The sequence below is a fragment of the Janthinobacterium sp. JC611 genome (assembly GCF_018682595.1).
GTDB lineage: Bacteria > Pseudomonadota > Gammaproteobacteria > Burkholderiales > Burkholderiaceae_D > Janthinobacterium.
The window spans coordinates 400,665-454,120 of record NZ_JAFLJN010000034.1; the positions used below are offsets into that span (position 1 = coordinate 400,665).

Below are 53,456 nucleotides of genomic sequence, written 5' to 3' on the forward strand. Positions count from 1 at the left end.
CTCGAGGGCGCGGAAATCCCAGATCGGTACGGGCACGCCATTGTCCAGGTGGCCATGCGCCATGCGCTCGCGCATTTCCGGTGACGGTATCGTGGTCGTCGATGGCATGTCCAGTGGTCCCGTGATGCGCGCCCGCAGCAGGTCTTCATACGACATCTTTGCCTGCGTTCCCAGCGCCGTTCCCAGCAGGCCGTAACCAAGCATCGAGAATTCAAACTCCGTGCCGGGCTTGCGTGTCAGCGCATAGCCAGCCAGGAAGGTGCGCAGCTGCGCTTCGTCATAGTCGGTAAACGGATCCAGGGGATTGGCCGAGTGCAGATTATCAGGCATGACAGGCAGGCCGGAAAAGTGCGTTGCCAGCGAACGCAGGGTGATTTTCTGTGCGCCGAATTCGGGAATCGTATAGCCCGGCAGCAACTCGGACACCGGCTGCTCCAGCCTGACCTTGCCCGTCACGACAGCGTCGGCCAGCAGCAAGGCCGTGAATGTCTTGCTCACGAAACCGAGTTCATAGATGGTGTCGGCATCAGGCTGGTAGCTATCGTTGTCGCGTGCACGGCCAAAGCCATACACGGCGCTATCCTTGCTGTCGATTACGGCGATGAGCAGGCTGGCGTGCTGGCCGTTGCGCACCAGGGTTTCCGCCCGTTCGCGTATGGCCGCGTCGAGCGTGGGCGTGGCCATGGCGCCGCAGGTGGACAGGGATAAAACAGACACAAACAGGGCGCGCAGGCGTATGGGGATCATCGATGCCGTCGGGTGATAGTTGCTGAAAAGAAAGCATCATAGCATCCTTGAGTAATGGCTGGTTTGGCAAGATACCTCAGACATTGTTGCCACAGGCGTATCCAGCAAACCCGCCAGCTGCGCGCGCAGGTCGGCGGCCATGCCGAGCAGCAATTCACCGCGCCGGCGCGCATCGGCGCGTTTCTTCGACGGCACCTGGGCCAGGTCCGGAACCCGGTAGGGGGCGCAGGGCAGGTGATAATTGCCGTCACGCATGCGCAAGGCGTGCAATTCCTGCCACGCCAGGTCGTAATCGGCGGCGATATGGCGCCGGCGGCGCGCATTCAGGGCGATGCGGTTGTCGTTGCTGATCAAGAACAGATTGGTACAGGCAAAAAAATCGCCAAAGTCGCGCAAGGCTGTCACCATCAGGTTTTTCGGACGGCAGCCGTGCAGCGCCCGCGTGGCGTCCTTGACGGCCAGCTTGCCCGCCTCCGAGCGCAAACCTTGCAGTGCGCCCAGCTGCAAGGAGACGCCATCGGCGCGCGGCACGAACAAAAAACTGGCCAGGTACAGAGGCTGGCCGTCGCGCGTCAGGCGCAGGCACAGTTCGCCTTCGCGGTAGCTGTCGTGGATGGCCGTCAGCTGCAAGCGGTACAGCGCCCCATCCTTGCCTTCGAACGCGGCCAGCACCACGGGCTGGCGCGCGGCCCGCTCGACGAGGGCGCGCGCCCCGGCTTGCCACAGGAAACGGTAATGCCCTTCCAGCAAGGCCAGTCTATCCGCGCAACCGAGCTGGCGCGACGCGTATGGCCGGTAAATCTTGAAGCGCAGGCAGGGATGCAGCTGCGCCAGCGAACTCAGGCCAGGCATGCTTCCCAGAAAAGCTTGCCAGCGCGTGCGCTGGCGGGGAAAGAAGAGGGCGCCCAGCGCCGCTTTCAAGCGGTGGCCGCTGGCGGAGGTTGGTGGCACGGCGGGTGGCACGGCGGCGCCGTGGTGCAGGGGTAAAGCGATGTCATTCATGATTCAGCCGGAAAAGGGCAGGCGCTGCACAATGAGAGCCTTGCCAATCTGAATGCTACGCGGGCCAGGTGAATTTCCTATTAAGAAGCCATGCATGCGGGCTTTAGAGGATGGCAACTAAACATTTGCCTTCTGGCAATATGGACGGTTATGCTCGCGGCACCTTCACTCCTCGACTGATGCCGCTCATGAATCACCGCCCATTGCTTGCCATTCCCCTGCTCGTTACCGCCCTGGCCGCCCAGGCGCAAGACCGCACGGCCGATCCCCTGGGCCCGTTGGCGCAATGCATCAACCGCAGCGAGTTCCAGTTCCGGCAGCAAGACCGCTTGCCCGCGCACGTGACGACGCGCAGCGTCAAGCTGGCGACGGGCGAGGGGCAGGTATCGACGGCCGATGGCTATCGGCTGATGCTGTTCCGCAAGGGTAGCTTGCCCTTGGTGAACCTGAAAATCGAACGCAGCGCCGAAGGCAGGTTTGCCGCCGACCGCGACACCATCGTGGCGCAGATGCAGCAGATGGCCGCCAACAGCAAGGCGCCGCAATTAGTGTCGCTGGAAACGGACACGCGCCAGGGCGTGGAAGTGCTAGGATTGAACAATCCCAATGTCACGCAATCGGCGGGCATCATCAGTTTATACACCTTGCTGCATGCCGCCAGCGGGACGGTCGCCACCGCCTATCTGCTCAACCAGCCGGCGGACAAACGGGAATTCGCGACGGATGCGCAGTACCAGGCCTTGCGCGACCAGTTCATCAGCTCGCTGGCCGCTTGCATGGCCGATCCCGCGCCGTAAGGCAGGCGCACACAGGCACAGGCAAGCCAGGAAAGGAGATCACCGCCATGAAAAAAACAGAACCAGACACGCAGTCCCAGGATGGCGCGGTGAGCGCCGAGTCCGCTACTCGCCTGATCGACGCGAAAATCGCCGCGCTGGCCGACTGGCGCGGCAAGACGCTGGCCACCGTGCGCGCACTGATACGCCAGGCGGACCCGGACGTGGTCGAGGAAGTCAAATGGCGTGGCGTGCCCGTCTGGTCGCACGCGGGCATGATTTGCACGGGCGAAACCTATAAACTGGCCGTGAAACTCACCTTCGCCAAGGGCGCCGCCTTGCCCGATCCGGCCGGCCTGTTCAATGCCAGCCTGGACGGCAACACGCGCCGGGCCATCGACCTGCACGAAGGCGCGCACCTCGATACCGCGGCGCTCAAGGCGCTGATCCGCGCCGCCGTGGCCCTGAACACGGCGCCGAAACCAAAACGGACTTCTGTTTGAGACACTATTTATATATCTGGCACGACCCGGCCGAGCGCATGCTGGTCGCTTCCGGCATCGAATTCAAGGATGTCATCCCCCCGCTGCTGCACGCGGACGGCATCGTGCTGCGCAGGGGCAGTGCGGGAACGATCAAGAAGCCCGCCGCCTTCCAGACTCTGGCGCGCCAGCAACTGCCAGCCCTGGCGCATGAAGACATGTCCGGCTGGGGCAGCCATGCCTGGGCCGATTGGCGCGGCGCGGCGCCGGCCTCGCTGGACGCGGACGTGGCCGCGATGCTCGACCACCGGGGCGCGCTCGCGCCGCTGCCCGCCTTGCACAGCCGCTTCCTCGCCTTTGCCCACGACGACGGCTGGTATCTGAAGCTGTTGTATGCGGCGTGGGGCGATGTGGCGGCCTTGCTCGCGGGCGGCATCCCGCCAGCCTTGGGCGCGCTGGACATGGATGCGCTGCAACGGGGAGGCGACGGCTACTGGCTGCAAGACGGCGTGCTCGACCTTGAACCACCCACCCACGACATCGACAGCGTGTTGAACCGTCGCCTGTAACGAAGGAACAGTGCGCCAGCCAAGACCCTGATTCGTCCTTGCGCCAGCGCGGACACGGTCTCCTGCAGCGCCATCCTGGCCCTGTTATGCGCGCGCGGGCTGGGTCGAGGACGCTGGCGACGGCGGCGTGGACGCCATGGGTGCGTGGATACGCGTGCGCTACCGTGCCGGGTAGGGATAGTTTTCACCATGGAGTTCCCAGCCCATGTTGGCGGGTTCAACCATCGCGCTTATCCTTGCCATCCATGAGCAGGGCCAGCCTGGCCGCCATGCCGGCATTGTCGCGCAGCAAGCCATCGCGTTCCTGCGCCAGGCTTTCCACCTTCTGCTGCGATGCCTGGGACTGTTCCGCCAGCATGTCGAGCTGGCGGTCTTGCGCGGCCAGCGCCACCTTGGCGTCGTTCAGCGCCAGCAGGGCCGTATCGAGCTTGGCCAGCAGGGCGTCGGCGGAGGCGGCCGCCTGCAGGTATTGATATTCGAACTGGTCGCGCTCGGGCCGCACGGTGGCCAGCGCCGCGCGGTCGGCCGCCGCTTCGCCGGACAAGCGCGTGTGCTCCGCCTGCAGCTGCGCCAGGCGCACGTCTTGCTGCACCAGCGTCGCTTGCTGGCCTTGCACACGCTGCTGCAGCTGGGCGTTATCCTGCTCCAGCCGGCTTTCCCGCTGCTGCGCCTGCGCGCGTTCCTCGCTGCGCTGGGCGGCCGCCGCTTCCTGGTAATGGTCGAACTGCGAGCGCACCTGCGCCAGCTGGCGGTTCAGGGCCGCGATGTCCTCGCCGCGGTCGGCCAGGCGCTGCGTCAGGCCCGCGTTATCGCTGTGCAAGGTGGCCAGGGTGACGGCGCGAAAATGGTGCTCTTCCTTCAGTTGCGCCAGCGCATGCTGGGTGGCGCGCAATTCCTGGGTGAGGGCGGCGCGCGCCTCCGTCAGTTTCACGCGCTCGGTTTCCGTCTTTTTCAGCTTGTCCAGCGCCGCGTCGAGTTCGGCGCGGTTTTCCCGCATGCCCGTTTCCAGCTGCTGCGCCACGTCGCGCTGCTGCTTTTCATAGACGCCGCGCATCGCCTCCATCAGCTCGGCCGGCAAGCCTGATTCCGTTTTCACGGCGCCCGCGCCCTGGAACTCTTCCTTCCAACGTTTCAGCAGGGGAGCGATGGTGCTCTTGCTGCCCGTGCTGCCCAGCGCTTCGCGCACGCTGTCGACTGTGGGATTGCGTCCATCGGCAGCGACAATTTGGGCTGCTTTCATAACATCAGAGTACAGAATGCCGGTGCGGGCCATAAAATCACCTATGAGCGAAATTTAGTAACGTATTACATGATACGTAATATCGCATAATATTACGATATAAATTTTAAGGATATTTGAAAATATAAGCTGCGATAAGATTGCTTATCGCGTGTTATGGGGTGGTTTGCATGCTATTCTGCGTATTTCCCAGTACACCAGCCCGATTTCAGCGATTCCATGCCCGATTTGCCCCTTTCCAAACGCCGCGCCGCAGGGCCGAAAAGCGCCGCCAGTGCCGTGGCACCATTACATGGCGCCCTGATCGATGCCGAGGTGGCCGCGCGTCACCAGGCGTTTCTCGCCGCCGCCACCTCGGACAACACGCGCCGCACCTACCGTTCCGCCATCCGCCACTTCCAGGCCTGGGGCGGGGCGCTGCCCGCCGACGAGTCCACCGTCATCCGCTACCTGATGGCGTATGCGGACAGCCTGAACGCGCGCACCCTGGCCCTGCGCCTGACGGCCCTGTCGCAATGGCATGTGTATCAGGGCTTTGCCGACCCCGCGTCCACGCCCACCGTGCGCAAGACCCTGGCCGGCATCGCCCGCCTGCACGGCAAGCCGAAGAAGAAGGCCAAGGCCTTGCCGCTGGAAGACCTGGAGCTGATCGTCGCCCGGCTGGCCGCGCTGGGCAGCGTCAAGGCCTTGCGCGACAGCGCCTTGCTGCAGCTGGGCTTTTTTGGCGGTTTCCGGCGCAGCGAACTGGCGGGATTGACGGTGGAAGACGTGAGCTGGGAGCCGCAGGGCATGGTGATCACCTTGCCCCGCTCGAAAACGGACCAGCTGGGGGAGGGCATCGTCAAGGCGATCCCGTTCGGCGACGGTGTCTGCTGCCCGGCCACGGCCCTGCGCGCCTGGCTGGCCGTGGCGCACATCCGCACGGGGCCGCTGTTGCGCCCCGTCAATCAATGGGGCCATGTGAGCGCGAAAGCGCTGCATGCGAGCAGCATCAATACCATACTGGAAAGCTGCGCCAGGCTGGCGGCGCTTGATTACGTGCCGGAACTATCGAGCCACAGCCTGCGCCGCGGCATGGCCACCAGCGCGCACCGGGCCGGCGCCGATTTCCAGGCCATCAAGCGCCAGGGCGGCTGGCGCCACGACGGCACCGTGCATGGCTATATAGAAGAGGCGGGGCGCTTTGAAGAGAATGCGGCGGGAAGTTTATTGAAAGGAAAGAAAAAGGCGGCGGCCTGAGAGAGCGCAGCACCTTGCTGGTATCCGTCTGGCAGCAAACACGAGTGACGGGGCATGGCTTTGTGCATCTGGCTGGACGCGCAGCCGCCATTGAGAGACATCTTCATCGACTGTCCGCCAGCTTATGTTTGCATGCGAGTTCTCTTGACGATTTTTTAGAAGGCGCAAACTTAGCTCCAATGCAGAAAACCTGGGTGTTCCAAATCGATGAGCCATGTGTGAATGGCGCGAATGCCCGCTTCGCGAGGCAATACCAACTCGCTTGATGGCGTGTAAAGAGATCCGTCATCATCTTTGAACGAGATGACGTTGTTAATCGGTATTGGGCCATTGAGATTGCTGGCATTGTGATCGCGATGCTCGCCTATTCGGGCAACGGCATACGCTTCGGAACACCACAAACAAAAGTCGCCGAGGCTGACATTGTCTCGCCAGACAGAAGCTTCCACCAAACAATCAGAGTCAGTCGGAACGCCAAGCCAGGTAACGGCTGCCGTTCCTGTGTCAAATGTCCCCGTCACCGAGGTCGGCTCTGGTGTGTATCGTATGATCGTTAGTGCGTAACGTTGCCCACTCGAGCGTTGCTTCAATGCGGTTTCTTTATTGAAATTGAAAATCGTACGTTTGAAAAAAGAGTTCAGTGTCATTGTGCTATTTTGAGTATTGCCGAGAGGCCTAAAAGCCTTGGGAGGAAATATTTCTTGATGAATTGCAAATGAGGTTCAGGCGACTCTCATTGTCAGTTCAAAAGCGCTTCCGAATTTGCCGGGATGCCAACCCTGCGTCAATGCTTGCCGAATAGCATATTCCACGACTGATGGCGTGATCGCGCGCGCTTCCATGCCCAGCCAATTATCCGGACGTGCTACGTGTGTTCTCACTACGAGCGTGCTTCGGCCATCGCTTGCAGCTTAAACTGCAAAAGACAAACCAGTGCTTGTATATATGTCGGTTGCCGTCTGACCGACTATCGGTAAAACGTAGAGTCAACAACAATTTGACGGCTTCCCTTTTTTACGATGGACATGACATTACCTATGGTTCAGTGACAGCGCCCAGCCAGAATAGCGCAGTGTATGGCGCTGTTACTTCTTTGACAAGCAAGAAACAAACTAGTGTCTCTACCATGCGTGCTAAAACAGCGGCTTGATGAAATGAACGCGCTCCCTGGTCGGGTCGCCAAAGTGCTCGAAGACACGTATCTGATAGCCATTGCGGATCAGCAAGCGCAGCATGGCGGGATAGCGGTTCGTCGACTTTACCGTGACAGCCGCAAAGCCGTGTGCGCTGGCCCAGGCTTCCTGGCCTTCCAGCACGCGCTGCGCCATCCCCGCCTTGCGGTGCGCGGGCAGCGCGCCGGCGGGCAGGCGCTCCTGCAACTGCGCCAGGCTGCGCCGTTGGTCGAACTCGGGGATGGCCTCCAGCACCTGCCAGGCTTCCTCGATGTTGCCAATACGTATCATGCAGTCGCTTGTTCCCGGGGGCGGATGATCATGCAGGTCGCTGTCGCGTGCGCATACACCTTGCCGGCTTCGTCGCGGATCGTGCCTTCGGAAATGACCAGGTTGCGTCCCGCATTGATGACTTTGCCTTCCGCGTAGACCGTCACGTTGAAGGGCAGGGGGCGGCACATCTTGATGTTCAGGTCCGTCGTGCCGTAGCTTTCGCCGGCCGGCAAGACCGTGTGCGTGGCGCAACCCGTGACCGTGTCGAGCACGGTGGCGGCGAAACCGCCGTGCACGCCGCCCATGGGATTGGTGTGGTTTTCATTCGCCGTCGCCGTGAAGACGACCCTGCCATGCTCGATCGTGTGGGCATCCATCGGCATGGTCCTGGAAATGCCGGGGCGGGGAAACAGGCCTTGCGCGAAAGCTTGCATCAGTTGCAAGCCGGTCATGTCATTGAGGTGCATGCTAACTCCTGTGGGGGTGATGGATGGGTTAAATGTCTTGCTGGAAACGCAGGCGCGAGGCGTGCAGCAGGAAGCGGGCGACGACGGCCAGCTCTTCCTCGCTGAATCCTTGCTTCAGTTGTTCATTCAGGCTGTCGAGCAGGGGCAGGGCGGCGGCCAGCACCTCGCCACCTTTGGGCGACATGTGCAGGGTGCCGGCGCGCGCGTCGAGCGCCGACTGGCCGCGCACGATCAGGCCGTTTTCTTCCATGCGCGCCACCAGGCCCGTGACGGCCGAGTTTTTCAGTTGCAGCGCCCGCCCCAGATCCTTCAATTGGCAGCCTTCCTCTCCCTTCAGGGCGAACAGGGCGACCACTTGCGTGCCGGAAAATCCCAGTTCGCTGGTGAAGACGGCATCGGCCGAGCGGAACAGGTTCTGGCGCGCCAGGTTGAGCAGATTGAACAGGCGCGGCGAACGCTCGCCCAGCGGACAGGCCGCGGCATCGGGATGGTCTGAGGTGGGGACGGTATTGATACGCATGCGAAGTATACTACTACGTATGCGTAATAAATCAAGCGTCGATTGTCAGCCGCGTGTCAGTCGCGCGGTGGGCGTCCGATATAGCGCGCACGCGGGCGTATCAGGGCCGCGCTGTCTGCCTGCTCGAAGGCATGCGCGATCCAGCCGGCCGAACGGGCCAGCGCAAACACGCTGATGCCCGCGCCTTCGGGCCAATCAAACGCCAGTTCCATGGCCGCCAGCGCCAGGTCGGCATTCGGCTTTACTTCGAGCAAGTCGCCCGCCGTGGCGCACGCCGCCAGGATGGCGGACAGTTGCGGGTACTCGTGCGTCATCGCTGCCAAACGCGCCAGCAGATACGCGGCGCGCGGGTCGCCGTGCGGATACAGCGGATGGCCGAAACCGGCGAATGCCGGCGCGATGGCCGCGTAGTACTTGCCGATGGCTGCCTTGGCATCCTTGGCGTCCGGCGCGGCCAGCGCCTGCGTCAGCATGCACCTGGCCGCCGCGCTGCCACCGCCATGCTTGACTCCGGACATGGCTGCCAGCCCCGCGCCCAGCGCGGCCGGCAGGCTGGCGCCCGTCGACGCCACGCAGCGCACGGCAAACGTCGATGCATTCAATTCATGGTCGGCCAGCAGCACGAGGGCGGCGCGCAGCAATGCAGTCTGGTTCGCGTCGGCGTTCCACGCCTGGGCCAGCTGCCGGTGCAGCGGCAAGGCGGACGGCGCCGTCTGCAGCAGGGCGGCGGCCAGCAGGCGCATCACGGCGGGGCCGGACTCCAGCGCGTGCGGCATGTCCGCTGTCGTCAGCACGGCCATGACCAGCATGGCGCGCGCCAGCGGCGGCGCATCGGGCGCGCTGGCCAGCCCTGGCGGCAGGGCTGGCGCGTCTTGCCGAAAATATTCGTTAGCACCATCGTCCCACAGCAGGCCGGCGGCAGCTTCCAGCGTCGCGTGTTGGGCCAGCGCCGTCGCATCATGGCCCCGGTACAGCAGCCGGCCATCGAGAATATGGGAAATGCGCGTCTCCAGCACGGGCAAGCCCCAGTGCATGGCGGCCACGGCCGTCTGGCCGCCCCGCTTGGCGTCATTTTTACGGGCCGCCAGGCGCAGCACGTCTTCCTGCGGATAGCGCTTGCGGCGCGACGCACCGTTGCTGACGGAAGCGAGCAAGCCCCGGCTCACATAGGAATACAGGGTGGGCAGGCTGACGCCCAGCAGGCGCGCCGCGTCGAGGGCAGACAGATCGTTGTTCATGGCGGCCATTGTAGCGTTTGTCACTTTATATTGATTCATGGAATCAAGATTGACGGCCCGGGCGGCACATCTCTAGACTCATGCCTTTCCAGGAGCCTGCATGAGCACATTTACCATACGCACCCTGCGCCCCGACGACGGCGCGCCCCTGCTGGCCTTCGAGCAAGCCAACCGGGCCTGGTTCGAGCGCCATATCGACGGGCGTCCGGACGCTTTCTACAGCATCGACGGCATCCACGCGCACGTGGCGCAATTCCTGGACCAGCACGCACAGGGGTGCATGCACCCCTGCGTCATCGTCGACGAGCACGGCGAGCTGATCGGGCGCGCCAACCTCAAGGATATCGACGGGCAGGCGCAGACGGCCGAAGTCGGCTACCGCATCGGCGAGCGGCAGGCGGGCAAGGGCCTGGCCACGGCGGCGCTGCAGTACCTGATCGCCCTGGCGCAAGACGAATGGCGGCTGGCCAGCCTGTGCGCCTATGCCATCGACGGCAACGGGGCCTCGATCCGCGTGCTGGAGCGCTGCGGTTTCGTGCAGGGAATGGCCGTGCCCGATATTGCCCTGGTGGCAGGCATGGCCGTCGATGGCCACCGGTTTGCGCTGGTTTTGCGGGCGGCTGAGGTAGACTCTGCATTATGATAAATATGCAAAGTTGCCAGATATGAATCATGGATCCTCAACACGCATCGTCGTCATCGGCGCCGGCATCGTCGGCGCGTCGCTGGCCTACCACCTGGCCAGCAAGGGTGCACAAGTCACCGTGGTGGAGGCGGGCGACATCGCTTGCGGCGTGACGGGCACCTCGTTTGCCTGGATCAACGCGTCCTGCGCGGGGATGGACCCCATCGCGGCCCTGCGCGGCGGCGCCATCGCCGCCTGGCGCCAGCTGGAAACGCAAGTGTCCGGCTTGACGCTGCGCTGGCATGGCGCCTTGTCGTACGGCACGCAGGATGGGCGCGTGTCGCCCGAGTCCGTAGTGATAGACCGCCCGCGCATCGCCCGGCTGGAACCGCAGCTGCGGCAGCCGCCGGAGCAGGCCGTGTACGAGCCGGAGCAGGGCGCCCTCGACGCCGTCGCCGCGACGCACGCCTTGCTGGCGGCGGCCCGGACGCACGGTGCGACGGTCCGCACGCAGACGCCCGTGCTGGGCTTTGCCGTCAAGGACGGTTGCGTGACGGGCGTTGAAACGGCCACGGGCGTCATCGAGGCTGATACGGTCGTGCTGGCGGCAGGCACGGGCACCGCTGCGCTGGCGCAGAAACTGGGCGCCAGCCTGCCGATCCACGCCTCGCCCGCCATCTTCCTGCGCTACCAGGCACCACCCGGCCTCGTGCGCGGCATTATTTCCAGCCATGTCATGGAAGTGCGGCAAGCCGAGGACGGTGCCATGCTGGCAGCGGAAGACTACGTGGACGACACGCCGGAAAACCAGCCTGCCGCCATCGCGCAGCGCACGGCCGGCGCTATCCGCAATGAACTGGCAGGCGCCGAGGCCATCGCGCCGGAGTTCGCCTGCACCGGCCTGCGCCCCATGCCCGTCGATGGCGTGCCCGTCATCGGCTACTTGCCGCAGGTGGAAGGCGTGTACGTGTGCGCCATGCATCCGGGCGTGGTGCTGGCGGCCATCGTGGGCCAACTGGCCAGCGGGGAAATCGTCACTGGCGAGCCAGCATCAGCCCTGGCGGCGTGCCGGCCCGCGCGTTTCCAGGTGCGCTGATTCCTGGGGCACCGGCACGACAAACACGGGCAGGACGAACGGCGCGGCCTCCTGCGCATCGCCTTCCTCCGACGGGGCCTGCATATAGTGCGCGTTGCGCCAGTCGCCGTTCACCACGCGGTCGGCGATCAGCGATAAATCCTGCGTTTCGCGCAGTTCGCAGCGAAACGGCAGCCTCCCATGCGAGCGAGACACGAGGCTGAATCGGAGCTGGCGGCATTGCGCATCGTGCCAGCAATAGAACTGCATGTCCTCGCCTTTGAGTGCGCTGCTGCGCGCCGCGATCACCTGGCCGATGAACTCGACGATATCCGCCGCTTCTATCTGCGGCGTTTCTTCGTCCGTGGGCGAAAAACTCCACATATTGCTCCTGGCTTCGTGATTGATGTCGTCGGGATCGATTTCCACGGCATCGTCTTTTGCCATGGCGAGCCAGTTGTTGATGATGGTTGAGTGAAGCATGTATAGCTTTCGGTACTTATTTATTTACAAATTTTCATGCGTTAGTGGCGCGTGGCTGCATTGTCTGACCTATCTTATGGCCATCATACTGAGCTTGCCATGCCATCAACATGCCCGCGCCAGCTTTTTCTTCATTTAATGAAGGACGAGCGCAGTACGCCTTAGCCCCGCGGCCCATCCGCCAGCAATTCCGCCAGCCTGGTCGTCAGCCACAAGCTCGTCTCGCTCAGTTTCTTGCCATGTATCGATAGCCGCCGCACCGGCAGGCGCGACAGGGCCAGCGCAGGGCAGGGCACTTCCTGCAGATAACCCTTGTAGTTGTCGTAATTGGCGATATTCAGGGGCAGGATTGCCCAGCCCAGCTCGTCGGCGACCATTTCGGCGATGCTGTAGAAACTGTCGGAAAACCACACGGCGGGGCTGAAGGCGTGTTCACGGTTCAGGTCGGAATCCATGATCAGCTGGCGGTAGCGGGTCAGCTCGTTGCGGCTCACTTCCTGGCCGTGGGCCATCGGGTGGCCCTTGGCCACGAACACGCCTTGCGCCACGCTGCCGATGTGCTGCTGTTCCAGCACGGGGGAAATCGGGCCGCGGTCGAAGTGGAAGGCCACGTCGGCTTGCTGCTGCTCCACGTATTGCGCCACTTCCGAGGCCGTGGCGTTGAGCATCACCAGTTCCAGCGCCGGGTAGCGCGCCGCCAGTTCCTTGACCAGGGTGCTGATGGCCAGGTAGGGCAGGGCTTCGTCCAGCGCCAGGGTCAGCTGGGCTTCGGGCGCGGCGCTCAAGAGTTGGGCGCGCAGCTGCAGGCGCTCGGCCTGGCGCAGCAGTTCGCACGCTTCCAGGTGCATCACCTTGCCCGCTTCCGTCAGCACGGCGCTGCGGCGCGAGCGGTCGAACAGTTCCACGCCGAATTCCGCTTCCAGCAAGCCGATCGAGGTGCTGACCACGGATTGGGCGCGGCCCAGCCGGCGCGCCGCACCCGAGAAAGACCCGGCCGCGACGGCCGCTTCAAAGTAACGCATTTGTTCCAAAGTCCAGTGCATGGCATTCACCTATCTGTTTTACAGATGGATTTTAACTTGAATGCCATTCAGGGGCGACATAAAATGCGTTTACATTTTCAATAACACGAGATCCGCCATGAAAAACGCTCAAGTCAGTTCCCCCGCCATCCGCTTTGCCTGGTGTCACGACGCCACCGCCGAAGATGCGCTGTGCAAGTTATATCTTGATAACGTCAGCGCCGACTACATCTCCCATTCGGAGCTGCAGGGCGAGCGCGCCGACGCGCCCGGCAACTGGCGCGCGGACTTGCCCGAGGTGATACGCGGCGAAATCCGCGCCGCCCTGTCGCACGACTGGGCGCATGGCGATTCGACCCTGCTGGCCGTGGCTACCCTGGGCGAGGCCATCGTCGGCATGGCGTTGGTGTCCATCGACACGCGCCAGCGCGCCTCAAAATCGTTCGCCGCGCTGGACGACCTGGTCTTGCTGCCGTCCGTGCGCGGCAGCGGCATCGGCAGCCAGCTGGTGGAGTGGGTGGCCAGCGAATTGCGCAGCCACGGCATCGCCCGTTTGTTCCTCGAATGCGGCGCGCACAACCTGACGGCGCAGACCTTCTTCCAGGGCCGTGGCTTCAAGCAAGTCTCCGTCGTCATGCTGCGCGAACTCGACGCGCCCGCAGTGTCCGCAGTGGTGGATGACAAGGATGGCGACCGTGGCTGACGCCCGCCGCCCCCGACCAGCCCAGGCCCGTGGCAGCCTGGAACGTAAATATTTGCGCAGCACCAAATTCATTCACACCGATAGTTGTTAAAAGTTATACTAAAATCCATGAGTTGTTTATGCATCCAATGAAAAAATGGCTGACGCTGGCCATCGTCTCCAGCGCCCTGTTCCTGATCGTGGTCGACATGACCGTGCTCTACACCGCCTTGCCCGCGCTGACGCGCGACTTGCAGGCTACTTCCTCACAAAAACTGTGGATCATCAACGTGTACGCGCTGGTCGTCTCCGGCTTGCTGCCCGGCCTCGGCACCCTCGGTGACCGCTTGAGCCACAAACCCGTTTTCCTCGCCGGCCTGGCCGTGTTCGGCACCGCCTCGCTGTGCGCCGCATTTTCGCCCGCGCCCGAATGGCTGATCTTTGCCCGCGTGCTGCTGGCCATCGGCGCCGCCTTGATGATGCCGGCCACCTTGTCCATCATCCGCCTGACCTTTACGGACAACCGCGAGCGCTCGTTCGCCATCGGCGTGTGGGCGGCCATCGCCTCCGGTGGCGCCGCGTTCGGCCCCGTGCTCGGTGGTTTCTTGATGGAACACTACTGGTGGGGTTCCGTCTTCCTGATCAACGTGCCCATCGTGCTGCTGACCCTGGTGCTGGCCGCCGTCGTCCTGCCGAAGCGGGCCGGTAACCGCGACAAGCCGTGGGACCTGAAAGGCTCGCTGCAAATCATGATGGGTCTGCTTGGCGGCGTATATGCGATCAAGGAGCTGGGCAAGCCGCAGCCGTCGTATGCGATCGCCGCACTGGCCTTCGCCGTGGGCGCCGTCTTCATGCTGGCCTTCGTGCGCCGCCAGAAGCGGCAAGCCCGGCCGCTGATCGACTTCGCCCTGTTCCGCGAATTGCCGTTTTCCAGCGCCGTGGCCGCCGCCATGGTGGCCTCGGCCGCCCTGATCGGCATGGAACTGGCGCTGAGCCAGCACATGCAACTGGTGCGTGAGTTGTCGCCGCTGGAAGCTGGCCTGCTGCTGTTGCCGCTGCCGCTGGCGTCCGTGTTTGCCGGCCCGTTGACGGGTTTCATGCTGCCGCGCGCCGACAAGGCCAAGGTCCTGTGGGGTTCCTTGCTGCTGTCCGGCATCGGCATGGCGTCTTATCTGCTGCTGCACGACGCCACCGTCCCGGCACAGGTGGCCAGCCTGGTGATCCTGGGCCTGGGCCTGGGCGCCGTCATGACGGCCGCGTCCAGCGCCGTGATGCTGAACGTGGCGCCGCAACAGGCGGGCATGGCCGCCTCGATCGAGGAAGTGTCGTATGAACTGGGCGCCGTGATCGGCGTGACGGTGCTGGGCACCATCCTGTCGGCCGTCTACGGCGCCACCCTGGTGATCCCGGAAAGCGCGGGCCTGCTGCCGAATGCCCACGACACGCTCGACGCGGCGCTGCTGGCCGCCGAGCAATTGCCGGCCGAACTGGGCCTGCAAGTGTCGGAACTGGCCCGCTCGGCCTTCGACAAGGCATTTATTGTCGTTCTGGCAACGGCTTCCGCCATCCTGATGGCCGCCGCGGCCACCATCCGCCACCTGCATCTGCGGGCACGCCGGGCGATTTAAGTGCTCAACGACCGAGCAGCGGCGCCACCTTGTCGCGAAAGACGGTCCATTGGGCGTCGTGCGCGAATGGTCATCGGCCGCCTCGGCATCGGCCAGCGCTTGCGGCGTGGCGTAGAACGGCGCAGGTCGCCTCCAGTCGTCCTCTTCTATTTAGTTGCTGGACACTACAGCGTGCAATCGCGCGCCGGTTTGCCGGCGATGAAGCGGGCGCTGGCTTGCTCGAAGCAGGCGGGCGCCGTCCACAGGATGAAATGCGGGGCATTGCGCACGGTGGCCAGGGCGACATCGCCGGCATTGTTGTACTTCAACAGCGCCACCTGGCCCGCAGCGGCGGCGTAGGGTGTCTTGGCGTCCAGTGTTCCCTGCAGCACCAGCATGCGCGGCACTCTCCCTGGCAGGCGGGCGTAGTAATCGTCGCGCTTGTACGTAGGCAAACCGTTATCCAGCAAGAGGCGCGGCAGCGGGCTGGCAAACAGCAGGTGCTCCTCGTCCCGCTCGATATCGCTGGCCCGCGTGCCGGGACGAAAGAAGGGTTGCAGATTGTTTTCCGAATTGCTGATGATGCTGGCCAGCGGAACCGAGGGCGGCGACTGGGGATAATCACCCAGGCTGGCGGCGGCGTCGCGCAGGATGGCCCGCACGGCCGCCAGTTCCGTGCCATTCCCCTGGTCCAGGTCGCGCAGCAGGTAGGGCATGCGCGCGCGCGCGGCAGGCACGTCGAGCAGGCTGGCCATGAAGTATTGCAGGTTCTTGCCCGGTATGGCGGCCAGCAGGGCGGGGTCGGCCCGCACCTTTTCCCGCACGCGGGCCAGCACGAGTTCCGCGTCCTCCCCCAGCAGGGCATGGCAAGCCTGGTCCTCGTCGCATTGCCGCAGGACTAGCCGGCCCACCGTGTCGGCCAGCCGCGAGCGCTGGCTCAAGTCCTGGCGCGGATGGTTCTGCGGCGGGACCAGCGAGTCGAGGATGACGCCCTCGACGGGCAGGGGCATCACCTGCATGGCGCGCAGGATCAGCTGCGTGCCGTAGGACACGCCGACCACGTAGACGGGCCGCTTGTCCTTGTAGTGTTCGTCTCTGACCAGCGCCTGCAGATCATGGGCGGCATTGGTGATGGAAAACTGGCGCGCCCGCTGCGTCGCCTGGTTCAGGCTGGCAAAGCAGCTGGCCCATTCCGCGCCCGCCAGAGCCCTGCCGCCAGGACTGTCTTCGCCTTCTTCCGCCGGACACAGGCGCGTGGAGTTGCCCGTGCCGCGGTGGTCCGGGACCAGCAGGTCGAAGCCGGGAAAGCTGCGGCGCAGCGTCGGCAGCAGGCCGTAGAACGCGGCGCCCGATTCGCCGGGGCCGCCTGCAACCAGCCAGACCGTGCCCCTGGACTTTCCTTCGGCGGGGAACTTGCGGACGAACAACTCCAAATTCTCGCCGGCCGCGGGCAGTCCCCGCTCGTCATACGCACCGTAGACGTCCTTGACGGCGCACAGGCTGCCCGGCATGGCCGCATCGGTGCAGGAAGAAAACGCCAGCGGGGCGGCGCGCAGGCCGCTGCTTGCCAGCAGGGCGCATATCAGGGTCAGGCGGTGCAGGGAGGTCATCGTTTACTTCGGCGGCTGTTGCGAATAGCCGTCAAAGTAGCGTTTTTTGCATGACTTGTCCAGATGAAACTATTTCTGGCAGGATTTAGGTATTTTTGCTTCCGCGCAGCAAGCGCAGACCATTCGCCACCACCAGCAGGCTGGCGCCCACGTCCGCGAACACGGCCATCCACAGGGTCGCCATGCCGGCCAGGGCCAGGCCAAAGAAAACGGCCTTGATGCCGATGGCAAAGCTGATGTTTTGCACGAGGATGCGGCGCGTGCGCTGGCTCAGGCTGATGAACTCGGGCAATTTTCCCAGTTCATCGTCCATCAGGGCCACGTCCGCCGTCTCGATGGCCGTGTCGCTGCCGGCCGCGCCCATGGCAAAGCCGATGTCCGCCTGCGCCAGGGCCGGGGCGTCGTTGACACCGTCACCGAGCATGGCGACCACGCCAAACTGCTGCTGCAAGGCCTTGATTTCATCGAGTTTATTCTCGGGCAGCAATTCCGCCTTGACCAGGCTGACACCGACTTCATCGCCGATGCGCTGGGCCGTCAGCAGATTGTCTCCCGTCAGCATCACGGTGGTGACGCCCAAGGCGTTCAATTTGGCAATGGCGGACGCCGCCGTGGGGCGCAGCACGTCGGCCACGGCGATCACGCCCAGCGCGCCGGCTGGCGTGGCCAGCACCATGGCCGTGTAGGCTTGCTGTTCCAGCCGCGCCAGGATGGCTTGCAGTGCCGGCGTCAAGACGTTCAATTCCGCCATCAGGCGCGCATTGCCCAGGTAGTAGGTCTGGTCGGCGATGGCGCCTTGCACGCCGCGCCCATGCAGGGCGGCAAACTGGGTCACGGGCAAATGGCTGGCGGCGGGCGGGCCGGCCTTGACGATGGCGGCGGCCAGCGGGTGGGCCGAGTTGGCGTCCAGGCTGGCGGCCAGCAGCAGGACGGCGTCGGGCTTTCCGCCTTCCAGGGCCACCACTTCCGTGACGGCCGGCTTGCCCATGGTCAAGGTACCCGTCTTGTCGACGGCGATGGCCTTGATGCGGTAGCCCGTCTCCAGGAATTGCCCGCCTTTCACCAGAATGCCGCGGCGCGCGGCCGCCGTCAGGCCGCTGACCACCGTCACGGGCGTGGAAATGACCAGCGCGCACGGACAGGCGATCACCAGCATCACCAGCGCCTTGTACACCCAGGCCATGAAAGGCGCACCGAAGAGCAATGGCGGCAGCACGGCGACGAGGAGGGCGAAGACGACGACGGCCGGCGTGTAGTAGCGGGCGAAGTTGTCGACGAAGCGCTGCGTGGGCGCCTGCTTGCCCTGGGTTTCCTCGATCACCTTGACGATTTTGGCCAGGGTGCTGTTGCCGCTGTTGGCCGTCACGGTGACGTCGAGCAAGCCCCGTTCATTGATGGTGCCCGCATACACGACGTCGCCCACGGCCTTGTCCACCGGCATGCTTTCACCCGTGATCGGCGCCTGGTTGACGGACGATGTGCCGCTGGCCACCACCCCGTCGAGGGCGATGCGCTCGCCCGGCTTGACGCGCATCAGGGTGCCGATCGCCACCGTGGCGACGTTCACCGGCTGCCACGCGCCGCTGGCGTCGGCAACGGTGGCCGTATCGGGCGCCAGTTGCATCAGGCTGTGCACGGCGTTGCGCGCCCGGTTCAGCGACAAGCCTTCGATCAGTTCGGCAATCGCGAACAGGAAGATGACCATGGCCGCTTCCGGCCACTGGCCGATGGCGATGGCGCCAAAGACCGCCAGGCTCATCAAGAAATTGATGTTCAACGTAAACGTTTTCAGGGCGATCCAGCCCTTTTTCAGGGTCGGCCAGCCGCCAGTGGCGATCGACAGCAGGGCCAGGGCGATGACGAGGGGCGAACTGTCGGCATGCGTGGTCCAGGCCAGCGCTTCGGCGCCGGCAGCGGCCAGGCCGGAGACGACCAGCAAGCCTTTTTGCAGGCTGCTCAGGCTGCCTTCGTCCGGGTCGCGCGCGACTGCGGCGTCCGCCTCCATGGGGATCGCCTGCATGCCGATGCCGTGCAGCGCCGCTTCCACCGTGGCCAGCGAGGGCAGGGTGTGGTGCACGTCGAGTACGCGGTTCATCAGGTTGAAATCGAGGCCCACCACGCCCGCCATCGTGGCCAGCTTGTTGCGGATCAGGCGTTCTTCCGTGGGGCAATCCATATTGGCGATACGGTATTTGGCCGTGTTCGCGCCGGCGATGGGGGCGCTGGGCAGGGCAGGCGCGGTGTCGCCGGCCGGGGCGGCGTGGCTGTGCGAACAGCAGCCGCCATGGCTGGGCTTGGCGTCTTGCGCATGATCATGCTTGTGCTCGTGAGTGTGCTCGTGGCTATCGTGCGGCATCGCATTCGTCCTTCCGGTTTCGTGTATGCTTCCATTAGAAACCCTGTAGCGGCTACAGGGTCAAGTGAAATTTGCAGCTTGGAATGAAAAGGGGATGCCATGCGTATCGGAGAACTGGCCAAACGGACAGATTGTGACGTGGAAACCGTGCGTTACTATGAAAAGGCGGGCCTGCTGCAGGAACCGGGCCGCAACAGCGCCGGCTACCGCGAATACCGCGAAGAACACCAGGAACGGCTGCAATTCATCCGCCATTGCCGCTCGCTGCAGATTGGCCTGGCCGATATCCGCGCCTTGCTGGAGTTTAAGAATAATCCGGCCGAAGGTTGCCAGAGCGTCAATGAGCTGCTCGACCACCACATCTTGCGCATCGCCGAACAAATGGCGAATTTGCAAACCCTGCAGCAGCAACTGGTGACCCTGCGCCACCAGTGCGACCAGCCGCAGCCGTCGCAAGACTGCGCGATTTTGCAAAACCTGTCCGAGGCGGCCAGCGGCCACGACTGCGCCTGCCATACCGAACTTCATTGACGAATGCTACATGCTGAAACTGTTGCCTAAAAAACTTTACTCACCTTATCCCTGCTGTCGCCACTCTGCCAAGCCGCCGATGCGCCTCCCGCAGCCGGCCACTACCTGACCCTGTACGCCGTGCCCGGCGTGCCGCAAGATGCGGGCCACGCTTTTCTTGACCAAGGCTTCGGCGTCGGCGCGCATGGCGCCGCCTTCGGCAGCAATGGCCGCCAAGGGCACGGCAGCGCCGGCGAGGATGAACGACAGGCAAATGACAGGGGCGAACCGGGGCAGGAGAGTCTGCTTCAAATTGCGGCAGAGGGATGCCGGCGGGAACCGGCGCGGTGGGGGGAATGCCGACGTCTCACGGTGGCGCGATACCGATGGGCATGCGCTGGCGCAACAGACTATTTTTGAGCGGGCGTTTTTGCAAGGTCGCGTGCACCCTGTCGCAATGGGAGTTTCATAGAGGAATCGCGGCCGCCGGCTATCGATATGATCGCGTGGCGTGCGCACCGCGCTACCAGTCTGCAGGGTCTTCCGCCGCCGCGCGGGCCAGGTCATCGCCCCAATCCTGCCGCACCAGCCGGTAGATGTCGGCAAAGAAGGCGCGCGGATCGTCCATCTCGTCCCATAGCGAGGGCAGGGCGTGCGTGCTCTCGGGGTCATGCTCGAGGATGGCCTGGAAATCGTAGGCGGGGTCTTGCAGCGCCTGCGCCAGCACGGCCACCAGCGCATGGCGGTGGCGGTAGCTGAGTTCCTTGTATTGCGACGTGATGTCGCGCCGTATCAGCGCCGCGCGCTGGGCAGGATCGTTCATGTCCCAGGTGTCCAGCTCCACGCCCAGGGTTTCTTCGCGGTCATACACGTCAAAGGGACCGAGGAAATGGTGCAAGGTGGGAACGTAAAGCGCGTCGCTCCAGGGGCCGCGCAATCCTTTTTGCTTTTGCATGGTCACTTCCCGCTCACGCGCATTCAGGCAGGGTCCAGCCTTCATCGCCCAGGTCGGTCGGGTAGATGGCGCGGTTCTGGCCCCAGCGGGCGTGGTCGAGGATGCCGTCTTCATGCATGTCCAGCACCCATTCCGTGCTTTCCAACAAAGTGCCATCCTTGTGATACACGCGGAAGAAGGTGGACGTGCTCAGCGCGCGCACGATGTTGTTCGGCACGCCGTTGCCGTAGTGCGGCACATAGGTCTTGATCACGCACGTGCCCTGGTCGTTCCACTGCTGGGCGTACACCGTGGCATTGCGCGCCGCGCTCACCTTGATGAAGAGCCAGCCTGCCAGCAGGATGAGGAACAGGAAGGCGGCGGCGATCAGGCCGGTTTTCTTGAGTAGCTGCATGAGGTCATGGCATGGCCGAAAACGAAGTTGCCGCATTGTATGTCAAGAGCAGAAATACTTGCTGCACAGCACGTACGGCAAGTATGTCAACGCGTGGCGGTCTGTTTCGCCAATGCCGCCTGCAAGGCGTTCGCCATGTCCAGGTGATGTTGCAGCGCTGACAAGGTTTTCGTGGCAAAAGCCTTGATATCGGGATCGCTGGCCTTCTGGCTGGCATCCCTAAACAGTTTCACGGCGTCCTTGTGCGCGGCCACGCCGATGCTGGCCGCATATTCCTTGTCGAAGGGCTGGCCATCCAGGCGGCTCAGCTTGTCGATCTGCGCCTGGTGCCGGGCGCCAGGCTGGTCGCTGAGCTCGATCTGCCTGCTGCTGGCCAGCTGTTTCAGTTCCTCCGCCATTTGCGTGTGCCGCGTGAGCATGGCGTCGGCGAATTGTTTCACCTCGGGATGGCTGCTCTTGCTTTGTGCCAGTTTGCTGGCGGCAATTTCTGTGCTGCCCGCGTCGGCGGCCTTGCTGAGGAAGCACTTGTCATTGGCGCACGCCCCGGAGGCGATGGTCTTGATGGCGATCCCGCCCAGCAAGGCAACGGCGGCGCCGATGGCCACGCTTTTCAGCGAGGGGACGCGGGAACTGGTGGTGGAGATGCTCATTGGAATTCCTTTCAGCAGTGGTTTTTTCCGCAAGCTGGTGACAATGTTAAGCCGCCAGCCTGCGCGCACCCATAGGAGAGGTGCGGCCATGCCCGTAGGACTAGTCCTGTTCGCCGGCGCACAGTTCCACTTGTTTCAGCGCAAACAGGGCGGTGATGCCGGCATCGCGGCGCCAGGCGGGCATGCCGATATCGAGCCACTGCGCCATCGCGTCCAGGTGGGAGGGCTCCGACACGCTGTGCTCGAGTTCATCGAGCACCGTGTCGCGGTCGATATACAGGCTGTCCAGCCAGGCGTCGAACGAGGGCGCCAGTTCCATCAGGCCGTGGGCGCGCTTGCCCGTCCAGTCCGGCAACTCCTGCACATAGGCCAGCACGCGGCCGCCGCCTTCTTCCGTCAAGTCCAGGTAAAGCATGGAATTGCCGCCATCGCGGGCGAACGGCAGGATGCGCAGCGGCATGTTCGTATGCTGGCGCGCCGCGCGGATCTCGCCGACCAGCGTTTCATCGCAGAAATCGCCTTCGTCGGCGCTGAAAAACGCATTGAAGCCCATCTTTTCCAGGCCGCCATTGCCATCTGGTACATCGCAGCTGTAGTCAAACCAGGCGCCGTTGGCCACTTGCAGGAAGGCCAGGAAGGCCGGCGGCAACGGCGCTTCCAGCAAGGCTTCGATGGCGGCGATCTGCTGCGCCGTGGGGGCAGGCTTGGCGCCCTCGAGCGCCAGGTGGCGGTATTGCGTGTAATAGGTCATTGATTATCCTGGTAAATTTCTTGCGACCGCCACACCGTCCTCGCAGCCCGTCTCCACCTTGGCCAGCGCATCGACGAGGCCGGCGCGCAGCACGGCCATCGAGCGGGCCTTGTCGTCGATCTGGGCAATTTTCGTTTCCAGCATGGCCCGCTTGGTGACCGCGTCGAGCGCATTTTCCTGCCAGACGGCAATGACTTCGGCGATTTCCTTCAAGGTAAAACCCAAGGCCTTGGCGTGGCCGATCAGCTCGATGCGCCGCAGCGCCTGCGCCGAATATTCCTTGTAGTTATTCGTCATGCCCGGCTGCGGCGCCTCATCCAGCAAGCCCTGGCGCTCGTAGAAGCGCACCGTGTCCTTGCTGACGCCCGTCAGGCGGGTGATTTCTCCGATGCGCATCGTTTCCTCTTGACCGTGGACTAAAGACCACAGTTTACATTAGAAACACTTTCAACTACGACACGTTTGCCATGCTCCCATACGACTACTCCAACCAGACCGTGCTGATCACGGGCGCCTCGTCCGGCATCGGCCGCGTCTTTGCGGAAACCCTGGCCGCGCGCGGCGCCCATTTGCTGTTGCTGGCCCGCTCCGGCGCCGTGCTCGACAGCCTGGCCCGGGAACTTTCGCAACGCCACGGCATCCGCGCCCACGCGCTGGTGGCGGACCTGAGCCTGCCCGGCGCTGCCGCGCAAGCCCATGCGCAAGCCTGCGCCCTGGGCATGCCGCCCGATGTGCTGATCAATAACGCGGGCTTCGCCACGCATGGCAGGTTCGAGAGCATCACCCTGGCGCGCCAGGCGGCCGAAGTGACCGTCAATTGCACGGCCCTGATGGAACTGACGCACTGTGTCTTGCCACACATGCTGGCCCAGGGGCGGGGCGCCATCATCAACGTGGCGTCCACAGCCGCCCTGCAGCCCGATCCCTACATGGCGATTTACGGCGCCAGCAAGGCCTTCGTGCTGTCGTTCTCGGAAGCGCTGTGGGCGGAAAACCGCAGCCGCGGCGTGCGCGTGCTGGCCCTGTGCCCGGGCGCCACGGAAACGGCCTTCTTCGACGTGGTGGCCGCGCCCGAGGCGGCCGTGGGCAAGCGCATGGCGCCGCAAGACGTCGTCGATGAAGGCTTGCGCGCGCTGGACCGTGGCCGCAGCAGCCACGTGGCGGGCAGGCCCAACCGGCTGCTGGCCTGGCTGCCGCGTTTGCTGCCGCGCCAGACCGTGCTGGGCATCGTGGAAGGCATGCTCAAGCCGAAAACGGCGTAGGCATCAGAAGATCATGGTGGCGAACATGGCCAGCACGGCCGTCGCCATGACGAGGGTGGCCAGCCAGCCCAGCGCCCGCAGGCGGCGCGAAATGGTGAGCGTGCCCATGATGGCGGGGCGCGACGCCATCACCATCATCAGGGCCATGATGGGCACGGAAATGACGCCGTTGATGACGGCGCTCCAGTACAGGGCCTTGATGGGGTCGAGCGGCGTGAAGCACAGGGCCGCGCCGATCACGGTGGCCGTGACGATGATGCCGTAGAACTTCTTGGCCGCCCTGGGCGCCAGTTCCAGGCTGTTTTTCCAGTGAAAGGCGCCGGCCATGGCATAGGCGGCCGAGCCGGCCAGCACGGGAATGGCCAGCAAGCCCGTGCCGATGATGCCCAGGCTGAACAGGGCGAAGGCGAATTCGCCGGCGATCGGGCGCAGGGCGGACGCGGCTTGCGCCGACGTGTCGATGTGCGTGATGCCTTGCGCGCCCAGGGTCACGGCCGTGGTCAGCATGATGAAAAACGCCACCAGGTTGGAAAAGCCCATGCCGATGGCCGTGTCCGTATTGATGCGCTGGAATTGCCGTGGCGCCTGTTCCGGAGTCCGGCGCAAGGCTTGCGCGCTGGCATCGGCCTGCAAGTCTTCCACTTCCTGCGACGCTTGCCAAAAGAATAAATACGGGCTGATCGTGGTGCCGAACACGGCCACGATCATGGTGACCGAGGCGGCCGTCCAGGTGAATTGAGGCCAGACGGTGCGCAGCGCCACTTCGCCCCAGGGAATGTGCACGGTCAGCACGGTGGCCACGTAGGCCAGCAAGCCCAGGGTCAGCCATTTCAGGAGACGCACGTACTGTTGATAGGGAATGAAGACCTGCAGCAGCAGGGACAGTAGGCCGAAGGCCACGGCGTACAGGTGCGTGGGCCCGCCGACGATCAGGGTCATGGCGTCGCCCATGGCGGCCACGTCGGCGGCGATATTAACGACATTGGCCAGCAGCAGCAAGCCGACGATGGCGTACAGCAAAGAACGCGGATAGTGGCGGCGGATATTCGTCGCCAGGCCGTGCCCGCTGACCCGGCCGATCTTGGCGCTGATGACCTGGATGCCCAGCATCAAAGGGAAGGTCAGGCACACGGTCCACAGCATGCCGAAGCCGAACTGGGCGCCCGCCTGCGCATACGTGGCGATGCCGCTGGGGTCATCGTCGGCCGCGCCCGTGATCAGGCCGGGACCCAGCTTGCCCAGCCAGGTGTCGGACGGGGCCGCCGGCTGGCGGACGGCGTCCACGCCACCGCTGTCGTTCTGCATGCGTGGCTCCTGTGTGGTGGAGCGAGCAGCGTATCACAGGCGGGCGGCGGCTAGCAGGAACGCCGCCGCAGGAAGCACGATTCAGTAGCGCGCATCCTTGGGCTTGCCGCCCTTCGGCCAGTCCTTGACCTTGTCGGGGAAGTCCGGGCGCGGCATGTGCGTAAAATACTCGGCCACGTCGACGGCGTCCTGGTCGGACAGGTTGCCCTGGCCCAGCGGGAATTTCTGGCCGTGGCCCATCACCATGTTGGCCTTGACGAAGCCGGCCGCCGTGTAGGTGCGGGCCATGCCGGCGCCGATATTGAAGGAACGCTCGCCCCACAGCGGCGGGAAGGCGACCACGCCATTGGCGCCCCGCATGCCCTCGCCATTCGCGCCATGGCAGACGGCGCATTGCTCGGCATACACTTTTTTGCCGTGCACGGGATCGGGCAGCAGGCTGCGGGCTATCTTCGCCACGCCGCGTCCCGGTACCTTGTCGTTCGCCTGCGTGGCGCCCTTCATCCAGTCGATGTAGGCGACCATCGCCTGCAGGTCGGGACCGTCCACGGGCAGCGGCTTGCCGTGCATGGAACGGCGGAAGCAGCCGTTGATGCGCTCGCCCAAGCTGATCACCTTGCCGGCGCGCGGCGCTTCCGCCGGGAAGAAGGCGGAAATGCCGAGGAAGGGCGAACCGTTGGCCACCGTGCCGCCATTCAGGTGGCAACTGCTGCAATTGAGGTCATTGCCCACGTTTTGCGGCAGGCGGGCGCGCGTTTCCGTCATCAGCTGCATGCCGTGGATCAATTGACTGGCATTCGGATCGGCCGTCAGGGCGGCGAAGCGGGGCGTGACGAAGCCGCCCGCGTCCGGCGCCTTGAGCTTGAGCTCCTTGCGCACCCTGGCGATCTGCGCAGGCGTGACGGGCGCGCCCTGATTGCCCCACTTGCCGCGCACGAAGGTGAGGATTTCCGCCAGTTCCGTGTCCGACAGGCGGTCATACGCGGGCATGCCGAAGGAGCGCGGCGACTGTTGCGTGACGGCCGACTGCCAGCCCGTCAACGCGATATGGATGACGGAGGTGGCGTCCTTCGATTGCACCGAGTCGTTTTGCGCCAGCGGCGGGAAGATGTTGTCCACGCCACGGCCGTCGCGGCGGTGGCAGGTGGCGCAAAACTGCAGGTAGCCGAGGCCGCCGCGCGTGTTGTACAGCGCATCGTTGCCGGCCGCGACAGCAGGCGCCGGTTTGCTCTGCGGCACTGGCGCGCCCGGCTTGGCCGACAAGCCGTGCAGGTAGTGCGCCAGCGCGTCGAGGTCGGCATCCGTGAAGTACTGCGTGCTGTGCGTGATGACTTCCGTCATGCTGCCGGCCGCCGTGCCGAAGCTGTTGCGGCCCGTTTTCAGCAATTGCACGATGTCGGCCGGCGTCCACAGATTGCGCAGGTTGACCGCATGCCAGCCGTCGAAGGTGAAGCCGGATAAGTAGAGCTTGCCGCTGCCGCCATCCTGGCCCATGGTTTTTTCCTGGAAAGCCACGCCGCGCGGCGTGTGGCAAGAGCCGCAATGGCCGAGCCCCTGGGCCAGATAGCTGCCCCGGTTCCACTTGGCCGACTTGGCGCTGTCGGGCTTGAATGGCGCGTCGTCGAGGAAGACCGCGTTCCACAGTGACAAGCCCCAGCGCATGCTGAACGGCCATTTCATGTCCGTTGCGCGGTTTTGTTGCGCCACGGGCGCCACGCCACGCTGCAAATAGGCGTACAGGGCCTGCATGTCGTCGGGCGTGATCTTCGCGTAGGAAGGGTAGGGCATGGCCGGATACAGATTGTGACCATCCGCCGCCACGCCCTTGCGCATGGCGCGGTCGAATTGCGCGAAGGTGTACGTGCCCAGACCCGTCTTCGCGTCGGGCGTGATATTCGTGCTGTAGATGGTGCCGAACGGCGTTTTCAGTTCCAGGCCGCCGGCCATGGCGGCGCCGTTCGGACTCGTGTGGCAGGCCACGCAGTCGCCCAGGCGGGCAACATACTCGCCGCGCTTGATCAGCTCGGCCGAGGCCGTGGGCGCAGGCGCAGGTGCGGCCACGGCGCTGGCGCAGCAGGCCAGCATGCCCAGGAACAGCAGCCAGGTCGTGATGGGAAAGAAGAAGGCAGGAGGGCGGCGCGAGCCGCGATGCAGGATGGAAATGGCGTTCATGGTGACCCTTTATTATTGCGCGCAAGCTTACGCATTCGTCACCACGGCGAAAATTGGGAGTTTCTTTCGATTAACTAGGTAATCTTCCCTAGTGTCTTCGCCTGAAAAATCGTGTAGGCAGCCTACAAGCCGCCCATGATGCGCTCGCGCAGCCAGCGGTGCGCCGGGTCCAAATGCATGCGCTCGTGCCACACCATGGCCATCTCGTAATCGGGCAGGCTGACGGGCGGCTCCCACGTGCGCAGTGCGCCCAGCGCGTTTTTCAGCAGGCGCGACGGCAGCAGGGCCACCATGTCGGACGCCGCCAGCAGGGGTGGGACGATGAGGAAATGCGGCACGGACAGCACCACCTTGCGCGTCCGCCCCAGCTGTCGCAGCGCCGTATCGACGTTGCTGCGGAAACCGCCGCCGTTGGGCGAGACGACGATGAATTCCAGTGCGCAGAATTGATCGAGGTCGGGCGGCGATTGCAGCAGCGGGTGGTCGCGGCGGCCCGCCAGCACGTAGTGTTCCGTGAACAAAGTGCGGTGGCGCAAGCCGGGCGGCGCTTCTTCCTGTGCCAAAAAGCCCAGGTCGACCTGGCCGCTTTCCAGCGCGTGCGCCATGCGCGCCGGCACCGCTTCGAACACGGCCATGCGCGACAGCGGCGCTTGCGCGCGCAGAGATGGCAGCATGGGCAGCAGGATCGCATACTCGGTGGCGTCGGCCGCCGCCAGGTTCCAGCGCACCTGGGCCGTGGCCGGGTCGAACGCCGACTCCGGCTGCAAGACTTGCTCGAGCTGGGCCAGGACGGCTTGCAAGGGCGCGAACAGGGCCAGCGCGCGCGCCGTGGGCAGCATGCCGCGCGGGCCGGGTAACAGCAGGGGATCGTCGAAGGCGGCGCGCAGCTTGCCCAGCTGCACGCTGACGGACGGCTGGCTCAGGTGCAGCCGCGCGGCCGCCCGCGTGACGTTGCGCTCGATCAAGAGGGCGTTCAGGGTCAGCAGCAAATTCAAATCCAGCTTACGCAAATTGTCCATGACTATACCTAGTATTTACTTTATTCATTTCCGCAATGATAGCGCAAGCCCTACAGTAATTCCTGTGCTTTCCACTCTTCATCCATTACAGGAGCTAACTGATGCAACTCCATGAATATACAAGCTTTGATGGCCTGGGACTGGCCCAGCTGCTGCGCGATGGCCACGTCAGCGCCGCCGAATTGCACGACGCGGCCGTGCGCGCCTGCGCCGCCGTCAACCCGCTGATCAACGCCGTGGTCGAGCTGTGGCCGGCGGACGTGTTCGCCATCGACAACGCGGCGCCGTTCGCCGGCGTGCCCTTCCTGATCAAGGACGTGGCCGTCACGATGGCGGGCCGGCGCAGCGAGGCGGGCAGCCGCCTGGGCGCCGGCCATGTCGCGCCCTTTGATTCCCACCTGATGACGCAATTCCGCGCAGCCGGCCTGGCGACGTTCGGCCGCACGAGTACCCCTGAAATGGCGTTTGCCACCACCACGGAACCCGTGCTGTACGGCGCCACGCGCAATCCGTGGCACCTGGCCTTGAGCGCGGGCGGCTCCAGCGGCGGCGCGGCGGCGGCCGTGGCGGCCGGCATCGTGCCGCTGGCCCATGCGACGGATGCGGCCGGTTCCATCCGCGTGCCGGCCGCCTCGACGGGCCTGTTCGGCCTCAAACCGAGCCGAGGGCGGGTCTCGAACGGTCCCGCCATGGACGAGATATTCAGCGGCCTGGGCGTGCAACTGGGCGTGAGCCGTACGGTGCGCGACAGTGCCGCCTTGCTCGATGCCGTGCAGCGAGTCTTGCCGGGCGAGCCGTATGTGACGAGTCCGCCCAGCCACAGCTGGCTGTCGCAGGTGAGCCAGGAACCGGGCCAGCTGCGCATCGGCGTGCAGCGCGCCGCCTGCAATGGCGCCCATCCTGTGGCTGCCGTGAATAGCGCGCTGGACGCGACCGTGCGCCTGCTGGAAAGCCTGGGCCACCACGTGGAAGAAGTGCAACCTGCGCTGGGCGTGTCGTGGGAGGCCTTCGTGCACGCCAACGCCAGCATCTGGTGCGCCAACCTCGTGCCGTGGATCGATGGCCTGGCGCAGGAAAGCGGACGCGCCGTGTCGCTGGAGACCCTGGAAGCGGCGACCCTGGCCTGCTACCGCCATGGCAAGACGGTCTCGGCGGTGGACTTTGTGGCGGCCCTCGACGTGCGCAACACGGTCACGCGCCACGCCGGCGCCGTGTTCGGCCAGTACGACGTCTTGCTGACGCCCACCATGCCGGATCTGCCATGGCCGCTGGGACGCTATGGCGAAAAGGAGGAACAGCTTGACGGTGTTGACTGGACGGCGCGCCTGTTCGAGCATACGCCCTACACGCCGCTGGCCAACGTGGCGGGCTTGCCCGCCATGTCCGTGCCGCTGGGCATGTCACATGAGGGTGTGCCGATCGGCATGCAGTTCATGGCGGGCTATGCCAAGGATGGCGTGCTGCTGCGCCTGGCTGGGCAGCTGGAGCGGGCGGCGCCGTGGGAGCAGCGTCGCCCGGCCGTGTGGGCAGGGAATTAAGCAGGGCGATTACAGGGCGGCGAGACGGGCCGCGCCCCGGCCTTCCAGGCGAAAGCGGGCTTTTTCCCACAGCCGATCGTGGAAGGGCAGGACGATCACGTTGCAGATCGGCTCGACCACGGCCAGCAAGCCGCCAAAGGCCATGGAACCCGTGGCCCAGTACATGACGCCGAAGGCCACGCCCATGTGCAGGGCCGTCTGGCTGAGCTTTTCGCCGGCCAGGGCGGCAAAGCCCAGGCGGCTGGCGGCGTAGCGGCGGCGGATCGCGTGCCAGGCTTTTTCGTGCCATGGCAGCAGGGCCACGTTGATGACCGGCTCGATGATGGCGGCCAAGCCGCCGAGCGCCAGGGACCCCGTCAGCAAATAGGCGAGGCCGAAGGCGATCGACATGTGCGTGCAAACCTGGCTGACTGTTTTGATGGCGGTGAACAAGGGAGCCTCCTTTTCTGTTGAATTCGCTTATCCTTGATTTAGATAGTAACGATTCTCATTTACAAAAGGAAGTAAAATATGTCAACCGCGACAATAGTGAAAAACTATTTACAAAGTTAGATCGATTGTATTTTATGAAATGTCGTGTTTTAGCCGTCACACAGCGCCTGCGCTCCCTATACCAAGCAGGCCAGTATTTTCTGGCGCATGGGAGAAATGAATGACGACCCTGTTGGATGACATCCTGGCGGCGCCGCAGCCGTGGTCGCAGCAACTGATTGCCGAATGGCGCGATATGTTTCCTGCGCAACATGGTGCCAGCCTCGACGATTTCGTCGTGCGCGTATGCCGGCGGCGCGACGCGCACATGGACATGCGCAATGTGGTGGGCCAGACGGACCACTATGCGGGACAATCGTGGCGCGACGCCGTGCTGGAACCGCAATACCGGCCGGGCAAGATGCGCGACGTCTTTGCCCGATATGAGCGCAACCCCGACTATTATTTCAACGGCGAACTCGACAATGGCATCCGGCTCGGCTCCATCGATGGCGAGAATTGGTACACCGATGGCGGCGGCAATCACCGCACGGTGGTGGCGAAGTTCGCCTGCGACCGCCTAGCTCGGCGGACCGGGCACTATCCGCTGGTGCGCGGGGTGTCGACCTGCCACTACCAGGCCGACATGCTGGCCTGGAGCCTGTTTTGCCAGCTGCGGCAGCGCCACGCGGACCTGATTCAATTGTCCGTTACGCGTGAAGAAGGCCAAAGAACCGTTGTGGCAGGCGCGACGGAAATCACGTGGCGCCTGCGGTTCTTCGTGCAGGATGGGCGTTTTGGCGGAATCGCGCGCGCCGAACATCTCGACGCTGCCCGCTTTTGCGCCTACGCCCGGCATGTGCTGGCCCATGGCGGCAAGCCAGGCTGGCGCGACCGCGTGCTGCACAGCCTGGTCGGCGACCGGGACCGGCTGGTATACCAGTCCCTGGCGTGAGCACGCCTATATAGATAGTGCAGGCCGGAGGAGGGCAGTCCTGCTCCGGCCTGTCTGGCGCCTTACGGCAAGGTCTTCAGCACGTTCTTCGTCGGCGCGGAGAAGTTATAGTTGTCGTGGCGGTCCCAGTTGATCGACCACGTCATCACGCCGCGGAAGTCCGGATACGCCTGCAGCGGCTTGATGGTGCCGCAATTGAGCAGGCGCGTCAGGCAATTCAGTGCATTGCTGACGTCGGCATTCGTCGTGAAACCCGAGCCGGCCGAGCTGCGGCCCGACGGCACGCCAAAGCCCACCTGGTCCGGACGCAGGCCGGCGAAGGTGTTGCCGCCATAGTTAAACCCTTCGATCAGCATGCGCGCCGTGGCCACCAGCTGGTCGGCCGAGCCGGCCTTGATGGCGCCCGTGGCGTACGGCGTGTAGATGTCGCCATTGTTGTAGTACTGCGGGTGCAGCACCGTCAGCTCGCTGCGCAAGGCATTGATGATGGGAATGTAGGCGCCCCAGATGCTGCCATAGCTCGTGTATCCCCCTTCCACATACACCCATTCCGGCGCCATCGACAGGTAAAAACCGTTGCCGACCTTGGTTTTCAGGTTTTTCACGGCGATCGGCAGATAGGTCTGGATGGCCGCGCCTTGCGCCACGCCGTTTTCCAGGTCCAGGTCGATGCCGTCGAAGCCATATTTGGTGATGATGGCGTACAGGCTGTTGGTGAAATTGGTGGCTTCGGCCGTGTTGCCGACCGAAACGGAACCGTTTTGCCCGCCCAGCGACAGGATGACCTTCTTGCCCTTGGCCCGCTTGGCGGCCACGTCGGCGATGAATTGCGCCTCCGTGCCCGCGCCCGGATCGATGGTCAGGCTGACATTGCCGCCGCCCGCGTTGTCGCCGAACGAGACGACGATCACATCCCAGTCATCGCTGACCTGGCTGATCGGATACGTGGCGCCGCTGGGGTTGGTAAAGTTGTGCCAGTAGCCGATCAACGCATGCTTGGCCAGGCCGGTGGGCGTCGGTGTTGGCGTTGGAGTCGGGGTAGGCGTCGGCGTCGGAGTCGGTGTTGGAGTCGGTGTCGGGGTTGGGGTTGGAGTCGGTGTCGGAGTAGGTGTGGGTGTCGGGGTTGGCGTAGGAGTCGGGGTGCCGCACTCTCCCACCGCCGTCCACGGCTGGCCGCTGCCGGCGCCGCCGCTGCTGGTCGACGGGTTATTTCCTTGCGTCCACCAGTTGGCCGTGTAATTGACGTTGTTGTAGCTGGCCTGGCCGCCGCCGTTGTAGGCGGTGCCGCTATTCCATGGCGTGTAGCAGGCCACTGCTGCGCTCGCACCGGCCAGCAGCTGGCTCGCGCCGCCGCTGGATCCGCCGCCGCTGCCGCCACCGCAGGCGGCCAGGGTGCCGCCGAAGAGGGTAAGGATGAGGGTATTCATGACTGTCCGGTTCATTGCATCTCCTTGTGTATTTTTTGACCGACCGGCTGGACACCGTCCGATTTTTTCAGAGTGCAAGCATTGCAGGTGGTAGTCAACTGGTTTTATTCTTTGCGCAAGACCACAATACCAGTTGCCATCTGCTCCCGGGAAAATGGCGATGCGAGCCATACCAGTGGCTGTTTTTCAGCGCGCTGGTATGGTGTCCGGAATGACGCCGGGAGCAGGGCGGGGAAGGGAGGACGACGCACCGCAGCTACGGTGCGGTTTCGTGGCGCAAATCGGCAGGCGGCACGCGCGACAGATCCAGCAGCATCTGCACGGGACAAGGCAATCGGCCGGCACGCATCGGCAAGCTATATCCTGGTTTCCAGCGCGCCCAGTTCCATTTGTTAAAGAAAGCCTGTAACTTCCTGGAAGACACCATGCCATGATGAAAGCGAAAATGATGAAAAAGATATTGATACTGGGTGCAGGCGGACAGGTGGCGCAATGGGTCATCCGCGCCTTGGCGGGCCGTGACGACATCGCCTTGACGCTGTTGCTGCGCAATCCCGCCAGGTTGCCCACGCCAGTCCCGGCAAACGGCAGCGTGCTGGCCGGCGACGTGCTGGACCAGGCATTGCTGCGGCAAACGATGCCCGGACACGACCTGGTCTACGCCAATCTGGTGGGCGACGATATGGAAGACCAGGCCAACAGCATTATTGCCGCCATGCGGGCCTCAGGTGTCGAACGCCTGGTATTCGTGCTGTCGATGGGCATCTACGATGAAGTTCCCGGCAAATTCGGCGCCTGGAACAACGCCATGCTGGCCGAAGACCTGAAACCGTTCCGCCGCGCCGCCGACGCCATCGAAGCATCGGGCCTGGCATACACGATCGTGCGTCCAGCCTGGATGACGAACGAAGACGAAGTCGACTACGAACTGACGCCGCGCCACGCGCCATTCAAAGGCACCGTGGTATCGCGCAAGAGCGTGGCCGACCTGATCGCCAGCATCATCGAAGCGCCAGACTTGCACCGGCACGCCAACCTGGGCGTGAACAAACCGAACACGGACGGGGACAAGCCATATTTCATGTAGCGTGCTCAAGTGCCGCTGGCCAGCGGCGGCGACAGCGGCACGCCGATGGGAGAAATCGCATTTGCGATTGGGGAGTTGGCAAAATGGGGGTTTTCTCAAATTCACCCATAACTTCGCATAATTTATATTATGTCAAATGAAAAGCGGAGGTTACAGATACTTATAGCGGCATTTCCAAAGTGCCGCCCCGAACATCTATGAAGTATTAGTCCCCGGGAAATTTGTACAATCCAGATTCCCAGGGGCTGCATACGACATCAATCCTCTTCACCTACACATCGAAATCTTCTCTTCATTGCTTAACTGTTTAGATATGGGTGATCATATTCCAACTCGCAGCCTGCCATTTTTCAGGGCCAGGTTGCTTTTGAGTACACTGTTGAATCCTGTCACCCAACTACCAGCGCCATGAGCCAAGCCCTTCACAGCCAAGCCCGCACCACTCATCTGATTCGTGACGAAATCCGCAAATCGACGCTCTCTCAACGGGAACTGGCTGAACGCTACAACGTTAGTCGTCTGACGATCCGCAAATGGCAGAACCGCGACAGCGCCGAGGATCTTTCGCACCGGCCACGTACCATGCACACCACGCTCACGCCTGCGCAGGAATTGATCGTCGTGGAGCTGCGCACCACGCTGCTGCTGCCCACCGACGACCTGCTGGCGGTGGCCCGCGAGTTCGTCAATCCAGCGCTTTCGCGCGCCGCCCTGGGGCGCTGCCTGCGTCGCCATGGTGTCTCCAGCCTGCTTGAACTGGCCGCCCGGGAAACCGATCAGCCCGTCACCAAAAAGTCGTTCAAGGACTACGAGCCCGGCTTTTTACATATGGATATCAAGTACTTGCCGCAGATGCCTGACGAAACCGAACGCCGTTATCTGTTCGTCGCCATCGACCGCGCCACGCGCTGGGTCTTCATGGAGATCTATGCCGACCAGTCCGACAGTAGTAGCACCGACTTCCTGATCAAGCTCAACAAAGCCTGTCCGATCACCATCGTCAAGCTGCTCACCGACAATGGCAGCCAGTTCACCGATCCCTTTAGCAGCAGGAAAAAAGACCCGGAAACGGGCGACCGGATTCCCAGCGGCAAGCACGCGTTTGACATGCTATGCAAGCAACTGGCGATCGAACATCGCCTGATCCCGCCACGTCATCCGCAGACCAACGGCATGGTGGAACGCTTCAACGGCCGCATCAGCGAGGTCGTCAACCAGACCCGCTTCGCGTCCAGGGCCGAGCTCGAATCAACACTGCGCAATTACCTGAAAATCTATAACCACAACATCCCGCAGCGTGCTCTCAACAACGAAACGCCGATTCAGGCAATGAAGAAATGGCAGGCGAAAAAGCCGGAATTATTTGTTAAACGTGTTTATAACCAGGCGGGTCTTGACACTTAACTACGTCATGCAAGCATTACTTCCCGAATCCTGTCCGCCAAGAACGTTTCCTCTGGACGGTCCGTCGGAGCAAGAGCCTTGGTTTGCAGTATCGAGACGAGATCGTCGTCAAGTACCGGGATAATGAGTTCTCGTTTGTCCTTCCAAAGGTCGCGGCACCGATCAATTAGGCGTTTATAATTCTCCACGGAGCGACACAGTAACATCCCAAAGTTACCCCTATTAACCGTAAAACGCCCCGCAAGTTGATCCAGTTCCGGGTTTCCTATTTCGCGACCATAATTCTTACATTCGATCATAATGTAAGGACAAGCCACCTTCTTTATTTGATGCAAATCAAAAAGCTGGCCGCTTCGCGCAGCATTATCAAATGTAATGTCAATACGTTTTCGACCATCGTTAATGCCAACCTCTTTCTTCGGACATGAGAGCGTCGGATGAAATATGAGTTCCAATATTCCGACAATCAAACTGTGATAATTTCCAGCATCCTCAGCACCGACAGGTGTATTTATCAATGTTTGAATCAGGTATGCGCACAAATCACCTATGTTTGTCGTCGAATTCAACTCAGAGTTATCCAGCGGCTTCGCATTTCCTTTTGTGAAATCTTTAAAATCCTTAAAGACTTTTGGATGTTTTGCGGTGAACTCCGCAACATAATCTTTGTTCGGTGGTACAACGAATTTTGCCAGGTCTTTTTTTGTTACATAGGAGTCACCAACCTCCTGCCCTTTTTTTGCTTTCCTGTGACGAACATGAGGGCCATTGGATGCAATCTCCTGGATTTTTACAAAGTTCAACACGAAGTGTCGATGGTATCTATCAAAATCGAATGCAATTCCCCGGGAAACAAGACTCTTTGGAACGAGAAGAATAGGCTCGTCATTTATAACCAACATCGTCTCGTGCGAACTTTCCCATTGTCGAGTATCCGCATTCCACCACGGATTTGTGGCTATGCCGTCTATCATTGGAATACCATGAAGTTCGCATTGACTCTGGGTATACTCGATCAAATTTTTCCTAATGATGTTTGTCGTCATGTCAGATACCTTATCCGGCCCAACACCATGAACGAAAATACGAAAATCCTCTAGATCGTGAAGTACACCGGTCACAATAGCCTTACTTGCCATGATACTTTCAAATATTTCACCAGCCTGTTCATCGCCAACCCCGCGTCCTTTTGGTTTGCCTTTCGATGATCCAAGGCAAGTTTCATTTGGTTCGGAAAGATATGAAAATAGTTCTCTAGCTCTCTCTTGCTCACCCTGTTGAATAAGCTCCAAAAAAAACGAAAAAAAGTCAGAAATTGTATTATGGCAACGATCTGCAAATGCATGATTAGACGCCCCAATCAACTGTGAGTCGATGTACAGCTGAATATCGCGCTCGGGATCAATGTCCACAAAATCTAGCTCGGCCTGAGTCTTTTTAAGATTGAATATTTTGCTGATCTGCATACTGTCCTTGAATGTTGTCCTTACTTTGCGAACGCAAAGCGATCGATCACCTCACAGAGGCGACACGCACAGATACAGTCGGGACAAAAAAAATCATATCCTAATTGACAAAAATATTATAGCACCAATACATTCAAGGAAAACAACATCAACCTTTAACACTATTATCGTTAAATTGATCACTCAAAATCGCCACGTCTAGCTCTTACGCAGAACGCATGACAACGGCATTCATCTTTAAAACAGCGTTCACAGACCCGCAACCGCAGGCAATACCGAGCCTGCTGCACCGCCCATTTCGGAACTCCGAGCATGTACATGAAATCTCCAAGCATCCTAGTACGGTTGACCGCCCGCCAGTTGGTGCGCCTGGAGTTACGAATGATCCAGTACTGATTGCGGAATTCATCCTCAATTTGCTCAAGTACCCGCAATGAATTAGCGTCAAAATTTGCCATATCACGTCCCTCCTCCCCGTCAATCAAGGTGGAGAACTGTCAGAACGGACAATCGTCCACCACTTGTGGCAACCCCGGAGCCGTCGCTAGGTACACGACGCCGAGATTGTTGTTGCACCAGGTCTGTAGGCCGTCCATGCAATGACCTGATAGCGCCTGGAATGCGACCTGCGCAGCACGCAGCATATTTGTACAAAACGGTACCCGCCATACATGGACTTCCGGCACTACGATGCCTCTGGAGCGTAAGTAGCGTTTCTGGTCAAGCGCCCTGCACTGTATTTCTTTGCCGCAGTATTTCGCTATGTAACTGGCGATCTTGTGCGCCCCGGCCACGCCGAAGCCGAAACGGTGCGGGTCGCGGACGTGGACTTGGCCCATCTGTTCACCGTTACGAACGCGAAATCGACAAGCCTGAAACTGGGCGATGGCAGCTTCTCGCTGTATCTCAAGTCATTGAAGCTGGGGAAGATGATGAAGTATGAATACGTGCCGGAATTCCAGAGCGCGCTGTATGCCCCGAAGCCACTAATAGACCAATAACAGGCCAAGAACCGGTTTTTGTAGCTGAGTAACTGCCATCCCTTCCCGTATAAGTTGATGTGGATCAATCAATTTTTGAATCGTGTGCAGCAGAATATGATCATTCGCAAGTCTCTGTCGATCTGACCATGGCAGAGCACCTGCGCCCTGCGTTACGCATGACCAACTTCATAAGGAATCATATGACACCCACAACCATGAAAGCCGCCGTTGTCGAGCAACTGGGCCAGCCGCTGGTGCTGCGCGACGTACCCGTGCCGGTGCCCGGCCCCGGCCAGATCCTCGTCAGGACGGAAGCGTGCGGCGTTTGCCACACGGATTTGCATGCGGCGCGCGGGGACTGGCCCGTCAAGCCGACGCCGCCGTTCATTCCCGGCCACGAAGGCATCGGCCTGGTGGTGGCCGTGGGCACGGGCGTGACGGAAGTGCAGCTGGGCGACCGGGTCGGCGTGCCCTGGCTGTATTCGGCGTGCGGCCATTGCGAACATTGCCTGGCGGCCTGGGAGACCGTGTGCGCCGAGGCGCAGTTTGGCGGCTACACCAGGAATGGCGGCTTCGCCGAGTACATCCTGGCCGATCCGCGCTACGTCGCGCACATTCCGGCAGGTCTTTCCGCCGTGCAAGCGGCGCCCATCATCTGCGCCGGCGTGACGAGCTACAAGGGCATCAAGGAAACGGGCGCGCGGCCGGGCCAGTGGCTGGCCGTGTCCGGCATCGGCGGACTGGGCCACCTGGCCATCGAATACGCGGTGGCCATGGGCTTGCGCGTGGCGGCCGTCGATATCGATGAAGGCAAGCTCGAGCACGCGCGCGCCCTGGGCGCCGAAGTGACCATCAATGCGCGCCAGGGCGACCCCGTCGCGGCCTTGCGCGAAGCGACCGGGGGCGGCGCCCACGGCGTGCTGATCACGGCGCCGTCGATCGATGCCTTCCAGCAAGGCGTGGCGATGACGCGCAAGCGCGGCACCTGCGTATTGGTCGGCTTGCCGCCGGGCGACTTCCCGACGCCGCTGTTCGACGTGGTCGCCAATTGCGTGACGATACGCGGTTCCTTCGTGGGCACGCGCCAGGACATGGCCGAGGCGCTCGCCTTCGCCGCCACCGGCAAGGTCAAGGCCGGCATCGAATTGCAGCCGCTGTCGGCCATCAACGAGATCTTCAGCCGCCTGGAACATGGCAAGGTGGCCTCGCGCGTGGTGATCGATTTCAGCGGCAATTGAGTCACGACTGAGCGGCGCCGGTGTGTCGTGCGACGGCCATTCAATGGATGTTGCTACAATTGCATATCATAAAGGACACGCCGATGAAAACCCCTCTCTCTTGCTGGCTGGCCTGCGCCGCCTTCCTCTGCTCCGCACCCGCCGGCGCGGCCGAGCCGGCCGCGTCCTCCTTGCCCGGGCACTATTACCTGCAAGGCGTGATGGAAACGGGCTCCGAACTGCTGCTGAAAAAGGACGGCAAGTTCGAATGGATGCTCAGCTATGGCAATACCGACGAGCAAGCCAGCGGCGAGTGGCGCGTGGCCGGCGACCTGGTGACCCTGGTGGCGGGCAACGGCGGCAAGGAGCCGCAGTTTCGCGTGTTCGAGGAAGCGGAAATGCGCATCCAGAAACCCGCCGAAGCGGGCCTGTGGGTGGCCATCGTCGGCTACCCACAAGTGGGGCCGATGGCCGGCGTGGAAGTGAAATTCGAAGCGCAAAGCGGCAAGACGGCCACGGCCGTCAGCGTGGCGAACGGCGACGCCATCATCCGCATGCCGGCGTCGGAACGCTGGGTGCGCGCCGGCTTGCGCCGCCAGGGCGCGAAGGCCGACTATCAATGGCTGCCCGTGCCGCCCGCGCGCGCGCAGGAACGCATCGCCGCGTTCGCCGTCACCGATCCACAGTGGTTGCGGGGCCAGGCCTTCCAGAAGCTGGCCTTGCGCGTCGTCAAGGGCGGCTTGAAAGTCGACGATGCGGACAACGGACTGGCCAGGGGCCTGTACGCGAAACCGGCATCGAAGCAATAACCTTCCCTCCTCGTTCCATTCTCCAGGCACGCCGTCCTGGTCAAGCATATTGACCAGGACGGCGCTGTTTGCGCCCGCGCACGCCCGTGCGCCGTTGACACCCCGCACTGTCTGTCCTATAGTCCCCGGGTTGACGATAAATGAGAATGAGAATCATGTTCAGTTCTATCAAGAAATGGCTCGTATGCTATCCGCTCGTGGCCGCCAGCTTGTTGCTGGCCGGCGGCGCGCAAGCGCAAGGGGCCGACCAGGGCGCCGGCGCCAAGCAGTTGTGGCAATTGATCGATTACGTTGCCGTCGATTACAGCGGCGCCGTCGAGCACGGCAAGGTGGTCAGCGAGGCGGAATACGCGGAAATGCTCGACTTTACGGACAACGCGACGACGCAGATCACCGCCCTGCCCGCCCACGCCTCGCAGCCGGCCATCGCCGCGGCCATCGCCGATTTGCGCAAAGCCGTCGTCGCCAAGGCGGACGGCGCCGAGGTCAAGCGCCTGGCGCACCATGCGAATGGCTTGCTGATCGCCGCCTACCCGATTCCCGTGGCGCCGAAAACGCTGCCCAAGCTGGCGCGCGGCGCGGCCCTGTATGCGGCCCAGTGCGCTTCTTGCCACGGCGTGGCCGGCGGCGGCGACGGTCCGCTGGCGGCCGGCCTGGAACCGAAACCGATCGCCTTCACGGATGGCGAACGGGCGCAGTCGCGCAGCCTGATGGCGCTGTACCAGGTCATCTCGCAAGGCGTGGCCGGCACCTCGATGGCCAGTTTCGGCCAGCTGTCCGACAACGAGCGCTGGGACCTGGCTTTCTATATTGGCCGCATGTCGCACGACGCGGCGGCAAGCGCACGCGGCGAAAAGCTGTGGCAGGACGATCCACGCAGCAAAAAGCTGTACGCGGACCTGGCCGCCGTGACCACCCTGACGCAGGAAGCGGTCGCCGCCAAGCTGGGCGCGGACGAGGCGCAAGCGCTGACGGCGTATTTGCGCAGCCATCCTGAGAAGGCCGAGGCGCACAAGCCGGCCGGCCTGGCCCTGTCGCGCTTGCGCCTGGCGGAAAGCCTGGCCGCCATGCATGCGGGCGACCGCGCGGGCGCCACACGCCTGGGTCTGTCGGCCTACCTGGACGGCTTCGAGCCGATCGAGCCGATGGTCGGCGCGCGCAACAAGTCCCTGCTGCTGGCCGTGGAAAACGCCATGCTGGCCTACCGTTCCGCCGTGGCCAAGGGCACGCTGGCCGAGGCCGAGGCGGCGGGCGACAAGCTGCAGCAACTGTTTACCCACGTGGAAGCGGAACTGGGCGACGCCAAGGCCGAGCCGATGACGACCTTTGTCGGCGCCCTGACGATCCTGCTGCGCGAAGGCGTGGAAGCGCTGCTGATCGTGATCGGCATCATCGCCTTCCTGCGCAAGGCCAAGCGCAACGATGTGCTGCCTTACGTGCATGCGGGCTGGGCCAGCGCGCTGGTGGCGGGCGGCCTGACGTGGGTGGCGGCAACGTATCTGGTGACCATCAGCGGCGCCAGCCGTGAAGTGAGCGAAGGACTCGGTTCCGTGTTCGCGGCCCTGGTCCTGCTCAGCGTGGGCTTGTGGATGCACCAGAAGAGCAGCGCCGGACGCTGGCAGGAATACCTGCACGAGAAACTCACGGCGGCCATGTCCCGGCGCTCCGCCTGGGGCCTGTTCGCCCTGGCTTTCATCGCCGTCTACCGCGAAGTCTTTGAAACCGTGCTGTTCTATTCCGCGCTGGCGGCGGACGGCAATGGCGGCGCCCTGCTGGGCGGCTTCCTCGTGGCCATCGTGCTGCTGGTGGTGATCGCCTGGGCCTTGCTGCGCACCAGCGCCCGCATGCCGATCGGCAAATTCTTCTCGTGGACGTCCGCCTTCGTGGCCGTGCTGGCCGTGATCCTGATGGGCAAGGGCGTGGCCGCGCTGCAGGAAGCGGGCTGGGTCGGCGTCACTCCCGTCGATTTCATGCGCGTCGACCTGCTGGGCATCCTGCCGACGCTGGAAACCTTGCTGGCGCAGGCGGCCATCGTGGCCATCATCGTCGCCGGCTATGGCTGGAACCGCGTATCCGCAGGCAAGCGCAAGCTGGCCTGACCCTGTGACGCCCCGCAGTAACTGAAAGCCCCCGGTAGCTGCCTGCAGCTATCGGGGGCTTTGACATTGCGGCTGCTTATCGCGTCACTGCCCCTGCGGATGTGGCGGCGCTGTATACTTTCACCCCTGCCAGCCAGGTTTCCTCCACCACGATGTCGCGCAGCTTGCGCACGTTGTCGTCCAGCGGGTCTTGCGCCAGGATCACCAGGTCGGCCCGCTTGCCGGCTTCCAGCGATCCCACCAGATGGTCCATATGGCAATGCCAGGCGGCATCGAGCGTAACCGCGCGCAATGCCGCCATGCGGCTCAGGCGTTCATCCGGATTCAATACCTCTTTCCCCGCCGCCCCTTCCATGGTGCGGAACACCGCCTGCTCCATCATGCGCAAGGGGCCCAGCGGCGAGACGAAATGGTCCGAGTGCAAGCTGATGCGCATTCCCGCTTGCAGCGCCGAATGGCAGCGGTCCAGCAACTGTGCCCGCTCCTGGCCAAAGATGGTCTGCTGGAAGGTGTGTCCCCAATAGCCGACGTGGCCGATGAGGAAACTGGGGTTCAACTGCAGTGTCGCCATTTTCGTGATGGCCTCGTCATTCAGCAGCGAGGCGTGCTCGACGCGCAGGCGCAGCTGGCGCCGTTTCAAGGCTTCCTCTTCGCTGATGCCGCCTGGCCGTGGCGTCAATACCTGCTTGTAGCTGTCCAGCACATATTCCACCGCCTTGTCGCCGTTGGCGTGCACCAGCACGGGCCAGCCGCGCCCCACCGCCTTGTCCAGCATGCGGGAAAACACGGACGTGTCGGGGTAGTTGCTCAAACCGGTGGGCGGCACCTCAGGTATTGCGTGTTCATGCGAGCAGGCATAGGGCTGGCTCTGGTAACCGGTCAGGCCCTGGTTGGAGCCGTCCGCGATCAGCTTTATCGCCTTGATGCTGAAACGCTGGTCGCCGTGAATATTCAGGTCCGGCTTGTAATGATCGAGCCAATTGTCCAGTGCCTTTTCGTCGGGTTTGGTGAACAGCGCTGCGCCGATGCGCACGGGACCGAGATGGGCCGCCAGCTTGAGCAAGCCGATTTCCACCAGCGGCGCATCGGTGGCGCCCAGGCCCGCGTCGAAGACGCTGGTAAAGCCCATGACCGAGGCGCTGTCCAGCACCTGCTTCAGGCACGCGATAAACTCCGGCAGCTTGGGCAGCGGCGCAACCAGCAGCGCCTTGGCGATCCTGATTTCGGTGAGCACGCCGGAAGGGCTATCCTCGATGTTCGCCGCCTTCAGTGCCGCGGTATTAAGATAGGCCAGGTGGCCGGACGAGTTCATCAGCAGGATGGGCACCGTGCTGCTCAGCGTATCGAGCTCGCTGGCGGTGATGTCTTCCCACGACTGCATCAGCGAGGGATCGACGCCGAAGCCCAGCACCCAAGGGTTGCCTTTCTTGTCTTTCGGCAGCTGGTCCGGCTGCCCCAGCGCCGCACCAATTCGCCAACTGATGCTCTTGAAACTGTATTCCGGATCCAGTTCCTGCTGCCGGGGTGCGCTCAGGAACGGCGTGAGCGACAGCCAGCTCTTGTACAGCGCGCTGGGCAGGATGTGCATATGGGGTTCGACGAAGCCCGGCAGCAAGGTGCGGCCGTCCAGGTCCACCTCGCTTGCCTGATGCGGCTGCATGGCCTGGCGCACCTCGTCCAGCGTTCCGGTGGCAATGATGGTGCCGCCGGCGATGCCCAGCGCCGCCACCTGGTCGCTGCCATCCGCAGCCATGGTATGAATATTACCATTATGGAAAATCGTCGCTTGCGGCGTCAGTTTCTGGGCTTGCTGGGGATATGCCTGCTGGAACGCCGCGTCCAGTTCGCCGCTGAGTGCGGTTCCCGTCAACAGGCCGCTTGTCAGCGTAGGCAGGTGAGGTAGGTTGCAGCAGGCGCAACCGAGGTGGTCATGGCTCATGCAGATTCCTGTCAGAGGTTAATGATTTAAAGCAATCAAGTCATCCTTTATTCCGGCTCGAATATACCCAATAACAGAATATCAGGAGAACGCGACGCCTGGATTGGCTTGCTTGTTGCCAGTAACTTCTTCGAAGCATAACGAATTTCCGATCAAAAAACTCAAACATTGTCACGTTAATGCAAATGGCGGCGCGACTGCTTTCCATTTCTTGTTCTGTATTTATTTTCTGCAAGGCATCCCATATGATCTTCCTGAAGGAAATATATGGCTATTTATCGGCGCGTGACAATTGAATAGTAATCTTTTTAAAAATCCAACTATATTCAGCATTGCAGTGATGACACCGACCGCCCGGATTCCGGTCGCATCCGCAATAGCCCATCCATTGAACGCAGCACCAACGAAAGCTTACCGATGAAAATTCAACGCGCAACAACCTGGTCGCTTGGTCTTATCGTGGCAGGCGCCCTGTTCTCTTCCCATGCCTATGCGGCGAAAATCCCCGATTGCGGCAAAAGGGAGCCAAGCAAAACCCTGCCCACCCCGCAAAATAGCGAATACGACGCATACCGTAACGCGAAAACAAGCGCGGTGGCGGGCGGTCCGGGCAATACCGTCTTCAATAATAATGAAAAGCGTCTCCCTGCCGCCGGCAAGGACGAGATTTATTATGAATATTATCTGGGTATCGGCGGCGATGGCGGAGCAGGTTCGCATCGCGCGGTATTGCTCGTGCAGACTCCGGCGGGCAAACGCAAGCTGGTGGAACGCTATTACACGCAAGACCACTATGCTTCCTTTTGCAGCCTGAAGAACTAATCGTTCTTTATTAATTTCCAGCGTTATTCAAGCGACTCAGGAAAATACCTGGTGCCGCTTGAAATACCCACATATCAGGCTCGATATTCAACTGCGCTGACTGCGCCCATTTCATGGATATTAGCGTATGCCAGCAAAACAGGCTTTGATCTGCAACAAGTCATTGCTCTCCGTGTCATTTGCCATATTCCTTATGTCAACTGCCCCAGCCAGTCGTGAAACCGGTCCGCGGGCAGCGCCAGGCGCCCGAAGTGCGGCGCGCCGATGGTGAAGGACACCAGCGACGCCGTCAGGGAGTCTCCACCGATGCCCCGCGCAAGCTGACCATTCAAAGTGGTTTAAGTGGTTTGCAAGGCGATGGCGATGCCCGCGCCGAAAGCGGTGGGTAGCAGTAGCGCGTTCATCAGGCGCTGCTTACGCATGGTGGATCGGCGCGAACGATGCGGCAAACAGATCTGGCTGGTAACCGGCGGCATTGAACAGGTGAGCGCAGGATTCGTCGATCGCGGCGCGCAGCCTTGCCTGATCCACGCCCAGCACGACGCCGCCGCGTTTGCGCACGCGCCCGTTGATGATGACGGTATCGATATTGCTGCGCTCTGCCGCGTGCACCACGGTACCGATGGCGTTGTTGACCGGGTACAGGTTGAGGTCGCCGGTCCGTATCAACACCAGGTCGGCCTGCTTGCCGGGCGCCAGGCTGCCGATGCGCTGTTCCAGTCCCGCGCACGCGGCGCCGTCGACGGTGGCCGCCTCCAGCAAGCGGAACGCATCGGTGGGCGCCGCCGCATGGTGATGTCCATGCAGGCGCCGGCTATGTCCCAAGACCCGCTGCAGGTAGAACGCCACGCGCATCTCCATGAACATGTCGCCGCTGTACGAGGTCTCGTTGTCGACACTGAGGCCGGGGCGTATGCCGTGCTGGAACGCCGCCTGCCAGGCGTTCATGCCATCCTCGATACCGTAGTGAGCATCCGAGCGCGGGCATACATTGACGCGCACGCCCGCCTCGCGCAAGATTTTCCAGCCGGATTCCGGCAGGCAGGTGCAGTGGTTGAAGATGTTGTCGTTGCCAAGCAGCCCCTGCCGATGCAGGCCTTCGAGCTCGGCTGCCATGCCACCACCAAAAAACTCGGTCACGATGGGAATGCCCAGTGCTCGCGCGACGGCCCACTGCTCCGGATCCAGCTGCGCCATCATGGCCAGCGTCACCAGGCTGTCGGGATTGCCGAAATACCTGGCCTGCAGGCGTGCGAGGTTGCCCGGCCAGTGCGCCTCATCCCAGTCGCCCGACACGGGCGCGCCGGATGCGTGCACGGCGCGGATACCCGTGTCGAGCAATGCTTCGACGGCCGCGTCGGAGTGCGCCGCGGTGCGGCTGTTGTGGGAGTTGTCGATCACGGTCGTGATGCCGGCATCGATGCAGCCCAATGCCGTGAGCAGGTTGCCCACGTAAATGTCGCGCGGCCGGTAGTACTTGGCAAACGAGAAATGGGTGGCGTTGCAATAGTCCTCGAGCGTTGCCGCATTCGGATTGATGCGGCGCAGCTGGCCTTCCCAGGAATGCCGATGGGTATCGACCATGCCCGGAATGGCGATCATCTGTGCGGCATCGATCACCTCGGCACCGTCGGCCTCCAGGTGCACGCCGATGGCGGCAATGACGCCGTCGGCGATCAGGATGTCGCCCTTCGGCAAATTGCCGACATTGCCATCCATGCTGATGATCGTCGCGCCGCGGATCAGCATCTTGCGGGGGACTGGGGCCAGTGGCGCCAGCAGAGCCGGCAATTGATTCTCTTGTTCAAGCATGATTGATTCCTGCGATAGGTAATGGCTTGCACGCAGTCTAGTGCAGTCACGCAGGCGGAAAAAGTAGCGCCGGGCGTTTTCAGCATGCGGAAAATCCGAACAATGTTGAGGTATAGTGCCGTTTCCTTTAGCTTCACTCGGACAAGACATGGATCGCGTACAAGCAATGCAGGTATTCCTTCGCGTGGTCGAGAGCAAGAGTTTTGTGCGCGCAGCAGAGACCCTGGGCTTGCCCGCATCGTCGGTCACCGGCATCATCAAGCGGCTGGAAAAACACTTGCAGACGCGCCTGCTGAACCGTTCCACCCGAAACCTCAGCCTGACACCCGAAGGCGAACGCTACTTCCACCGCTGCCGCGAAATACTCGACCTCATCGACGACACCGAAGCGAGCCTGCAAGGCCCGGGCGAACGCCCGCAAGGACGGCTGCGCGTGGATATGCCCGGCGGCATCGCCCATGCCGTGATCCTGCCGCAGTTGCGGCAATTCCAGCAGCGCTACCCGGATATCTACCTGATGATCGGCGTCAATGATCGCCAGGTCGACCTGATACAGGACGGAGTCGATTGCGTCATCCGCACCGGCAGCCTGGAAGATTCGACGCTGGTCGCGCGCCGCTTGGGCGAGCTGCGCTGGATCACCTGCGCGGCGCCGTCCTACCTGGCCGAACACGGTGTTCCCGAGCTTCCGGAGGATTTGCCACGCCATCGGGCCATCCACTATTTTTCCAGCACAACGCGGCGGGGAAGCGATCTGCATTTCATCGAAGAAGGCATCCGCACCGCGGTGCCGGTCCCTGGCACGGTCGGGGTCAACGAGACCGGGCTATACATCAAACTGGGCCTCGACGGCCACGGCCTGATGCAGCTGGCCGAGATCCTGGTGCGCGAGCACTTGCAGGCCGGATCCTTGGTCGAGGTGCTGGCCGGCAGGCGGCCGGCGCCGGTGCCGGTATCGCTGCTCTACCCCCACCACCGCTTTCTGTCCCCGGCGATGCGTGCGTTCACGGACTGGACAACCGAGCTGTTCAGCAACGCCCGCCTGATCTGACCGCGCCGAGCGCCGCCCGCAGGCGCGGCGCATCGCGTGCAGCGTATCGAAAATTGCGATATGATGCTCGTCATGCAGAACTCACCCAACAAGTCAGCGGCCAAAATCACGGCGCAAAGCCGCAAGGAAGCCAGCCACGAACGGATCGTCGAGGTGGCCACGCGCGCCATCCGCCGCAGCGGCTATGCGGGCACGGGCGTGGCCGACATCATGAAGGAAGCGGGCCTGACGCACGGCGGCTTTTATGCGCACTTCGCCTCGCGCGACGCGCTGCTGGCCGAAGCGGGCGACCGCGCGGGCGCGGAAGCGGTGGCGCTGGCGGCCAGGGTGGCGGCAGCCGCCCCGCCCGGCCAGGAGTTGCAGGCCATGGTGGCCGCCTACCTGTCGCCAGAACACATCGCCGCCATCGAGGTGGGCTGCCCCGTCTCGGCGCTGGGCTCGGAAATGCCGCGCCAGGCGCCCGAGGTGCGGCGCGCCGCCACCATCCACATCAAGGAAATGATCGACCTGTTCGCGCGCCAGCTGCCGAACTGGGGCCAGCCGGAAGCGCACGCGCAAGCCATGGCAACGGTGTGCGCCCTGATCGGCACCACCATCCTCGCGCGCGCCGTCGACGAGCCGGCCCTGTCGGACGCGCTGTGCGCGGCCACGCTGGCGCAGTTGCAGGCGCCCGGCTAATGCACCGCCCGTGGCCTAGCTACGTCCCGGGCTTTTTTTTCAACATGAATATGATGATCATCATATTTTATACCCCAAGCTGTCAACCACTGAAGGAATTGCCATGAAAAACAAGCAAATTGCCCTGGTCACCGGCGCCTCGTCCGGCATCGGCGCGGCCACGGCCCGGCGCCTGGCGCAAGCGGGCTATACGGTTTACGGCACCAGCCGCCGCGGCGACCAGGCGGCCGGACACGGCCATGCGATGCTGGCGCTCAACGTCACCAGCGATGCTTCCGTCGCGGCCGCCGTGGCCGAGGTGATGCGGCGCGAAGGACGCATCGACCTGCTGGTGAATAACGCCGGTTTCGGCGTGGCGCCGGCGGGCGCCGAGGAAAGCAGCGTGGCGCAGGCGCAAGCCATCTTTGACACGAATTTTTATGGCGTGCTGCGCATGACCCTGGCCGTGCTGCCGCACATGCGGGCCCAGGGCGGCGGGCGCATCCTCAATATCGGTTCCGTCCTGGGCTTCCTGCCCATGCCCTACGGCGCGCTGTATTCGGCCACCAAGCACGCCATCGAGGGCTACACGGAATCGCTCGATCATGAAGTGCGCGGCTGGGGCATCCGCGCCAGCGTGATCGAGCCGGCCTATACGAAAACCACATTCGAAGCCAACCTGCTGGCGCCGGACACCCCGCTGGCCGCCTACCAGCAAGTTCGCGCGGCCGTCACGCGCCGGCTGCAGGAACTGATGGCCGGCGCCGATGACCCTGGCGTCGTGGCCGACACGGTCCTGGCGGCGGCGCAGGCGCGCCAGCCGACATCGCGCTACACGGCCGGGCCGCTGGCGGCGCGCCTGCGCCTGATGCGCCGTTTCATGCCCGCCGCGCTGATGGACGCCGGCTTGCGCAAGGACCTGCGCCTGGCCTGAACTGGGCAGCGACCTGGCTGGCGTGGTGTTGAAAGTCGGCAGCGCCGTCACGCGCTTCAAGGTGGGCGACGCCGTGTATGCAAGCATTTTCGACACGCCATACGGCAGCATGGCCGAATTTGCCGTCGTGCCCGAACTGGCGGCCGCCCTCAAGCCCGCCAACCTCGACTTCGTGCAGGCGGCCGCGATTCCCATGGTGGGCTTGACGGCATGGCAAGCCATGCATGAACGCATGCACCTGCAGCCTGGCCAGAAAGTGTTCATCCCGGCCGGTTTCGGCGGCATCGGCACGTTTGCCATCCAGCTGGCCAGGCACCTGGGCGCTCGCGTGGGCACCACCACCAGCGCGGCGAACGTGGCACTGGTGCGCGGCCTGGGCGCCGAGGAAGTCATCGACTACAAGACACAACCATTCGAGGAGGTGCTGCGCGATTACGACGCCGTGCTGGGCACGGTGCGCGGCGACGGGCTGGAAAAGGCCTTGCGCATCGTCAAGCCTGGCAGCCACGTCGTCTCGCTGGTCGGCCCGCCGGACGCCGCTTTCGCCCGCGCGCGCGGCATGAACGTGGTGCTGAAACTGGTGTTTGGTTTGCTCAGCCTCAAGATCATCGGCCTGGCAAAGCGGCGCGGCGCCAGCTATGCCTTCCACTTCGTGCGTCCCGACGGCGGCCAGCTGGCGCAGATCGCCGGCCTGCTCGAAGCAGGCAGCATCCGCCCCGTCATCGACCAGGTATTTCCTTTCGCTCAAGCGAAACAGGCGCTGGCCTACGTGGCGCAGGGGTGCGCGCGCGGCAAGGTGGTGGTGCAACTGCCCGTGCCTTGACCGTCCTTGAACTGCTTTGCCCGCCGTGACGATGTGTGAGTTTTGCCTTGGTAATTTCCGCCATACTCGTTATCACCCCCATACCTCTTGATAATGGTCAAACTCAATCAAGGTAGCCCATGCGCACTTTCCCGCAATGCTGCTGCTTCGCTATCGCCCTCGCGGCCGGCATCGGCCACGCCGCCGAACCGGGCGTCACCGCGACGCAAGTCCGCCTGGGCATGGTCAATGCGCAGAGCGGGGCGGCCTCGGGGCTGGGGCGGGCCATGCTCGACGGCGCGACGGCCGTGTTCCAGGAGGCGAACCAGCGCGGCGGCATCCATGGCCGCCGCATCGAGCTGGTGGTCGCCGACGACGGCTACGATCCGGACCGCGCCATCAGCGAAACGCTCAGGCTGGTCGAGGAAAAGCAGGTGTTCGCCCTGTTCGGCAACGTGGGCACGCCCACCACCAACGCCGTCATACCGATCGTCCAGGAAATGCAGGTGCCGCTGGTGGGCGCGTTTACGGGCGCGATGACCTTGCGCCGCCCCGTGGTGCATGAAATCATCAACTTCCGCGCCAGTTATGACGATGAGTCCGATGCCCTGGTGCAATACTTCGCCAGCCGCGGCGTCCAGCGCTTTGGCGTGCTGTACCAGGACGACGGTTTTGGCAATGCCGTGCTCGACGGCACCGTGCGCGCGCTGCAGCGGCGCGGCATGGAGCTCGTCGCCAAGGGTTCTTTCCAGCGCGGCACCACGGCCGTCAAGGCCGGACTGGCGGCCCTGATCGGGCACGACCTGCAAGCGGTGATCATGGCCGGGCCCTACACCCCGGTGGCCGCGTTCATGCGCGAGGCAAGGCAGGCCGGGTTGAAGGCGGCCCTGGCCACGGTGTCCTTTGTCGGCACCGACAGCCTGCTGCAACTGCTGGGCACGCAAGGCAACAAGCTCGTCATTTCGCAGGTGGTGCCCCTGCCGGAAGACCGCCGGCTGCCCATCGCCGCCGACTGCGCCACGCTGCTGGCCAGGCACGTGCCGGCGGCCACGCTGTCGTTCGTCAGCTTCGAAGGCTGCATCTCGGCCACCCTGATGGTGGCGGCGCTGCGCCGCGCGGGCGCCGACCTCACGCGCGAGCGCCTGATCCGGAGCTTCGAGACGTTCGACCGGCTCGATCTCGGCGGCTTGCGGGTGACGCTGGGGCCCGACAACCACCAGGCGTCGACGGCCGTTTTCCTGACCCGCATCGCCGACGGCAGGATCGTTCCCGTCGATCCGGAGCCTGGCGCGAAGTGATGCGCGCCCCCCTACCCTGGAGCCTGGCGTGAAAATCCGGAGCAAACTGATCATCAGTACCAGCGTCCTGCTGGCGGGCGTGGCGGCCATGGCGGCGGCCAGCCTGCTGCTGGTGAAAGGCATAGAAACCCATGTGCACGGCTTGACCGACCGGACCGTGCCGCTGTACACGGACGTGTTGCGCCTGCGCTATACCGTGCAGGACATGGCATCGGATTTTTTCGAACTGGGCAAGGCGGAAGACCTGGCGCAGCTGGAACAGGTGTCCGGCAAGATCGTCGCCAATATCCGGACCGCCGAGCGCCTCGGCGACGCCTTGCGGCGCCATGGCGAATCACAGGCGCCGCGCTATCACGCGGCCTTCGAACGGGAATTCCAGCGCATGCGCGTGGCCGTGCGCAAACGCCTGGAAGACGAGGCCTACTACAAGGCGCAGGCCACGCAGATGCGCCAGGTGCTGGCGCAGATCAAGGCCGCCGCCAAGGACGCGCGCGGCAAGATCCGCCTGATCGACAGCCAGGCCCAGACCACGGCCGCCGAGGTGCAGCTGCAAAGCCAGCGCCTGAACCAGAACGCCCGCTACCTGACCGACCTGCGCAAGAGCATCCATGACATGCAGATTGCGCTGGCCGAAACGCAGGCCGTGCAGAGCCGTTTCCGCATCGCCCCCTTGCGCGAGCGGCTGGCGGCGGCGGTCGCGCGCCTGGCGGGAACCAGCGAGCGCGACATCAGCCCGGCCCAGCAAGCGCTGCGCGCCACACTGCTCGCCACGGGGCGGCAAATGCTCGAGCCCGCCACCGGCTTGCTGGCCCTGCGCGCCGGGCTGCTGGCCGAGGGCGGCGCCAGCGCGGCGCTGCAGGCGCGCTATGCCGCGCTCAAGGAACACACCGGCGCCACGCTGGCCGGCGCCCACCTGCGCCTGGCCGAGGAACTCGACCCCATCGAACTGCAACTGGCCATCGGACGCGACCGGCTGGCGCAGGCCAACCGCTACATGCATACCTCGGCCCGCATCGAGGACGCCAGCGGCGACATCAATCTTGCCGTCGACGCCATCAGCATCGACGTGGGCGAAGTCATGCTCGCCACGGCGGCCGGCGACGTCACGCGCCTGGGCCACGACATCGCGCAGCGCATCAGCACCCTGCAGCGCGACATGGCCACCATGCAAACCTTGTTGCAAAGCATAGGCCAGCTGGGCCTGCTGGCCGAGACGCGCGGCGTCAACACCTACCTGGACGAGGTGGAGCGCGCGGGACAGCGGCTGGTGCAGGCCAAGGGCAGCGTGCTGGACAGCCAGACGGCGCTGGACGAGGTCATCGCCCACGTGCGCGCCTTCGAGCGCGAACAGGCCGCCTATTCCGCGCAGCAGGTGGCGCGCATCACGGGCCAGCAGCAAGACGCGGTGGTCAAGGTGCGCGAGGGCGTGCGGCATGCCTTCGTGCTGATCCTCGGCATCGCGCTGGTGCTGCTGCTGGCCTGCGTGGGCATCACGGGACTGATCAGCGCTTCCATCGCCGGGCCGCTGGCGCGCCTGTCCCACGCCATCGCCCAGATCCGCGGCGGCAAGGCGCTGTCGGTACGCGTGCCGCAGCATGGCAGCGATGAACTGGGACAATTGATCCTGGGCTTTAACGGCATGCTCGAACACGTGGAACAACGCGACCTGGCGCTCAAGCAGGCCAAGGCCGAGGCGGAGGCCGCCAACCGCGCCAAGTCGGCATTCCTGGCCAAGATGAGCCACGAAATCCGCACGCCGATGAATGGCGTGCTGGGCATGACGGAATTGCTGCAGCGCACGGAACTGAGCCCCAAGCAACAGCGTTTCGTGCACACGGTGCACCGTTCCGGCGAAAGCTTGCTGAGCATCATCGACGACATCCTCGATTTTTCCAAGATCGAGGCGGGCAAGCTGGTGCTCGAACATATCCCCTTCGACCTGCGCCAGCTGATCGACGACGTCGTGGCGCTGTTTGCCAACGGCATCGAGCGCAAGGCCATCGCCTTTACCTGCCGCATCGCCCCCGACGTGCCGCAGCACGTGCGCGGCGACCCCGTGCGCCTGCGCCAGATCCTCACCAACCTGCTCAATAACGCCACCAAGTTCACCGAACGGGGCGAGATTGCCGTCGATGTCAGCCGCCCCGCCGCCGGCCAGATTCGGCTGGAAGTACGCGACACGGGCATCGGCATGGCGCCCGAGGCGGCGGCGGCCGTCTTCCAGCCGTTCCGCCAGGCAGACAGCAGCACCTCGCGCAAATACGGCGGCACGGGCCTGGGCCTGGCCATCATCAAGCAATTGGTGGAAATGATGGGCGGCAACATCGTACTGCAATCCGTGGCGGGCCAGGGTTCCAGCTTCGCCGTCACCATCGCCGTGGGCGGCGTGGCGCCCGGCGACGCGCCGCCGGCGCCGATTTTGCCCGCCCTGCCCACCCTGCCCGCCGCGCCCGACGGCGCCGGCGCGGCGTCGCTGCCGCTG

At 63.3% G+C, this 53,456-nt stretch carries 51 protein-coding genes and 1 pseudogene (1 of these 52 only partly in view); 25 read left to right on the top strand and 27 right to left on the bottom strand.

Going from position 1 to position 53,456, the window contains the following annotated elements:
• Together J0O65_RS22255 and J0O65_RS22260 are read right to left on the bottom strand one after the other, a co-directional pair.
• A protein-coding gene (locus J0O65_RS22255; RefSeq protein ID WP_215409363.1) for a serine hydrolase crosses the window boundary here: on the bottom strand, positions 1-747 show its 5' portion. 651 nt of this gene lie to the left of the window's left edge; the window shows 747 of its 1,398 coding nt (coding positions 1-747); the start codon lies at positions 745-747; the stop codon falls past the left edge of the window.
• Positions 748-783: 36 nt separating this feature from the next.
• Positions 784-1,749, bottom strand: a complete 966-nt coding sequence (locus J0O65_RS22260) for a VirK/YbjX family protein (RefSeq protein ID WP_215409364.1) — start codon at positions 1,747-1,749, stop codon at positions 784-786.
• A 188-nt stretch (positions 1,750-1,937) separates the two neighbouring features.
• On the opposite strand from J0O65_RS22260, the gene J0O65_RS22265 reads away from it, so the two are divergent.
• The 3 genes from J0O65_RS22265 to J0O65_RS22275 are packed head-to-tail and all read left to right on the top strand — an operon-like array spanning position 1,938 to position 3,576.
• Complete coding sequence (locus tag J0O65_RS22265; protein ID WP_215409365.1) at positions 1,938-2,546, top strand: hypothetical protein; 609 nt, start codon at positions 1,938-1,940, stop codon at positions 2,544-2,546.
• A 47-nt stretch (positions 2,547-2,593) separates the two neighbouring features.
• Positions 2,594-3,028, top strand: a complete 435-nt coding sequence (locus J0O65_RS22270) for a DUF1801 domain-containing protein (protein WP_215409366.1) — start codon at positions 2,594-2,596, stop codon at positions 3,026-3,028.
• Complete coding sequence (locus tag J0O65_RS22275; protein ID WP_215409367.1) at positions 3,025-3,576, top strand: hypothetical protein; 552 nt, start codon at positions 3,025-3,027, stop codon at positions 3,574-3,576. Before J0O65_RS22270 ends, J0O65_RS22275 begins: the two co-directional genes overlap by 4 nt.
• Before the next feature lie 217 nt (positions 3,577-3,793).
• On the opposite strand, the gene J0O65_RS22280 is transcribed toward J0O65_RS22275, so the two are convergent.
• Positions 3,794-4,816 (bottom strand): DNA-binding protein, encoded by a 1,023-nt coding sequence (locus J0O65_RS22280; protein ID WP_251373899.1) that lies wholly within the window; start codon positions 4,814-4,816, stop codon positions 3,794-3,796.
• Positions 4,817-5,035: 219 nt separating this feature from the next.
• Here J0O65_RS22280 and J0O65_RS22285 point away from each other — a divergent pair, with 219 nt between their 5' ends.
• Positions 5,036-6,055 carry a tyrosine-type recombinase/integrase gene (locus J0O65_RS22285; RefSeq protein WP_251373900.1) on the top strand — a complete coding sequence of 340 codons (1,020 nt, stop codon included), beginning with the start codon at positions 5,036-5,038 and terminating at the stop codon, positions 6,053-6,055.
• Between the two features lie 170 nt (positions 6,056-6,225).
• Here the strand turns inward: J0O65_RS22285 and J0O65_RS22290 are convergent, their stop codons facing one another.
• From J0O65_RS22290 to J0O65_RS22310, 5 genes are all read right to left on the bottom strand, one after another.
• Positions 6,226-6,702, bottom strand: a complete 477-nt coding sequence (locus tag J0O65_RS22290) for a hypothetical protein (RefSeq protein WP_215409369.1) — start codon at positions 6,700-6,702, stop codon at positions 6,226-6,228.
• A gap of 486 nt (positions 6,703-7,188) precedes the next feature.
• Positions 7,189-7,518, bottom strand: a complete 330-nt coding sequence (locus J0O65_RS22295; RefSeq protein WP_215409370.1) for a GNAT family N-acetyltransferase — start codon at positions 7,516-7,518, stop codon at positions 7,189-7,191.
• Positions 7,515-7,967 (bottom strand): PaaI family thioesterase, encoded by a 453-nt coding sequence (locus tag J0O65_RS22300; protein ID WP_215409371.1) that lies wholly within the window; start codon positions 7,965-7,967, stop codon positions 7,515-7,517. The genes J0O65_RS22295 and J0O65_RS22300 overlap by 4 nt, the downstream gene beginning before the upstream one ends.
• A gap of 28 nt (positions 7,968-7,995) precedes the next feature.
• Positions 7,996-8,487 (bottom strand): MarR family winged helix-turn-helix transcriptional regulator, encoded by a 492-nt coding sequence (locus tag J0O65_RS22305; protein WP_215409372.1) that lies wholly within the window; start codon positions 8,485-8,487, stop codon positions 7,996-7,998.
• Between the two features lie 56 nt (positions 8,488-8,543).
• On the bottom strand, positions 8,544-9,725 hold the full coding sequence (locus tag J0O65_RS22310) for a citrate synthase (protein ID WP_251373901.1): 1,182 nt from the start codon (positions 9,723-9,725) through the stop codon (positions 8,544-8,546).
• Positions 9,726-9,825: 100 nt separating this feature from the next.
• Here J0O65_RS22310 and J0O65_RS22315 point away from each other — a divergent pair, with 100 nt between their 5' ends.
• Both J0O65_RS22315 and J0O65_RS22320 read left to right on the top strand, forming a co-directional pair.
• Complete coding sequence (locus J0O65_RS22315; protein ID WP_215409373.1) at positions 9,826-10,368, top strand: GNAT family N-acetyltransferase; 543 nt, start codon at positions 9,826-9,828, stop codon at positions 10,366-10,368.
• Between the two features lie 22 nt (positions 10,369-10,390).
• Positions 10,391-11,446, top strand: a complete 1,056-nt coding sequence (locus J0O65_RS22320) for an NAD(P)/FAD-dependent oxidoreductase (protein ID WP_215409374.1) — start codon at positions 10,391-10,393, stop codon at positions 11,444-11,446.
• On the opposite strand, the gene J0O65_RS22325 is transcribed toward J0O65_RS22320, so the two are convergent.
• Positions 11,402-11,908, bottom strand: a complete 507-nt coding sequence (locus tag J0O65_RS22325; protein WP_215409375.1) for a hypothetical protein — start codon at positions 11,906-11,908, stop codon at positions 11,402-11,404. The genes J0O65_RS22320 and J0O65_RS22325 overlap by 45 nt on opposite strands.
• 161 nt (positions 11,909-12,069) lie before the next feature.
• Positions 12,070-12,951, bottom strand: coding sequence for a LysR family transcriptional regulator (locus J0O65_RS22330; RefSeq protein WP_152251220.1), 882 nt, complete (start codon positions 12,949-12,951; stop codon positions 12,070-12,072).
• A gap of 97 nt (positions 12,952-13,048) precedes the next feature.
• Between J0O65_RS22330 and J0O65_RS22335 the strand changes: the two genes are divergently transcribed.
• Together J0O65_RS22335 and J0O65_RS22340 are read left to right on the top strand one after the other, a co-directional pair.
• Positions 13,049-13,633, top strand: a complete 585-nt coding sequence (locus J0O65_RS22335; RefSeq protein WP_215409376.1) for a GNAT family N-acetyltransferase — start codon at positions 13,049-13,051, stop codon at positions 13,631-13,633.
• 128 nt (positions 13,634-13,761) lie between these two features.
• A complete protein-coding gene (locus tag J0O65_RS22340; RefSeq protein WP_285896816.1) occupies positions 13,762-15,240 on the top strand; it encodes an MFS transporter in 1,479 nt (492 codons plus the stop codon).
• Between the two features lie 164 nt (positions 15,241-15,404).
• Here J0O65_RS22340 and J0O65_RS22345 read toward each other — a convergent pair whose 3' ends face one another.
• Together J0O65_RS22345 and J0O65_RS22350 are read right to left on the bottom strand one after the other, a co-directional pair.
• Entirely contained in the window at positions 15,405-16,829 is a 1,425-nt protein-coding gene (locus tag J0O65_RS22345) for an alpha/beta fold hydrolase (RefSeq protein WP_215409378.1), read from the bottom strand.
• An 85-nt stretch (positions 16,830-16,914) separates the two neighbouring features.
• Complete coding sequence (locus J0O65_RS22350; RefSeq protein WP_215409379.1) at positions 16,915-19,185, bottom strand: heavy metal translocating P-type ATPase; 2,271 nt, start codon at positions 19,183-19,185, stop codon at positions 16,915-16,917.
• A gap of 99 nt (positions 19,186-19,284) precedes the next feature.
• Between J0O65_RS22350 and cadR the strand changes: the two genes are divergently transcribed.
• Entirely contained in the window at positions 19,285-19,716 is a 432-nt protein-coding gene (gene cadR, locus J0O65_RS22355) for a Cd(II)/Pb(II)-responsive transcriptional regulator (protein ID WP_215409380.1), read from the top strand.
• Between the two features lie 45 nt (positions 19,717-19,761).
• On the opposite strand, the gene J0O65_RS22360 is transcribed toward cadR, so the two are convergent.
• The 6 genes from J0O65_RS22360 to J0O65_RS22385 all read right to left on the bottom strand — a co-directional run bounded on the left by J0O65_RS22360 (position 19,762) and on the right by J0O65_RS22385 (position 22,841).
• Positions 19,762-20,007, bottom strand: a complete 246-nt coding sequence (locus tag J0O65_RS22360) for a hypothetical protein (protein WP_215409381.1) — start codon at positions 20,005-20,007, stop codon at positions 19,762-19,764.
• A 211-nt stretch (positions 20,008-20,218) separates the two neighbouring features.
• Positions 20,219-20,650 carry a hypothetical protein gene (locus J0O65_RS22365; RefSeq protein ID WP_215409382.1) on the bottom strand — a complete coding sequence of 144 codons (432 nt, stop codon included), beginning with the start codon at positions 20,648-20,650 and terminating at the stop codon, positions 20,219-20,221.
• 13 nt (positions 20,651-20,663) lie between these two features.
• Positions 20,664-21,044: a hypothetical protein gene (locus J0O65_RS22370; RefSeq protein WP_215409383.1), complete on the bottom strand. Its 381-nt coding sequence runs from the start codon at positions 21,042-21,044 to the stop codon at positions 20,664-20,666.
• Positions 21,045-21,130: 86 nt separating this feature from the next.
• Positions 21,131-21,694 carry a DUF4142 domain-containing protein gene (locus J0O65_RS22375; protein ID WP_215409384.1) on the bottom strand — a complete coding sequence of 188 codons (564 nt, stop codon included), beginning with the start codon at positions 21,692-21,694 and terminating at the stop codon, positions 21,131-21,133.
• A 100-nt stretch (positions 21,695-21,794) separates the two neighbouring features.
• Positions 21,795-22,445, bottom strand: a complete 651-nt coding sequence (locus J0O65_RS22380) for an SMI1/KNR4 family protein (protein WP_215409385.1) — start codon at positions 22,443-22,445, stop codon at positions 21,795-21,797.
• A gap of 3 nt (positions 22,446-22,448) precedes the next feature.
• Positions 22,449-22,841: a MerR family transcriptional regulator gene (locus J0O65_RS22385; protein WP_215409386.1), complete on the bottom strand. Its 393-nt coding sequence runs from the start codon at positions 22,839-22,841 to the stop codon at positions 22,449-22,451.
• A 71-nt stretch (positions 22,842-22,912) separates the two neighbouring features.
• Between J0O65_RS22385 and J0O65_RS22390 the strand changes: the two genes are divergently transcribed.
• Positions 22,913-23,707, top strand: coding sequence for an SDR family NAD(P)-dependent oxidoreductase (locus J0O65_RS22390; RefSeq protein WP_215409387.1), 795 nt, complete (start codon positions 22,913-22,915; stop codon positions 23,705-23,707).
• 3 nt (positions 23,708-23,710) lie between these two features.
• Here J0O65_RS22390 and J0O65_RS22395 read toward each other — a convergent pair whose 3' ends face one another.
• The 3 genes from J0O65_RS22395 to J0O65_RS22405 form a co-directional block, all read right to left on the bottom strand.
• Positions 23,711-25,012: an NRAMP family divalent metal transporter gene (locus J0O65_RS22395; RefSeq protein ID WP_215409388.1), complete on the bottom strand. Its 1,302-nt coding sequence runs from the start codon at positions 25,010-25,012 to the stop codon at positions 23,711-23,713.
• 81 nt (positions 25,013-25,093) lie between these two features.
• Complete coding sequence (locus J0O65_RS22400; protein ID WP_251373920.1) at positions 25,094-27,097, bottom strand: c-type cytochrome; 2,004 nt, start codon at positions 27,095-27,097, stop codon at positions 25,094-25,096.
• A 209-nt stretch (positions 27,098-27,306) separates the two neighbouring features.
• Positions 27,307-28,203: a LysR family transcriptional regulator gene (locus J0O65_RS22405; protein WP_215409390.1), complete on the bottom strand. Its 897-nt coding sequence runs from the start codon at positions 28,201-28,203 to the stop codon at positions 27,307-27,309.
• Positions 28,204-28,304: 101 nt separating this feature from the next.
• Here J0O65_RS22405 and J0O65_RS22410 point away from each other — a divergent pair, with 101 nt between their 5' ends.
• Positions 28,305-29,741 carry an amidase gene (locus J0O65_RS22410; protein ID WP_215409391.1) on the top strand — a complete coding sequence of 479 codons (1,437 nt, stop codon included), beginning with the start codon at positions 28,305-28,307 and terminating at the stop codon, positions 29,739-29,741.
• 9 nt (positions 29,742-29,750) lie between these two features.
• Here J0O65_RS22410 and J0O65_RS22415 read toward each other — a convergent pair whose 3' ends face one another.
• A complete protein-coding gene (locus tag J0O65_RS22415) occupies positions 29,751-30,173 on the bottom strand; it encodes a DUF2061 domain-containing protein (protein ID WP_215409392.1) in 423 nt (140 codons plus the stop codon).
• Positions 30,174-30,393: 220 nt separating this feature from the next.
• On the opposite strand from J0O65_RS22415, the gene J0O65_RS22420 reads away from it, so the two are divergent.
• Positions 30,394-31,167: a hypothetical protein gene (locus tag J0O65_RS22420; RefSeq protein WP_215409393.1), complete on the top strand. Its 774-nt coding sequence runs from the start codon at positions 30,394-30,396 to the stop codon at positions 31,165-31,167.
• A 62-nt stretch (positions 31,168-31,229) separates the two neighbouring features.
• Here J0O65_RS22420 and J0O65_RS22425 read toward each other — a convergent pair whose 3' ends face one another.
• The gene (locus tag J0O65_RS22425; RefSeq protein ID WP_285896813.1) at positions 31,230-32,594 is read right to left on the bottom strand and encodes a chitinase; all 1,365 of its coding nucleotides are present in this window, start codon (positions 32,592-32,594) and stop codon (positions 31,230-31,232) included.
• Between the two features lie 430 nt (positions 32,595-33,024).
• Between J0O65_RS22425 and J0O65_RS22430 the strand changes: the two genes are divergently transcribed.
• Positions 33,025-33,681, top strand: coding sequence for an SDR family oxidoreductase (locus J0O65_RS22430; protein WP_251373902.1), 657 nt, complete (start codon positions 33,025-33,027; stop codon positions 33,679-33,681).
• A 408-nt stretch (positions 33,682-34,089) separates the two neighbouring features.
• Entirely contained in the window at positions 34,090-35,085 is a 996-nt protein-coding gene (locus J0O65_RS22435; RefSeq protein WP_215409394.1) for an IS481 family transposase, read from the top strand.
• A 5-nt stretch (positions 35,086-35,090) separates the two neighbouring features.
• On the opposite strand, the gene J0O65_RS22440 is transcribed toward J0O65_RS22435, so the two are convergent.
• Positions 35,091-36,551 carry a DUF8370 family protein gene (locus tag J0O65_RS22440; protein WP_215409395.1) on the bottom strand — a complete coding sequence of 487 codons (1,461 nt, stop codon included), beginning with the start codon at positions 36,549-36,551 and terminating at the stop codon, positions 35,091-35,093.
• A gap of 179 nt (positions 36,552-36,730) precedes the next feature.
• Positions 36,731-37,009: a hypothetical protein gene (locus tag J0O65_RS22445; RefSeq protein ID WP_215409396.1), complete on the bottom strand. Its 279-nt coding sequence runs from the start codon at positions 37,007-37,009 to the stop codon at positions 36,731-36,733.
• Positions 37,010-37,330: 321 nt separating this feature from the next.
• On the opposite strand from J0O65_RS22445, the gene J0O65_RS22450 reads away from it, so the two are divergent.
• The 4 genes from J0O65_RS22450 (at position 37,331) to J0O65_RS22465 (ending at position 41,659) form a co-directional block, all read left to right on the top strand.
• Positions 37,331-37,552, top strand: a complete 222-nt coding sequence (locus tag J0O65_RS22450; RefSeq protein WP_215409397.1) for a hypothetical protein — start codon at positions 37,331-37,333, stop codon at positions 37,550-37,552.
• A 182-nt stretch (positions 37,553-37,734) separates the two neighbouring features.
• A complete protein-coding gene (locus J0O65_RS22455) occupies positions 37,735-38,772 on the top strand; it encodes a zinc-dependent alcohol dehydrogenase (protein ID WP_251373903.1) in 1,038 nt (345 codons plus the stop codon).
• 83 nt (positions 38,773-38,855) lie between these two features.
• The gene (locus J0O65_RS22460; RefSeq protein WP_215409398.1) at positions 38,856-39,560 is read left to right on the top strand and encodes a hypothetical protein; all 705 of its coding nucleotides are present in this window, start codon (positions 38,856-38,858) and stop codon (positions 39,558-39,560) included.
• Between the two features lie 155 nt (positions 39,561-39,715).
• Positions 39,716-41,659, top strand: a complete 1,944-nt coding sequence (locus J0O65_RS22465) for a cytochrome c/FTR1 family iron permease (RefSeq protein ID WP_215409399.1) — start codon at positions 39,716-39,718, stop codon at positions 41,657-41,659.
• Positions 41,660-41,735: 76 nt separating this feature from the next.
• On the opposite strand, the gene J0O65_RS22470 is transcribed toward J0O65_RS22465, so the two are convergent.
• Complete coding sequence (locus J0O65_RS22470; RefSeq protein ID WP_215409400.1) at positions 41,736-43,598, bottom strand: amidohydrolase; 1,863 nt, start codon at positions 43,596-43,598, stop codon at positions 41,736-41,738.
• A gap of 417 nt (positions 43,599-44,015) precedes the next feature.
• On the opposite strand from J0O65_RS22470, the gene J0O65_RS22475 reads away from it, so the two are divergent.
• Complete coding sequence (locus J0O65_RS22475) at positions 44,016-44,420, top strand: ribonuclease domain-containing protein (RefSeq protein ID WP_077404535.1); 405 nt, start codon at positions 44,016-44,018, stop codon at positions 44,418-44,420.
• A 414-nt stretch (positions 44,421-44,834) separates the two neighbouring features.
• Here the strand turns inward: J0O65_RS22475 and J0O65_RS22480 are convergent, their stop codons facing one another.
• The gene (locus J0O65_RS22480) at positions 44,835-46,232 is read right to left on the bottom strand and encodes an amidohydrolase family protein (RefSeq protein WP_215409401.1); all 1,398 of its coding nucleotides are present in this window, start codon (positions 46,230-46,232) and stop codon (positions 44,835-44,837) included.
• A 148-nt stretch (positions 46,233-46,380) separates the two neighbouring features.
• Here J0O65_RS22480 and J0O65_RS22485 point away from each other — a divergent pair, with 148 nt between their 5' ends.
• The 6 genes and pseudogenes from J0O65_RS22485 to J0O65_RS28285 form a co-directional block, all read left to right on the top strand.
• Positions 46,381-47,283, top strand: coding sequence for a LysR family transcriptional regulator (locus J0O65_RS22485; RefSeq protein WP_215409402.1), 903 nt, complete (start codon positions 46,381-46,383; stop codon positions 47,281-47,283).
• 60 nt (positions 47,284-47,343) lie between these two features.
• Positions 47,344-47,961, top strand: a complete 618-nt coding sequence (locus tag J0O65_RS22490) for a TetR/AcrR family transcriptional regulator (RefSeq protein WP_215409439.1) — start codon at positions 47,344-47,346, stop codon at positions 47,959-47,961.
• 103 nt (positions 47,962-48,064) lie between these two features.
• A complete protein-coding gene (locus tag J0O65_RS22495) occupies positions 48,065-48,874 on the top strand; it encodes an oxidoreductase (RefSeq protein ID WP_215409403.1) in 810 nt (269 codons plus the stop codon).
• Between the two features lies 1 nt (position 48,875).
• Positions 48,876-49,697, top strand: a pseudogene (locus J0O65_RS22500) (NADP-dependent oxidoreductase); the annotation flags it as partial.
• 119 nt (positions 49,698-49,816) lie between these two features.
• Positions 49,817-50,974 (top strand): ABC transporter substrate-binding protein, encoded by a 1,158-nt coding sequence (locus J0O65_RS22505; RefSeq protein WP_215409404.1) that lies wholly within the window; start codon positions 49,817-49,819, stop codon positions 50,972-50,974.
• Positions 50,975-51,002: 28 nt separating this feature from the next.
• A partial coding sequence (locus J0O65_RS28285; protein WP_215409405.1) for an ATP-binding protein occupies positions 51,003-53,456 on the top strand: 2,454 nt, incomplete at its 3' end.

Excerpts from the sequence above, each read along its gene's own strand:
- J0O65_RS22295 (WP_215409370.1), bottom strand. The coding sequence starts at position 7,518 with ATGATACGTATTGGCAACATCGAGGAAGCCTGGCAGGTGCTGGAGGCC.
- J0O65_RS22420 (WP_215409393.1), top strand. The coding sequence starts at position 30,394 with ATGACGACCCTGTTGGATGACATCCTGGCGGCGCCGCAGCCGTGGTCG.
- J0O65_RS22290 (WP_215409369.1), bottom strand. The coding sequence starts at position 6,702 with ATGACACTGAACTCTTTTTTCAAACGTACGATTTTCAATTTCAATAAA.
- J0O65_RS22445 (WP_215409396.1), bottom strand. The coding sequence starts at position 37,009 with ATGGCAAATTTTGACGCTAATTCATTGCGGGTACTTGAGCAAATTGAG.
- J0O65_RS22410 (WP_215409391.1), top strand. The coding sequence starts at position 28,305 with ATGCAACTCCATGAATATACAAGCTTTGATGGCCTGGGACTGGCCCAG.
- J0O65_RS22365 (WP_215409382.1), bottom strand. The coding sequence starts at position 20,650 with ATGCAAAAGCAAAAAGGATTGCGCGGCCCCTGGAGCGACGCGCTTTAC.
- J0O65_RS22270 (WP_215409366.1), top strand. The coding sequence starts at position 2,594 with ATGAAAAAAACAGAACCAGACACGCAGTCCCAGGATGGCGCGGTGAGC.
- J0O65_RS22385 (WP_215409386.1), bottom strand. The coding sequence starts at position 22,841 with ATGCGCATCGGAGAAATCACCCGCCTGACGGGCGTCAGCAAGGACACG.
- J0O65_RS22400 (WP_251373920.1), bottom strand. The coding sequence starts at position 27,097 with ATGCTGGCCTGCTGCGCCAGCGCCGTGGCCGCACCTGCGCCTGCGCCC.
- J0O65_RS22425 (WP_285896813.1), bottom strand. The coding sequence starts at position 32,594 with ATGAATACCCTCATCCTTACCCTCTTCGGCGGCACCCTGGCCGCCTGC.
- J0O65_RS22495 (WP_215409403.1), top strand. The coding sequence starts at position 48,065 with ATGAAAAACAAGCAAATTGCCCTGGTCACCGGCGCCTCGTCCGGCATC.
- J0O65_RS22490 (WP_215409439.1), top strand. The coding sequence starts at position 47,344 with ATGATGCTCGTCATGCAGAACTCACCCAACAAGTCAGCGGCCAAAATC.
- J0O65_RS22310 (WP_251373901.1), bottom strand. The coding sequence starts at position 9,725 with ATGAACAACGATCTGTCTGCCCTCGACGCGGCGCGCCTGCTGGGCGTC.
- J0O65_RS22370 (WP_215409383.1), bottom strand. The coding sequence starts at position 21,044 with ATGCAGCTACTCAAGAAAACCGGCCTGATCGCCGCCGCCTTCCTGTTC.
- J0O65_RS22335 (WP_215409376.1), top strand. The coding sequence starts at position 13,049 with ATGAAAAACGCTCAAGTCAGTTCCCCCGCCATCCGCTTTGCCTGGTGT.
- J0O65_RS22465 (WP_215409399.1), top strand. The coding sequence starts at position 39,716 with ATGTTCAGTTCTATCAAGAAATGGCTCGTATGCTATCCGCTCGTGGCC.
- J0O65_RS22320 (WP_215409374.1), top strand. The coding sequence starts at position 10,391 with ATGAATCATGGATCCTCAACACGCATCGTCGTCATCGGCGCCGGCATC.
- J0O65_RS22350 (WP_215409379.1), bottom strand. The coding sequence starts at position 19,185 with ATGCCGCACGATAGCCACGAGCACACTCACGAGCACAAGCATGATCAT.
- J0O65_RS22485 (WP_215409402.1), top strand. The coding sequence starts at position 46,381 with ATGGATCGCGTACAAGCAATGCAGGTATTCCTTCGCGTGGTCGAGAGC.
- J0O65_RS22435 (WP_215409394.1), top strand. The coding sequence starts at position 34,090 with ATGAGCCAAGCCCTTCACAGCCAAGCCCGCACCACTCATCTGATTCGT.
- J0O65_RS22395 (WP_215409388.1), bottom strand. The coding sequence starts at position 25,012 with ATGCAGAACGACAGCGGTGGCGTGGACGCCGTCCGCCAGCCGGCGGCC.
- J0O65_RS22475 (WP_077404535.1), top strand. The coding sequence starts at position 44,016 with ATGAAAATTCAACGCGCAACAACCTGGTCGCTTGGTCTTATCGTGGCA.
- J0O65_RS22460 (WP_215409398.1), top strand. The coding sequence starts at position 38,856 with ATGAAAACCCCTCTCTCTTGCTGGCTGGCCTGCGCCGCCTTCCTCTGC.
- J0O65_RS22390 (WP_215409387.1), top strand. The coding sequence starts at position 22,913 with ATGCTCCCATACGACTACTCCAACCAGACCGTGCTGATCACGGGCGCC.
- J0O65_RS22345 (WP_215409378.1), bottom strand. The coding sequence starts at position 16,829 with ATGACCTCCCTGCACCGCCTGACCCTGATATGCGCCCTGCTGGCAAGC.
- J0O65_RS22430 (WP_251373902.1), top strand. The coding sequence starts at position 33,025 with ATGATGAAAGCGAAAATGATGAAAAAGATATTGATACTGGGTGCAGGC.
- cadR (WP_215409380.1), top strand. The coding sequence starts at position 19,285 with ATGCGTATCGGAGAACTGGCCAAACGGACAGATTGTGACGTGGAAACC.
- J0O65_RS22455 (WP_251373903.1), top strand. The coding sequence starts at position 37,735 with ATGACACCCACAACCATGAAAGCCGCCGTTGTCGAGCAACTGGGCCAG.
- J0O65_RS22505 (WP_215409404.1), top strand. The coding sequence starts at position 49,817 with ATGCGCACTTTCCCGCAATGCTGCTGCTTCGCTATCGCCCTCGCGGCC.
- J0O65_RS22285 (WP_251373900.1), top strand. The coding sequence starts at position 5,036 with ATGCCCGATTTGCCCCTTTCCAAACGCCGCGCCGCAGGGCCGAAAAGC.
- J0O65_RS22280 (WP_251373899.1), bottom strand. The coding sequence starts at position 4,816 with ATGAAAGCAGCCCAAATTGTCGCTGCCGATGGACGCAATCCCACAGTC.
- J0O65_RS22470 (WP_215409400.1), bottom strand. The coding sequence starts at position 43,598 with ATGAGCCATGACCACCTCGGTTGCGCCTGCTGCAACCTACCTCACCTG.
- J0O65_RS22265 (WP_215409365.1), top strand. The coding sequence starts at position 1,938 with ATGAATCACCGCCCATTGCTTGCCATTCCCCTGCTCGTTACCGCCCTG.
- J0O65_RS22305 (WP_215409372.1), bottom strand. The coding sequence starts at position 8,487 with ATGCGTATCAATACCGTCCCCACCTCAGACCATCCCGATGCCGCGGCC.
- J0O65_RS22380 (WP_215409385.1), bottom strand. The coding sequence starts at position 22,445 with ATGACCTATTACACGCAATACCGCCACCTGGCGCTCGAGGGCGCCAAG.
- J0O65_RS22330 (WP_152251220.1), bottom strand. The coding sequence starts at position 12,951 with ATGCACTGGACTTTGGAACAAATGCGTTACTTTGAAGCGGCCGTCGCG.
- J0O65_RS22325 (WP_215409375.1), bottom strand. The coding sequence starts at position 11,908 with ATGCTTCACTCAACCATCATCAACAACTGGCTCGCCATGGCAAAAGAC.
- J0O65_RS22260 (WP_215409364.1), bottom strand. The coding sequence starts at position 1,749 with ATGAATGACATCGCTTTACCCCTGCACCACGGCGCCGCCGTGCCACCC.
- J0O65_RS22405 (WP_215409390.1), bottom strand. The coding sequence starts at position 28,203 with ATGGACAATTTGCGTAAGCTGGATTTGAATTTGCTGCTGACCCTGAAC.
- J0O65_RS22300 (WP_215409371.1), bottom strand. The coding sequence starts at position 7,967 with ATGCACCTCAATGACATGACCGGCTTGCAACTGATGCAAGCTTTCGCG.
- J0O65_RS22375 (WP_215409384.1), bottom strand. The coding sequence starts at position 21,694 with ATGAGCATCTCCACCACCAGTTCCCGCGTCCCCTCGCTGAAAAGCGTG.
- J0O65_RS22440 (WP_215409395.1), bottom strand. The coding sequence starts at position 36,551 with ATGCAGATCAGCAAAATATTCAATCTTAAAAAGACTCAGGCCGAGCTA.
- J0O65_RS22340 (WP_285896816.1), top strand. The coding sequence starts at position 13,762 with ATGAAAAAATGGCTGACGCTGGCCATCGTCTCCAGCGCCCTGTTCCTG.
- J0O65_RS22315 (WP_215409373.1), top strand. The coding sequence starts at position 9,826 with ATGAGCACATTTACCATACGCACCCTGCGCCCCGACGACGGCGCGCCC.
- J0O65_RS22480 (WP_215409401.1), bottom strand. The coding sequence starts at position 46,232 with ATGCTTGAACAAGAGAATCAATTGCCGGCTCTGCTGGCGCCACTGGCC.